The sequence below is a fragment of the Pseudomonas sp. P9_31 genome (genome assembly GCF_034008235.1).
In the GTDB taxonomy this organism is placed as follows: domain Bacteria; phylum Pseudomonadota; class Gammaproteobacteria; order Pseudomonadales; family Pseudomonadaceae; genus Aquipseudomonas.
Map to the genome: position 1 here is coordinate 3,787,670 of NZ_CP125375.1, position 55,833 is coordinate 3,843,502.

Here is a 55,833-nt window from a genome sequence, read left to right on the forward strand (position 1 = left end):
GTAGAAACCTTCGAACTGATAAGTTTTAAGCTCCGGCTTTTCACCTGATTCCGATGTGCCTTGCTCTTTAACATATAAGTGCCCCGAGTACTTCTCAGGCCCCAGCTTTCGTTCAAATACGTAGTATTTACCCTCACCCAAAAGACTGACATCTACATCTTCGACCAGCGGTTGATGGATCGAGCCGTACAAAATGTAGCCCCCCGCAAGCAAAGCAACCACTGCTAAAGCAGCGCCAATACCAAATTTACTCATATAACCTCTCCTTGTTTGTGTACATCATTATCGTTAATTACTGCCGAACGTGGCCAGCAGGGATGGCACTTATCATGTCGTCATCGATACACATGAGGGGCGTCGCAGTTTGGCCCACCCCCACTCAGAACGTGTCGAAGAAAAGATGACAGGTCTATTTTCTAATTAAATAGATCCACCCTCTTTTCGCCTACCTGTTTTTTGATGGGATCGTAAGCTTCGTTGACCAGTATCTTTCCATCGTGACGGAAGACGCAGAGTGCGAGGGGGGGCGAATGCGTTGTGCGGTCATGAAGTAAAATCCATTTACTTTTAAGAATTCCTGTAGCAACTCCGAAGGCTGCTACAGGTTTACGTCTATTTCAGATATCAGAAGTTAGCCGGCGTATTCGCGCTGATAATCTCCGCCTCATCCGCCCCAATATTGCGAAACCGATGCGGCAGCGTCGTCGGAAAGTAATACCCATCCCCGGCATTCAACACACTGATCTGCCCATCCACCGTCAGTTCAACAGTGCCACGGGTTACGAGCCCGCACTCCTCCCCTTCCGCATGCACGATCGGCTCTTCACCAGAGCTGGCCCCAGGCGCGTACTGCTCGCGCAAAAGCCGCATCTGCCGACTCGGCACCGAAGCCCCGATCAACAACAGCCGCAACCCATGACGCCCCAGATCCGGCTGTTCATTAGCGCGGAACACGTATTGATGCTCGCGAGGCGGTTGGTCGAAGGTGAAGAAGTCTGCCAAAGACATGGGTATGCCTTCGAGCAGTTTTTTGAGGGAGCTGACGGAGGGACTGACGCGATTCTGTTCGATCAGGGAGATGGTGGCATTGGTGACGCCGCTACGCCGGGCCAGCTCGCGCTGGGACAGCTTGTAGCTTTCGCGTACTAATTTGAGTCGTGAGCCCGTGTCCATGACAGCCTTATGTGAGAACGACTTAAGGGGTAATGGGGGGTGGGTGGCGGGCGGCTGGTGGCCGCGGATCACGCCGTTTCCCGTCCAGGAACCGTGGAAGGCGGGTATTAAATCACGTTTGTTGGTGTTGCTCAGCAGGTTCGATAAACGGCTGGATAAAACGGCGTTGGCACGGGTAATGGTGTTGAAACTGTGGGAGCGGGCTTGCTCGCGAAGAGGCCATCACATTCAACATCAACAGTGACTGACCCACCGCTGCACGGTCAAGCTGAGTTTCGGGCGCTTTTTTTGTGGGCCTATGAAGAAACCAGCGGCCATTCGGCCAGCGCCCGATACCGGCCTTTATGGGATTCGAACAGCGTGAAACGATCAGCACGCAGAAAAAACTCTGGCGGCGTAGCGGATTCAGGAACCGGCGCCCGGTAGTCGCGCATCAGGGTCAAATGCGGGCGAAATTCCCGGCGGCTGTCTTCAAAACCGAACGGCAACATCGCTTGCTCCAGCGCATACACCAACCGCAGCAACTCCGGTGCTGCCTGCGCGGGCGCCAGCAACAAAACCCCGGACCGACGCCAGACGTCCAGTCGATCAAGCATCACCGTCAACGGCACGCCAGACGTGCGGACATTGGCGGCGGCCTTGCAGATACCCGCTATCTGCGCCATACCCACCGCACCGAGAAACAGAAGGGTCAGATGAAAGTTTTCCGCTGGCACCGGGCGCCCGACATTCAGCCCCAGCGCGCTGCGCCATTGGGCGATGGCCCGGCGTTGTTCGGGGGCGCAGTTCAAGGCGAAGAACAGCCGCTTGAACGGCTCACGGGTTTCATCGCTCATGTCTGGCACCTCAAGGCTCGGGGACCCTTTGATTTTACAAAGGGATACCACGCCAGCAAGCGCATTTCTGGCAGCTGCCGGCATGCGCGTTATAGTTGAAGCAACCGAATCGACGGGAGGGCACCATGCGTCAGGTCATCAGCAAAGAGCCATGGTGGGCCGTACCACCGAAGCCCGGCCAGGATGAGTCCGAGCTGGAATGGGGCTGGCTGGTTCATTACAACGAAGGCGAGCCGCGCTTCGAGTTCATCAAGGAGCGGCCGTCGGACAGCGAGATTCGCAACCGCAAAAGCTGCAGGACCACCCCGACGCCTGAGTGATCCTGCGGCGTCTTCAGACTTTGACGAGCATATCGAAACCGCCAAAAATCGCCCGCTGGCCGTCGAACGGCATCGGATTGACGTCCGGCTGCATCCGCGGATCGCTCATGAATTTCGCCATGCCGGCATCACGGGTGGCCTTGTCCGGCCAGACGATCCAGGAAAACACCACGGTTTCGTCTTCCTTGAGTTTTACCGCCATGGGAAACGAGGTCACTTTGCCATCGGGCACGTCGTCGCCCCAGCATTCGGCGAGGCTGAGTGCGCCGCTTTCCTTGAAAATCGCGGCGGCGGACTCCGCGTGTTGCTTGAATTTTTCGCGGTTGGCTTTGGGTACTGCCGCGACGAAGCCATCAACGTAAGCCATGATCGTTCTCCTCGGGTTATGGGTTGATCTGCTGGGTAGTCGATTCGGCGTGGCTCCAATCGACAGATCCCGCACCCAGGCCGACCGATGGTTCGACGGGCTGTGCGACAGGCTGGGCCAGGCTGCCCTCGATTTTCCCGGCCATGTACAGCGTTCCGGCCATGACGCCAGTGGTGGGGTTTTGCACCAGCTTCAACCACGCCTTGTCGAATGAATCACCCAGACTACTGCGGATCAGCGCCTCGCTATCGGGCCGGTCGTTGGCCTGAATAATCGCGCGCACCCCCGCCACCCCCACGGAAATCAGCGCCCCGGCCAGTTTCCCCGCCGCGGCCGCCACTGCACTGGCCGCGCCGCGCGGGGCCATTTCGGCTTCCATTCGTTGGCTGGCGCGCTTGGCCACTGGCGCCATGCCGGCGTCCGTCGAGGCAATGCCCTTCTCGCCGCCTGCCGTGTGGATCTTGTCGATCAGCGCCGCGTAGGCCGGCAGCGTACTCAGCGGCTCGCTGTGCACCACCTGATACAGCGAAGCGTCACGGGCAGGCGGCGGGCCCAACGCAATCGCCGGAATTTTCTGGACACGCGCGTTGAGCTGCGCCATCGGCACGCCATGACGCAGGGAGATGACCTGAAGTTGCTGGCCGAGCTGCTGCACGTAAAACGCCGTCGCCTGCCCGAGGATCTCGTCGGGATCGATCTCCACCGCCACCGGTTCCAGCACTTTCTGGTGATATTGTTCCAACAGATAGGCCGCCAGGCGTTTGGCCGAGGCATCCTGTTCGCCCCCGGCGCTGATGGCGTACCAGCTGACCTTCAACGATAGCCATTCCTGGGTCCAGTAGCTGCTGAACCACGGAATGAAGACTTCTTCGGTCTGTTCGTGAACCCGCGTGCGCCAGTGCTCCATGGACCCACGGGCGTAGACCCTGGCCTGTTCGGTGGCCTGCTGCGAAGCCGCGACAATTTCCTGGTCCACCTGCTGCCAGGTGCTCTGGGAAACTATCACCGGCACCACGGCTACCGGGGCACGCGCAGACGTGACGCATCCCGCCAGTACCACCAACACAGCGACGATCAGCGAACGCAGGTTCAAGATCGCGGAGTCCTACAGTCTGCGTCGGACGGAGTGTTCGGCGCTCAATAACGTACTGATTTGAGTATAGGTCGGGGACGGGCCCCGTCCGTCAGGAAGAGTGATGGCGCCCTCAAAAATTTCATTGCAGGCTCGAAGGCAAACATCGCACCTGTGGCGAGGGAGCTTGCTCCCGCTGGGGCGCGTAGCGCCCCCAAAACCTGCCACCGCGGTGATTCAGATGGATCGCAACAGTCCGTTTTGCGACTGCTTCGCAGCCGAGCGGGAGCAAGCTCCCTCGCCACAATGGATCACCAGAATCCCGATTTCTGTTGCCACCATCATCCACGTCGATATTCACCATCGCCGCGAATGCCTTCCGCAAAAAAACCGTCAGGCGCAGGATCAACCCATCGCCACTCACACCCCGCATCGGAGGGGCACACCATGTTGATCCATCTCCTGACTTGCCTGGCCCTGACGGCCGTGACCCTGACCCTGTTTTCCCGCTTCGTGCTGGATAGCGGTCAAACCGAGGAGTCGACATCATGATTTATTCCGTCAGCCTCGCGTTCAGCTTTCCGGTGTTCGGCAGCAACTACTATTCGCAGCAGGTCGTTTCTCGCAAAGCGCTCGCATTGGTATTCGACAAGCACTTCGAGACTTTGCTGATGCCGGCAGCGACCAACCACTTCAGTAACGAAGTGGTCGGGCTCAACGATCAATTCCGCTTTTTGAATGACGTGCTGGTTGAGCATCTGCTGGAGACTGAAATGACTCAGCGTCCGTCACGGTCGGCACAAGCGTTCACCTTCTGACAGGATGGGCAATGCGGGTTGATGGCGGGTCAGCGCGGGCCGCCACCGGGACCACCACCGAAACCTCCAGGATGGCCAAAACCACCACCACCACCACCACCACCACCACCACCACCACCACCACCACCACCACCACCCGGCGGGAAGAACATCCAGCAGCCGGACAGGGACGACAACAAGGCGACGACCACCGCCATTTTTACAACTTTGTTCAACATCATCACTTCACTCTCTGTTTAGGCGAGAAAAACAACCTTTCTCGCCCTTTCAGACAGTGTTTACCGGGCTTTGAGCACCGAACCAGTGTAAAGAATGGGTAATGGTTGTATCGGAAAGGACTCATATTCCACAGCGTTTTCAGGGGCCGGCCCTACAGGCGATTGCCGACCCTCCTTGCTGCGGCGCGGCCCCAAGCCTTTCTCAAACTGTGGCAGTCACGCTCGCTGCTTCTGCAAGAGTCTTGATACAACACCGTTTTATAGCCGCAGCCTTTCATTCAGGCCGGCGCACCGCCCTCACCTTCCCGCTGTTGCCGCCGCCACAGAAAAACCGATCGTGGCCATCGAACTCAAGCCCCGACACCCCGACGCCCGCCGACATCTGCACACTCTCCAAGACCTCGCCCGTGGCCGGATCGACGCGCAACCGTGCGCGATGGGATTCATCCACGGGCTTCATTCGAAAGGCTCGCACAATCAGCATTTCTCTCGGCACGTCGACAGGCCATGCCTCACCCAACGCTCGGGCAAGCGCGAACAACACCGGACGCCGGGTGAGTGATACCGACGAGCCGCCGTCGCGCACAACATACCTGCACGCGTCCACTACCAGCGAGGGGGATGCCAATAGCGCTTCAATCTCATCGAATAGCAGCGGCCGTTCCTGGCCATCGGCAATCAGCCGCGCCGCCGGCGTGTCGAGGATGCGCGAGGCGCTTTCGACCTCGGCAGTGATTGCCGGGATGCCCGCGTGTTGCGCGGCACGCTCGGCCCGATCAAGTGCAGCTCGCGCCGCTTTCGTTTGCAGACGACGCATGGCGATGCCCGCCAGAACCAGCTCGTAGGCCGCCCCTCGACGCAGGCGGTAATGGCGTCGGATCGAGTCCGGCGAGTCGTTGCTCGGCCTGGTCCAGATGCCCGATCAACAGCAAGCGGCGAATCTCGAGATAGCGCGCATGGGCGGCGTTGACCCAATCGCCGTGGGCCTGAAGTATCTCCCGCGCGGCGTCGAGCGATTTCGCCGGCCAGCCAAGGTCACGCGAGGCCAGCGCGATCTCGGCCTCGGCGACGACACACCGTGCCCGGGCCATGGCCTCCTTCGGACCAAAGGCCCGCGCTGCGCTGCGCACCAGCGCCTTCGCTCGCACAAGGTCGCCCAGCTGCGCCATCGCGATGCCTCGAAGCGCGAGTGCAGGTGCGTCGTTGCGCAGGGCTATGCGGTTCAGCGCGCCGAGGGGATCACCCAAACAGGCGGTTATCTACCTCAACTGCCGCAAAGGTACACAAATCGGTATGGCTTACTTCACCCTGTCAAGCGGGTCAGTAGCCCGCGTTATCCAGTTCGGTTCATCAAGCTCCGCTCACCGAAACTTGCGCACAGCAACAGTAGGCTAAGCTTTCAGCAGCTCATTGCTCACGATGCTCGCGTCTGCAGGTTTTGGTTTTTTCTGGAGAGCGTCTGCAACAGCTATCTCAGACAGGTCCAGATCATTCATGCAGGACTGACGCGATGACCGAGCCCCTCCTCAGTTTCGAAGCACTCCACCATAACGGGTGGAGTGGTGCCTTGCGTTAGCTGACTTACACGGCAGAGGTATTACCGAGCTGTTGCACTAACTCCATTGCAAACTTGCCCGAGCCCACCGACCAGTCTGAATAGTCGTTTTCATGCATGAAGATGAAAAGGTCTTGCGGGCGAACCTGTGCTTGAGCGCCAAGATTGTCCGCAATTTTTTTGTATAGCTCCCGCTTCATCGCATCGCTGCGACCTCTACGCATCGTTATTTCAATCACTATCAACTGGTCGGAACGCGCGACGCCATTAAAGGTACGGCTGTAAAAAAATTGCTCCGGATCGTAGTCCACCACCAGATTGAACAGTTCATCCTGGGGCATACCGATGCTATCCACCAGCGCTTGGTGTATGCCGTCGACGATGCGCTGGCGTTGCTGCGGGCCAGTGCCTTTGATGACGGCTGTTCGAACGAATGGCATGTGAGACTCTCTCAATTTATTTTGGATAGGCGCTTACCACCCCGACAACCCTGGACAGGTAACCAGGCATGCGGACAGTGAGGGGATTTTCCAAAACCGGGATGGGGTTGGAAATCGATTTATGCGCCCGAAGTAATTGAGTTAAAGTCACTTGATGAAACGTCGTCTCCCCCCATTGAATGCACTCCGCTCTTTCGAGGCCGCTGCCCGGCTGGGCAAAATGACGTCTGCCGCCGATGAGCTTTCTGTCACGCCCGGAGCAGTGAGTCGCCAGGTACGCCAGCTAGAGCTGAGTCTCGGGGTGGAACTGTTCGAGGGGCCGAAAAACAAACCGCAGCTCACCGCTGCCGGGAAAGAACTCCTGCCGGATTTGACGGCTGCGCTGGATCGGATCGAGGCCGCCGTAGGCCGAATCAGAGATACCGCGACGGGTATTCTGGACGTGTCTTGCTTCAGCACGTTTACGGTCAAGTGGTTGATACCCCGTCTTTTCGATTTCAATGCGAAGTACCCTGATATCAAGATTCGCTTGAATTCCTTTGTCCACACCACCGATCCGGACCGAGACCGATATGACGTGATGATCACTGCCGAGCAGGGGGCCGTTGAGGGTCAAAAGAATACCCTCCTGCTGTTTCCTGAAAGGTTGGGCATCGTGTTATCACCCGCGTTATCCGCGCGAATCCAACTCACCGAATTAGATTCCATTTTCTTGCATCCGCTGCTCCATACCAAGACTCGTCCGAATGCCTGGACCAGCTGGAGTGATGCGATTGGATATCAGGCTACCGCGCCGGCCGGTGCGGAGTTTGAGCACTACTATTTCACATTGGAGGCGGCAATTGCCGGCCTGGGAATTTGTGTCGCCCCTTGGCATCTGGTGGCCGACGACATTCGACTTGGCCGTTTACTGGCACCGTTCGGTTTCCACCAAAGTCACTACGCCTATATTGCCAGGCGAAGTCCGGAACCCAACAAGAAGCTGGACCTGTTCTGCACCTGGCTGGCGTGCCAGGCCGAACAGGACAGTTTCCCAGGCTCTCTCTACGGTCAACCGCCTCATCAGTTTCAGAGCGCAGAAGTGTTCGGCGAATGACAGAGGGCCATGGGTTCTCCGATACTGTCGCGTAATGCAGTGCAACGAGAACCGATATGAAACCCCATTTTGAGAGAAATGATGTCTCTGAGCCCAAAATCCAGCGTAATGGAAACATTCACCGCGCCCCCCATCAGCAGCCGGCGGTAACAGCATGATCGAAGTCACCGAGGTTTCCATTGCCCAACTGCGTGCTGCGCTCGAATCGGGCCAGACAACGGCGGTGGAGCTGGTCCAGGCCTATCTCGCCCGGATCGATGCCTACGACGGACCCGACACGCCCACCGCCCTCAACTCGGTGGTGGTTCGCAACCCCGATGCGATCAAGGAAGCGCAGGCGGCCGATGCCCGTCGGGCCAGGGGCGAAACGCTGGGGCCGCTCGATGGCATTCCCTATACGGCCAAGGACAGTTATCTGGTGAAGGGGCTGACCGCTGCCTCTGGAAGTCCCGCCTTCGCCAACCTGATTGCTTATCGCGATGCGTTCACCATCGAACGGCTTCGCGCCGCCGGCGCGATCTGCCTGGGCAAGACCAATATGCCGCCGATGGCCAACGGCGGCATGCAGCGCGGGGTATACGGCCGTGCCGAAAGCCCCTACAACGCCGGCTACCTCACGGCCCCTTTCGCATCGGGCTCATCGAACGGCGCCGGTACGGCAACCGCCGCCAGTTTCGCGGCATTCGGCCTGGCGGAAGAAACCTGGTCGAGCGGTCGCGGGCCTGCCTCGAACAATGGCCTGTGCGCCTATACGCCTTCGCGCGGGGTGATCTCGGTGCGCGGCAACTGGCCGTTGACGCCGACGATGGACGTTGTCGTGCCGTATGCCAGGACAATGGCGGACCTGCTCGAGGTGCTCGATGTGGTGGTGGCGGATGATCCCGACACACGGGGTGATCTGTGGCGGATGCAACCCTGGGTGCCCATTCCGAGTGTCGCTTCGGTGCGTCCCGCTTCCTACGGGTCGCTGGCCGCCAATACCGATGCGCTCGCAGGAAAGCGCTTCGGCGTTCCCCGCATGTACATCAATGCGGATCTCGATGCGGGCACCAGCGATGCGCCTGGCATCGGTGGGCCGACGGGCCAGCGAATCAACACCCGCCCCTCAGTGATCGGGCTATGGGAGGAGGCTCGCAAGGCACTCGAAGCGGCCGGTGCAGAAGTGGTCGAGGTCGACTTCCCGCTGGTCTCCAATTGCGAGGGGGATCGTCCTGGTGCACCGACGGTGTTTAACCGGGGCCTGGTGTCCAAAGAGTTCCTTCACCATGAATTGTGGGATCTGACGGCTTGGGCGTTCGACGATTTCCTGCGGGCCAACGGCGATCCAAAACTGAATCGCCTGGTCGACGTGAACGGGCCGCTGATTTTCCCGCACGATCCGGGGACTCTACCCAATCGCGAGGGCGAACTGGCCGCGGGTATGGACGAATATGTGCGGATGGCCGAACGCGGCATCACCCCTTGGGACCAGATCACCACGGTGCCTGACGGACTACGCGGCCTTGAACGGACGCGCCGAATCGATCTGGAGGAATGGATGGATCGGTTGGGGCTCGACGCGGTGATCTTCCCGACGGTAGCCGACGTTGGGCCGGCGAATGCCGATGTCGATCCGAAGTCTGCGGATATCGCGTGGAGTAACGGCATCTGGGTCGCCAACGGCAATCTCGCCATCCGCCACCTGGGGGTACCCACGGTCACTGTGCCGATGGGCGTCATGCCAGACATCGGCATGCCCGTCGGGCTGACCTTTGCCGGGCGTGCCTATGACGATTCGACGCTGCTTCGCCTGGCTTCGGCGTTTGAGTCGACGGGGGCGAAGCGTTTGATCCCTCCTCGAACCCCATCATTGTCGGGCGGCAAAAAATAGAAATGGCGGGATTGGGGCAGCACACGTTCCAATCCCGCTCGGTAACGGCAAGTCAGAGCCGGGCGGCGGCAACAGGTGTTTGCCAGCCGTCCCCCTTCACGCACTCATCCAGAAACCTCACCACCGTCCCTATGCAGCCGACCCGCTCCTCGACATGAGGCATATGGCTGGAGTGCTCGAACAACGCCCAACGCACGTTCGGGACCTTCTCCAGATAGGGTTTGACCACCGTCGGTGTTGCTTCATCGTAGCGACCGGAAATCACCAACGTCGGTACGTTGATGTGCTGCAAGCGGTCGACAATGGTCCAGTCTTTCAGGCTGCCTATCACATGAAACTCCGTCGGCCCGCTCATGGCGTGGTAAACGGTGGGATCGGCATCGACCTGGGCAAAAGTACGCGCCACCTCATCGGGCCAGGGAATGACGCGACATACATGGTTGTCGTAAAAAACCCTTGAAGCTTCCTGATAGGCAGCCGCTTGAAAAGTCCCGGCCTGTTCGTGCTCCAGCAATGTTTCATGTACGCCGGCGGGCAGTAGCTTACGTAAACGGTTGGCCTCCTGAACCCAGACACGCATGTCCGAAGGGGAATTGGCGGCGATCAAGGCCCGTAGCCCCGCAGGTTGCCGTACGGCGTGTTCGCTGGCGAGCATGCCGCCCCAGGATTGCCCCAGGAGCGCGTAATTGTCGCTGATTTCCAGATGATCCAGCAGGTTGTCCAGCTCCTCGAGAAACAGCGCTACGTTCCAGAATGAGGCGTCTTTTTCCGGTAGGTGGGTCGAGCGGCCGTTACCCAGTTGATCGTAATGAACCACTGGATACCCACTCGCGGCGATGTCCTTGAACGCGTCGACGTAATCATGCGTGCAGCCCGGACCGCCATGCAGAATCACCAGTGGCGTGCTCTTACCGTCGAAGTGACCCGTGACGCGATACCAGGTCTGATAAAGACCAAAAGGTGCGAAGCCTTCGCGTATTCCGATAGATTCCATTTCTGCGTGCCTTCCCTGAAAAACCGTACGGCACACGATAGCGGGATCAGACCTTCGACATAACTAGAGAAATAGATAGGTTTTTGCCCTATTTCAGCTATCGAGCAACCGATAGTGGGTGGCCCGAACCACGGCCTGGACCCGGTTCTTGGCACCGAGTTTATGCATGGCCGAGGTCAGATGGAGGGTGATAGTGGCCAATGAGCGATTCAGTTGGTCGGCAATCTCTGCGCCGGTCAGGCCCTCAGCCGCCCATTTAAGGCACTCGCGTTCACGCTTGGTCAGGTGAATGGGAGGCGAATGAGCCTCCTTGCCCAGCAACGGATAGGCCGCTTCCTGCAAGGCGTGGGAAATCAGGCTGAAATCTGCCAGGGTCTGCCGGGCATCGCGCAGGACGCTGGCGCTGCTACCGATACGCAGCCCCGTCAAGGAAGCAAAACCGCCTCTGGGCAGATGAATCGGGACCGATACCCCACAGGTCATCTGCAAGTCTTCCAGATAGCTCACCACAGGTGCATGGGACTGACCGATGACCGGCTCCAGCAGGGTGTCAGTCCCGGGCTTGTAGGACCAGACAAAGGGTGAAACGCAATTGAGTGCCACCTGCTGAACAGGGTCGATCTGGTAGTAACCCTCGGTACACCAACGCGTATGCCAATCGGCTGGAGTGTTGCGCAGCTTGAGCACCGAGGGCGTGATCAACTTGCCTTCGTGGTCCAGCGGCACCGGGCTGTAGTCGTACACCAAGGCATCAAAGCCCAGCTCGTTGGCCAAGAGCAAGGCGCTGTCCATCTGCTCATCCAGGCTCTTGCCCGATAACAGACGGGGATTGAGGTCTGATAGCTTGGTCTGCATCCATTGTGCTCCCTAAACAATTTCAATCCTGAAATTCAGCACGTAGAATGCCACGCCTCGGCGAGGGACTGCCAGATGAAACCTATAACAAATACTAGCTTTTGGGCTCATGACTTACTCAGTAAGGTTGAGCCATTTGGCCAGCATCCGAACCGGTCAGCATCATAAAGGGAGTATTGCGATGTGGCGTGAAGTCGAACCGGATCAGCAATATAACGTCGAGGTCGACGGCCACAATCTGGTGGTCTACAGCTTTGGCGAGGGCGATGAAGTCCTGCTGTGCCTCAATGGCGGCCCGGGGCTTCCCTGCGATTATCTGCGTGACGCCCATGGCTGGCTCAAGGACAAGGGGCTGCGAGTTGTCGCCTTCGACCAGCTCGGTACTGGAGCGTCTGACAGACCCGAAGACCCGTCCCTCTGGGACATCACCCGTTATGTCGCTGAGGTGGAAACCGTCCGTCAGGCCCTCGACCTGGGCCGAGTGCATTTGATGGGGCACTCCTGGGGCGGCTGGCTGGCGATCGAATATGCCATTTACCACCCTCACGCAATCAAAACCCTGATTCTGGAAAACACCGTAGGCGATATCCCGCACCTGTCTCAGGAACTGGAGCGTCTGCGTGGCGCCCTGGGCAGCGAAACCGTGGCCATGATGCAACGCCATGAAGCCATGGGCACCCTCGATCACCCGCAATACCAAGCGGCTATTACCCTCCTCAACTACCGTCACGTCTGCCGCCTGGACGAATGGCCGGCACCCGTCACGCGCTCTCTGGGCGACTGGAACATGGGGCCCTACACGACCATGCAGGGGCCAAACGAGTTTCTCTACATCGGCAACCTGAAAAACTGGAACCGGCTCCAGGAAATGGCCGATTTCACGATGCCGGTGTTGATTACCACCGGCCAGCACGACGAACTGACGCCCGCCTGTGCAATGCGCATGAAAATGGCGCTCAAGGATGTCGAGTTGCATGTGTTCCCCAACAGCAGCCATATGCCGTTCTACGAAGAACCTCATGCCTACTTTCCGGTGTTGCTGGATTTCCTCCAGCGGCACCGAGGTTAGTCGATGAATCTGTCGCGTTACCGTTTCATCCTGTCACGGCCTCTGCAACTGCTGCCGGTGCTGTTCGGCATCAGCCTGATCACGTTTGTGCTGGTGCGTTCGATTCCAGGCGATCCGGCACGTGCCCTGCTCGGCTCTCGCAGTACGCCGGAGGGGCTGATCAGGATTCGCGCTCAGTTCGGCCTCGATCAGCCGCTGTGGATGCAGTATTTCTACTTTCTTGAAAATCTGTTCAAGGGCGATCTCGGCCAGTCGTTGCTGTACAAGATCGACGCCTTGAAGCTGATCAGCACACGAATCGAGCCCACGCTGTTTCTGGTGCTCGGCAGCGTGCTGCTGGCGCTGTTGATCGCCGTACCGCTGGCCACCGTTGCGGCCCGTAACAAGGGCGGCTGGGGCGACAATCTGATCCGCCTGTTCACCACCGCCGGCCTCGGCATGCCGGCGTTCTGGCTGGGGATCATGTTGATCCTGCTGTTCAGCGTGCAGCTGGGCTGGTTCCCGGTTTCCGGCTACGGCCGCAGCTGGCCGGACAAACTGCACCACATGCTCCTGCCCTGCCTGACCATTGCGCTGGCATTGTCGGCAGTGTTGGTGCGCAATCTGCGGGCGAGCATGCTGATGGAGTTGCAAGCCGACCACGTCACGGCGGCCCGAGCTCGCGGCCTGTCTGAAGACGCGGTGTTTCGTCGACACGTGCTGCCCAACTCGCTGGTTCCCGCGGTCAACTTGCTGGCGGTGAACATCGGCTGGCTGATCAGCGGCACGGTGGTCATCGAGAGCCTGTTCGCCATTCCCGGAATCGGCCAGTTACTGGTCCGTGGCATCTTCACCCGTGACTATATGGTGGTCCAGGGCGTGGCGATGGTGCTGGCCTGCGCCACCGTCGCAGTGAATTTTCTCGCCGATGTGGTCACGGTAGCGATCGATCCCCGGGTGAACATCCGATGAGCAGTCAGGCTACGATTGCCCCCCGCCTGAACCTCGGCTTCGGTTTACGCAACCGTCGTTTGGCAATGGGCCTGGGGTTGGCAATCCTGCTCGGCTGGCTGCTGCTGGCGATCTTCGCACCCTGGATCGCGCCCTTCGATCCAATCGCCCAGAACACTGATATCCGCCTGCTGGGGCCCAGCCTGGCCCACCCGTTCGGGACCGACAATTTTGGCCGCGACGTATTGTCTCGAGTGATCTGGGCGGCCCGCGTCGACTTGCAGCTGGCGGTCATCGGGGTGATCTTCCCGTTTTTGATCGGCACCTGTGTCGGGGCTTTGTCCGGCTACATCGGCGGGCGTTTCGACACCGTCTGCATGCGCCTGATCGATATCATCCTGGCCTTCCCGTTCCTGGTGTTGATGCTGGCGATCATGGCGATCCTCGGCCCCGGCCTGATGAGTTTCTATATCGCCATGGCACTGGTGGGCTGGGTGTCCTACGCACGGTTGATCCGCTCGCAGATCCTGATCCTCAAGGAAAGCGATTTTGCCCTGGCCGCCAAAAGCCTGGGTTTCGGCCATGGGCGCATTCTGTTTCGTCACTTGCTGCCGAACGCGATGTTCGGCTCGATCGTGTTTTCCATGTCCGATGCGGTGCTGGTGCTGCTCAACGGCGCGGCGGTCAGCTACCTCGGCCTCGGGGTTCAACCACCGACGGCCGAATGGGGCACGATGGTCGCCGAAGGCCAGAGTTTCATCACCTCCGCCTGGTGGATCTGCACCTTCCCGGGGTTGGCGATCGTCACCCTGGCCATGGGCTTCAGCCTGCTGGCCGACGCTGTCGCCGAGCACCTGGGTGAACACTCATGAGTACGCCGGTGCTGAAGGTCGAGGAACTGAGCGTCATTGCCCGTAACGGCGAACACGAGGTGACGCTGGTGGATCGCTTGTCATTCGACCTGGCCGAGGGTGAAATCCTCGGGTTGGTGGGTGAAAGCGGCTCCGGCAAAACCCTGGCCTGTCGCGGTTTGATGAGGCTGTTGCCGTCGCCGAATCTACGAGTGGAAGGCACAGCCGTGCAGCTGGCCGGGGAAAATCTGTTGCGTCTGGACGAAGCCGGCATGCGCCGCATGCGTGGGCGTCAATTGGGGATGATTTTCCAGAACCCCAATAGCCATCTCGATCCGTTGATGCGCATCGGCGAGCAGATTGGCGAAGGTATTCGTCTGCATCAGGGCGCCAGCAAGCCTGAAGCCCGCGCCCTGGCCATCGACGTGCTTCGGCAAGTGGGCATTCCCGATCCGCAGCGGCGGGTCGACAGTTACCCTCACGAATTTTCCGGTGGCATGCGTCAGCGGGCGATGATCGCCGTGGCCTTGGGTTGCAATCCGAACGTGCTGATCGCCGACGAACCGACCACCGCTCTCGACGTCACGGTGCAAGCGCAGATCCTGCGCCTGCTGCTCGATCTGCGCGACCAGCGTGGCCTGTCGATCATCATGATCACCCATGACCTGGGCGTCGTTGCCCAAACCTGCGACTCGATTGCAGTGATGTACGCCGGACGCTTGTGCGAGCACGGCAACAAACACGAGGTACTGGCCCATCCGCGCCATCCTTACACCGCTGGATTGATCGACTGTCAGCCAGCCACCAGTCACGGTCACGCATTGCTCAAAACCATTTCCGGACAACCGCCCCTGCTCGATGCCCTGCCCCATGGGTGTCGCTTCAATCCGCGCTGCCAGCAAACCGGCAGTCGATGCATGTCACTGATGCCGGACCTGCAAGCCGTTACTTGCGAACATCGCATCGCTTGCCATTACCCCTTGGCCGTCGGAGGCCGCTCATGACGCTGCTCAAGGTCAAGGATCTGCATGTGCGCTTCGCCGCGCCTGGCACTGGCCTGCTGGGCATGAACCGGCAATGGCTGACAGCGGTCAATGGCGTTTCGCTGACCCTCGCGGCCGGTGAAACCCTCGGGCTGGTCGGCGAGTCGGGCAGCGGTAAAAGCAGCCTGGGTCGGGCGATCCTGCACCTCAATGAGATTTTCGCCGGACAGGTGTTGTTCGATGGCGTCGACATGGCCCACGCCGGAAAAATCGACATCGAGAAGCTGCGTCATGAGACAGCGATGGTTTTTCAGGACCCTTACGCGGCCCTCAACCCACGCCTGAGCATCGGCCAGACCCTGGCGGAGGTGCTCCGGGTACAACGCAAGGTGCCAGAACCGCTGATTGCCGCACGAGTCGATGAGTTGCTGACCCTGGTCGGTCTGCGCCCCGAGTTGGCCAACCGCAAACCGCGTGCCTTGAGTGGTGGCCAGTGCCAGCGTGTCGGGATCGCCCGGGCGCTGGCCGTGGAACCGCGTCTGATCGTCGCCGATGAATGCGTGGCCGCGCTGGACGTGTCCATCCAGGGGCAGATCATCAACCTGCTGCTGGAGCTGCGCCAGCGCATGAATCTGGCGATTGTGTTCATCGCCCACGATCTGGCGATCGTTCGCCGGCTCTGTGATCGGGTGGCGGTGATGTACCTGGGCAAGATCGTCGAAGAAGGCCCGGTGGAAGAAGTATTCCGCTCCCCACGGCATCCTTATACCGCCGCACTGATCCAGTCGATTCCGGAAATCGACCCAACCCGGACGCTACCCAGCGACCCTCTGCCCGGTGAACCGCCCAGCCCTTTGCAACTGCCATCCGGATGCGCCTTTCACCCGCGCTGTCGCTACGTTCGTCCCACTTGTAGCCAGGTGGCGCCTCCTACACGTCAACTCGAAGCTCGCCGTTACGACTGCGTGCTCGAGGAGCCGCTGCTTTAAAAAACAACCCACTCATCAAGAAGGAGTTTGACCATGAGATCCAGGCATTTGAAATTGCTCGCCGCGGCCACGTTGACCGCTTGCACTCTAGCCAGCGGTATTGCTCAGGCGGCGGGTGTACTCACCATCGGTTGCCGTGAAGAAAGCACCACGTTCGACCCGATCAAGAGCGCGCAAAACCGCGATACCTGGGTGTTTTCCAATGTCTACGACACACTGGTCCGGGTAAACAAGGCCGGCAGCAAGATGGAGCCCGGTCTGGCTGAAAGCTGGAAAGTCTCCGACGACGGCCTGACCTACACATTCAAACTGCGCTCGGCGAAATTCTCCGACGGCTCGCCGATTACAGCCGATGATGCAGCGTTCAGCCTGCTGCGTATTCGCGATAACAAGGCCTCGCTATGGAGCGATGCCTACAAGCTGATCGACACGGCGAAAGCCGCCGATCCGCAGACTCTGGTGGTCACCCTGACCACCCCGTCGGTGCCGTTCCTCTCGCAACTGGCCTCGCCGACCGTGTCGATTCTCTCGCAAAAGGCCATGACCCGCATGGGCGAGGATGCCTATGCTCAGGAGCCTGTGGTGTCAGGGGCATTTTTTGTCAAAGAGTGGCTGCGTGGCGATCGCGTGAAGCTGGAGAAGAACCCGCACTTCTGGCAGGCCGACAAGGTCAACCTGGATGGCGTGGAGTGGATCTCCATTCCAGACGACAATACCCGGATGCTCAAGGTGCAGGCAGGCGAGCTGGACTCAGCGATTTTCGTACCGTTTTCGCGGGTCGATGCGCTGCGCAAGGATCCCAACCTGACCATCCACTCCGACCCTTCCACTCGGGAAGATCACCTGTTGATCAACCATGAACACGGATTGCTGGCCAAGCCTGAAGTACGTCAGGCACTGGACATGGCTATCAACAAGAAGTCGGTGGTCGATACCGTCACCTTCGGTCATGGTCAGGAGGCTTACTCCTACATCCCCAAGGGCTCGCTTTACCATTATGCAGACAACCTGAAGCGTCCGTTTGACCCGGCCAAAGCCAAGCAGATGCTGACCGATGCCGGCGCAGCGGGCATGAAGCTGAACTACGTGGTCAACGCCGGTAACGAAGCTGATGAGCAGATTGCCGTGCTGGTTCAACAGCAACTGGCAGCCGTCGGTGTGACCGCGACCCTGCAAAAGGTCGACCCGACCCAGAGCTGGCAGATGCTGGTCGACGGTGATTACGACCTGTCCGTGATGTACTGGACCAACGACATCCTCGACCCGGATCAGAAGACCACGTTCGTTCTGGGCCACGATACCAACATGAACTACATGACCCGCTACAAGAACGACAAGGTCAAGAATCTGGTGTCGGCTGCCCGGGTAGAAGCAGACCCGATCAAGCGTGAACAGGCCTATGTCGACTTGCAGAAGATAGCCAAACAGGACGTCAACTGGATCGACCTTTACTACAGCCCGTACATCAACATTTCGCGCAAGAACATCGAACACTTCCAGCAAAATCCACTGGGGCGTTTCTCTCTCGAGGAGACTGTAAAGAACTAAGGAGCGTTGCGCTGGAGCAAGCAGCTCCAGCGCAATCAGTGATTACCCATTCGAGCTCACGATTTTTTCAGCAGGTCGTACAAAACACTGCTCGATAACCGTTGCCCCCCACTGCTGCCCCTCTTGCTCCTGCTCCAATCTAAAACCAAAGTCTTCATACAGTTTACGAGCCACATCAAGGCCTTTGAACGTCCAAAGCCGCGTCGCGCAAAAGCCGTGTTCGTCACAAAACTTTATGGCTTCAGCCAACAAGCGTTTGCCTGCGCCCTTGCCTCGCGCCGAGTCATCAAGAATGAAACAGCGCAGAATCGCTTCACCGCCCTCTCCTTCGCCGTCTATAGCAATGGAGCCGACCATTCGCTGGCCGTCCAAAGCCACCCAAACCTCGTTGCGTGGATTGTGCAAACGCCCCATCAACTCCGCCATGTCCGATGCAACCAGACTCTTGAACGGCTGGCCGAAGTTCGAATGCCTTGCGTAGTAGTCGGCATGCATTTGCACAATGCGGCCGATGATTCCGGGTCGGTAGCCCCGCGCGATGTCCAGCTGCATCGGCGGTGGCGGCGCTGTACCGAGTCTGTGGGATTGCAGGGCGACGGCATAGTTGGCGATGCCCTCATTCACGGCCTGCTGTTGCTCGCTCGTCAGGTACGTCATGGCCGCGCCCACCTGCTCCCTGGCGAACGAATCAATCGCTCGCAGGGTCTTCTTGCCCTGCACCGTGAGTCGCAGTTTCTTTGAGCGCGCATCCTCCTCGTGTGGAATTTCTTCGATCTCGCCGGCCTCAATGAGCTTGCGCACCATCCGGCTCACGGAGGACTTTTCCAGGCCGAGAAGTTCCACAAGTTCCCCTGCCGTCAGCGAATTCCGTTCCCCAATCTCCACGATGGTGTGAACGGACGAAGGCGGATAGTCCGTCGCAGCCAGCGTGGCCTTCATGAACCCCAACTCTCGCACCAATAGACGCGACGCCGAACGGACTTGGTTAGTCAAGTCTGATTGAGAATGGATCATGGAAATCACCCCGAACGAAACGATCATTTAGTTGTATAGAACAACTAAATATTCGTCAATTGAGGCCGGTCCCTTTCTCGGTTTCGAGTCGCCAAAACTTGCACACAGCAGCAGTAGGCTAAGCTTTCAGCAGCTCATTGCTCACGATGCTCGCGTCTGCAGGTTTTGGTTTTTTCTGGAGAGCGTCTGCAACAGCTATCTCAGACAGGCCCAAACCTTTCATGCAGGACTGACGTGATGACCGAGCCTCTCCTCAGTTTCGAAGCACTCAAGCGCGCAGCTGCCGCCGGCGAAATCGATACCGTGCTGGTCTGCATGGTCGATATGCAGGGGCGGCTGGTCGGCAAGCGATTCCAGGTCGAGTTTTTCATCGACAGCGGTCATGAAGAAACCCACTGCTGCAATTACCTGCTGGCCGACGACATCGACATGGAACCGGTGCCGGGTTACGCCGCTGCCAGTTGGAGCAAAGGCTATGGCGATTTTGTGCTCAAACCCGACATGGCCACGTTGCGTCGCGTGCCGTGGCTGGAATGCACGGCGCTGGTGCTCTGCGACGTGCTCGATCATCACCACAGAAAAGACCTGCCCCACAGCCCGCGGGCGATCCTGAAAAAACAAGTCGAGCGACTGCGCGAGCGCGGCTATACCGGCATGTTCGCCTCTGAGCTGGAGTTCTATCTGTTCGACGAAAGTTACCAGGCGATCCACGAACGCAACTACCACCAGCCGAAGACCGCCGGCCACTACATCGAGGATTACAACATCCTGCAGACCACCCGCGAGGAGCCGGTGCTGCGGGCGATTCGCAAACATTTGCAGGCATCCGGCATTCCGGTGGAAAACTCCAAGGGCGAATGGGGGCCGGGCCAGGAAGAAATCAACATCCGTTACGCCGATGCCATGACCATGGCCGACCACCACGTCATCATCAAACACGCCTGCAAAGAGATCGCGCAACTGCAGGGCAAGGCGATTACGTTCATGGCCAAGTGGCGCTATGACGCCGCCGGTTCCAGCAGCCATATCCACAATTCGCTGTGGGACAAGAATGCCAAGAAGCCGCTGTTCTTCGACCCAAAAGCTGAGTTCGGCATGTCGAAACTGATGCGTTCCTGGGTGGCCGGGCAGCTCAAATACGCCAACGACATCACCTGTTTTCTCGCGCCCTATATCAATTCGTACAAGCGCTTTCAGGCCGGCACCTTCGCGCCGACGCGGGCAGTCTGGAGCCGGGACAATCGCACCGCGGGCTTTCGTTTGTGCGCCGAAGGCAGCAAGGCCATCCGCATCGAATGCCGCATCGGCGGTGCCGACCTCAACCCCTACCTGGCCTTCGCCGCCTTGATCGCCGCGGGCCTGGCCGGCATCGACGAGAAGCTCGAGCTCGCGCCACCCTTCGAGGGCGATGCCTACGTCGATGAGCAGTTGCCTGAGGTGTCGAAAACCCTGCGCGAGGCCTGCGCCGCCCTCAAAGCTTCGAGCATGTTGCGCGAGGCGTTCGGCGATGAAGTGATCGACCACTACGTGCACACCGCCGACTGGGAACAGAAAGAGTACGACCGACGGATAACCGACTGGGAACTGCAGCGCGGCTTCGAGCGCTATTGAGTACGCTATGACTGCGACAGTGCAACTCATCTCACCGGTCGATGGCCGGGTCTACGCCGAACGCCAGTGTGCCAATGCGGTACAGATCGAGCAGGCGCTGGTGGCGGCCGCAACCGCCCAGGCGCAATGGAAACGCCGGCCACTGAGCGAACGTGCCGCCTTTTGCAACGCTGCCGTGGACGCGATGCTGGCGATGCAAGCCGAGATCGTGCCGGAACTGGCCTGGCAAATGGGCCGCCCGGTTCACTTTGGCGCTGGCGAATTACGCGGGTTTGAAGAACGTGCCCGGCACATGATCGCCATCGCGCCTGAAGCTTTAGCAACGCTGGAGCCCGCGCCTGTTGCGGGTTTTCAGCGCTATATCAAACGCGAGCCGCTGGGTACGGTGCTGGTCGTCGCACCGTGGAATTACCCCTATCTGACGGCAGTGAATACGATCATCCCGGCGCTGATGGCGGGCAACAGCGTCATTCTCAAACACGCCTCGCAAACCCTGCTGGTCGGCGAACGGTTCGCCGAGGCCTTTCGCCGCGCCCATCTGCCTGAAGGACTGTTCCATAACCTGGTGCTTAGCCATGTCTATACCGCGGCGATCATTACCTCCGGACGCGTGCAGCAGGTGAACTTCACCGGCTCTGTCGATGGCGGCACGGCCATGGAACACGCGGCCGTCGGAGGTTTCCTCGGCATGGGGCTGGAGCTTGGCGGCAAAGACCCGGCCTACGTCCGGGCAGACGCCAACCTTGAGCATGCGGTGGAGAATCTGGTGGACGGCAGCTTCTTCAACTCCGGGCAGAGCTGCTGCGCCGTCGAACGTATTTATGTCGATAAAAAAATCTACCCGGCGTTTGTCGAGCGCTTCGCCGCCTTGACCCGCCAATACGTGCTGGGCAACCCACTGGACGAAGCCACCACGCTCGGCCCGCTGGTCACACCGGGTGCCGCTGAGTTCGTTCGCAGGCAGATCGCCGATGCACTGGCACAAGGGGCCAGGGCACTGATCGATCCCAAGGACTTTCTCGCCGACGCACCGGGCAGCGCCTACCTCGCACCGCAGGTATTGGTGGACGTCACCCATCAAATGGCGGTGATGCGCGAGGAAAGTTTCGGCCCGGTGGTCGGCATCATGCCGGTGGCCAGCGACGACGAAGCCATCGCCTTGATGAACGACAGTGAGTTCGGGCTCAGCGCCTCGATCTGGACCCAGGATCTGACCGCCGCCGAACGGATCGGCAACGAGATCGCCACCGGCACCGTGTTCATGAACCGCTGCGATTATCTGGACCCGGCCCTGGCCTGGACCGGAGTGAAGAACAGCGGGCGCGGCATAACGCTGTCGCGCCTTGGCTATGAACACCTGACCCGCGCGAAATCCTTTCATCTGCGCCACGAGATCTGAGCCATGAGCCTGACCGCGAACTGGAACTACCCCACGAGCATCCGCTTCGGTGTCGGCCGCATCGCCGAGCTGGCCGAGGTCTGCCGCAGTCAAAATATCCAGCGACCGCTGCTGGTCACCGACAGTGGCCTGGCGCGTGCGCCGATCGCCACGGCGGTGCTGGAATCCTTGCGCGCTGCCGGCCTCGGTGTAGCGCTGTTTTCTGACCTCAAGCCCAATCCGGTTGAAGCCAACCTCGCGGGAGGGCTCGACGCCTGGCGCGCCGGCCAACACGATGGCGTGGTCGCCTTTGGCGGTGGCAGCGGCCTGGACATGGGCAAGCTCATTGCCTTCATGAGCGGCCAGATCCGACCGGTCTGGGATTTCGAAGACATCGGCGACTACTGGACACGCGCCGACGAAGGCAACATCGCCCCGATCATTGCGGTGCCAACCACCGCAGGCACCGGTTCCGAGGTGGGCCGTGCAGCGGTGATCATCGACGAGCGTACACACACCAAACGCATCATTTTCCATCCGAAGATGATGCCGCGTGTGGTCATCAGCGACCCGGCCCTCACCATCGGCATGCCGGCAAAGGTCACCGCCGGCACCGGCATGGATGCGTTTTCCCATTGCCTGGAATCGTACTGCGCTCCCGGTTTTCATCCCATGGCTGAAGGTATCGCGGTGGAAGGCATGCGGCTGGTAGCCAATGCCCTGGTACGGGCGGTACACACCCCCTCCGACCTCGACGCGCGCGCGCAAATGCTGGCGGCGGCCGCGATGGGTGCCACCGCTTTCCAGAAAGGCCTGGGGGGAATGCACGCCCTCTCGCATCCGGTGGGCGCCCTGTACGACACCCACCACGGCATGACCAATGCCACCTTCATGCCCTATGTGCTGAAGTTCAATCGCCCGGCCATCGAGGAACGCATCACCCGTCTGGCGGCTTATCTGCGCTTGCCCTCCCCGGGCTTCGACAGCTTCCTGGCCTTCGTCCTCAAGCTGCGCAAGGACATCGGCGTACCCCATACGTTATTTGAGCTAGGGGTGGATGATCAGCAGGCCGATCTGATCGCGGACATGGCGATTGTCGACCCCTGCGCCGGCGGCAATCCGCTGCCGTTGACACGAAATGGCGCGGCAGAAATTTTCGCAGCGGCTTATCACGGTCGTCTTTAGAACGGCCACCGCATGGATGGTTTTTATCCATTAGACGCAGGAGCAGTAAGACAGGGGGTTGAAGACAGTCCCATTCGGCAACGCATAACGCGGATGGCTATGTATCAAAACCTGACAAGGCACACATTATGAGTCCTGTAAGCCAACCCGGCGCCACCGCGCCACAAGACGACGACCTCAAGGTGTTGCACAGCATGGGCTATGCCCAGCAACTCTCGCGACGCATGGGCGTTTTCTCCAACTTCGCCATTTCCTTTTCGATCATCTGCATCCTCTCGGGTGGCATCAACTCGCTGGCACAGGGCACCTCGGGTGCAGGCGGCGCGGCAATCGGCATCGGCTGGCCACTGGGCTGCCTGATTTCCGGGGTTTTCGCCATGGCCATGGCGCAGATTTCCTCGGCCTACCCGACCGCTGGCGGCCTCTATCACTGGGGTTCGATTCTCGGTAACCGCTTCACCGGCTGGCTGACGGCCTGGTTCAACCTGTTGGGATTGATCACGGTGCTCGGCGCGATCAACGTCGGCACTTATTACTTCTTTTTCGGAGCCTTCGGACCGGCCCTGGGCATGCAAGACACGATCACCACACGGGTCATTTTCCTGGCGATCCTGACCGGCATCCAGGCCTTGTGTAACCACTTCGGCATCGGCCTGACCGCCAAGCTCACCGACTTCTCGGGCTATTTGATCTTCGCCACGGCAACCGCGCTGACCATCGTCTGCCTGATCGCCGCGCCCAGCTATGAGTTCGTCCGCCTGGTGACCTTCAGCAACTACTCCGGCGCGGCCGGCGGCAACGTCTGGCCACAAGTGTCGAACGGCTGGATTTTCATGCTCGGCCTGCTCCTGCCGATCTACACCATCACCGGCTATGACGCCTCCGCGCATACTTCTGAAGAGACCCACAAGGCTGCCGTGTCGGTCCCGCTCGGGATGGTCACGTCGGTGGCCTGGTCGTTGCTGTTCGGCTGGGTCATGCTCTGCTCGTTTGTACTGATGTTGCCGAGCATGGATGAGGCCGCCAAGCAGGGCTGGAATGTATTCTTCTGGGCGATGGACAGCCAGGTGAACCCGGCTATCAAAATGGCGCTTTATGTGGCGATTTTCATCTCGCAGTTTCTCTGCGGGCTGGCGACCGTGACCTCGGTCTCACGCATGATCTTCGCCTTCTCCCGTGACGGCGGCCTGCCCTTCTCCAAAGCACTGGCCACGGTCTCACCGAGCCATCGCAGCCCGGTGGCGGCAATCTGGACCGGTGCCACGCTCGCGGTGCTGTTCGTCTGGGGATCGTCGCTGGTATCGATCGGCGAAACGCCGGTGTACACGATCGTGGTCTCTTGTACGGTGATCTTCCTGTTCTTCTCTTTCATCATTCCCATCGTGCTGGGGCTGTTTACCTACGGGACTGCGAAGTGGCCGACCATGGGACCATGGAACATGGGGCGCGCGTTGTACTCGTTGTTCGCCATCCTCTCGATCCTCTCGATGGTGCTGATCTTTGCCATCGGCATCCAGCCACCGAACGATTGGGCGCTGTACATCACGCTCGGTTTTCTGATTCTGACGGCAATCATCTGGTTCGCCTTTGAAGCCCGACGCTTCCAGGGCCCGCCCGTGGGCGAGATGATCATCAAGCGTCAGGCAGAAATTGCCGCGGTTGAAGAGGCGTTGAATAAACAAGCGGGAAGCTGATCGCGACAGCCATGCAAAGCAGGGCCGCTGAGCAGGGCCGCCGGATAGGTCCACGGACTCAGCCCTTGGCCGCCATCGCGGTGACTTCCACGCGCATGCCTTCGACTGCCAGGGCAGCCACGCCAACGGCGGCGCGAACCGGCCAGGGCTTGGCGAAAAAGCGCTGGTAGACCTCGTTGAAGGCAGCGCGGTCGGCCATGTCGGTGAGGTAGATGGTCAGATGCAGAACCCGGTCCATGGAACTGCCGGCACGCTCCAGCGCTACCTTGAGCGCCTGCAGGGTGCACTCGCTCTGCAGGGCGATGTCGCCCAGCTCCAGGCTGCCGTCGGCGCGGGTGGGGATCTGGGTGGAGACCAGCAGGCCGCCGAAACCGGCGACGTCGGAGGAGATGGATTCCGCATCCGGATCGGGGAGGAAAGTGAGGTCGTGGTTAGCCATGGGGGTCTCTCGCTTGAGGTGGTAAAGGGACGGTCGCGGGCCCGGTCAGCCAAGCCCGCTGAAGCCTTCAATGAGGCAACGCTTTTTTGCGCGGCCAGTTTACAACTCCATCGTCGGGCCGTTCGTGAATTAGCTCGAAAACCTGGAAGGCAAGCAGACGAGCAGTACGATAGCCATTACAGAAACTGACGATAGAAACGGGTCAGTTTCTCGCCGGCGGGCCCCACGTATCGTGACTTGTCGTACACATGCCTTGCACAACCTGGATGATGAAGGAGATTTCCCTGTAGGAGCAGCCTTCGGCAGCTCCTACAGGGGGATTTCGGGTGTATGGGAGAGCGTGTTTAATCAGTGTCAGTGTTACTTCCTGCAAGCTACAGCGTCTTGCGCCGTTGCCTACAACTACGCCAGAATCCGCCGGCTTGTGCGCCTTGGCCCTGGCCTCTATCGTTTCCCTGCCACTGCCCATCAGTGGTCGGGTTTAGTAGCCCAGAGGTGTTAGTAAGGTGTACGAGCTCCATTCAGTCAGGTCTTTCTATTCCTGCACTTGATGGTGGTTGTACGCAGGGCGCCCTTGGGCGCGCCGGTTTTGCTAACTCCTCCGGTCTACTAACCTGCGTACAGCCGCCTCCCTTCTTTTAGTAGAGAAGTGCTAGCGGCTCCATTTTAGGAGTTGCAAACTATGTTCAAAGTAACACCCAATCCACCGGACACCGATCCGGCATCCCCATACGAATCCACCCATTCAAAAAAGCTCAACGAAGCCGCTGAACGCGCGCTCGATCATTACCTCAAGCCCCCCAAAGAACCCGCTGCGGCCCGTAAACCGAGCACGATGTTTATCGTCGCGCCCGGTGTCGATTCGGAAAGCCTGCTGGCCCACGCCTGTGAGTCGTTGGCATCGGCGAGTGTCATGGCCAGTGATATCGCGGGTCTGCTGGAAGGGCCGCAACGCAATACGATGCTGGCGCTGCAACAGGTCATCATGCTGGGCGAACTGGCAGTGAACCGGGTGCTGGACAATATCGATCCGCAGGCTTAATAGCTTCGACTGTTGAAAAAAACGGCCTTAACCAAGGCCGTTTTTTTATGGAACGCCCATTAGCCGGCATCGCAAGCTTGTTGACGTTTGCCGGGGCGCCTTCGCACCGTTCGTGCGCCGTTTACAGGTAAAACGTCACCGACAAGCTCCGCTCCACCTGCGCTTGTCCTATCCTTCCATCCAACCCCCACTCCGGACATCGAAATGCCTGCCTCCGACTCCAACCTCCTCCAAAGCTGGCACAACAACGCCCAATCCTGGATCGAAGCCATTCGCACCGGCACTATCGAAAGCCGCCTCAACGTCACCGACCAGGCAATCCTGCTGGCGGTGCTAAGCCGCCAACCCGAGCGCGTGCTCGACCTGGGATGCGGCGAGGGCTGGCTGTTGCGTGCGCTGGCTGAACGGGCCATCCAGGTGGTGGGTGTGGATGGCGATGCGACGCTGGTTGAGGCGGCGCGGGCGGCGGGCTCTTCGCGGGTGCATTTGGCGAGCTATGAAGCGTTGGTGGCGGCGAAGGTGGACATCGGCAGCGACTACGACCTGATCTGCGCCAACTTCGCCCTGCTGCACCAGGACATCATCCCTCTGCTCGCCGCCATGAACGCCCTGCTCGCCCCTGGCGGCGCGCTGGTGATCCAGACGCTGCATCCGTGGACCGCGGCAGCGGGCGACTATCAGGATGGTTGGCGCAAAGAGACCTTCGCTGGGTTCAAGGGGCAGTGGCAACCCATGCCGTGGTACTTCCGCACCCTGTCCAGTTGGCTCAATGCGCTGGACTTGGCCGGTTTTCGACTGGCCGGCTTGCAGGAGCCGCAGCACCCGCAAAGCCCTGTGCCGCAGTCGTTGCTGTTGGTGGCCGAGCGACGGGGGTGAGCCCCACACCTGGTTTAGTGGCGTGGCTGTTGAAGGGCCAAAGTTACAGTTCGCCACAAGCGGACACTTGAACACGCCTGCAAGGGTGGGCGACTCAAAGCGCCCCCTCCACGCTCAGGTGTCGAATCCGTGGACCCTAGCAGGTCGCCAAATAGTAGCTAATCTTCACCTGCCCTCCCCTGCAAAGGACTGCAATCATGAGCCGGCTTGAGCTACTGAGCAGAAATATCGGTCTCGCCATTCTGCTCGCCACGGCATCACTGGTAGCGCATGCACAATGCACTTTTCCTCCTTCGGCAAGTTCCGCTTACGATCCAGATGCAAACGCAGGTGCAGGCGCCATTCATTTGCCTTGGCGTACGGACTTGCCAAGCGCTCCTGGAACTTCCGTATTTGCCTGGCAAGGGGTGAGGTTCGAATCTGACTGGCGCGACTATATGGCTGCGTTTCTTAAAGAGATTCGCGCCAGCGGTATCCACATCGACCAGCGCCGACTGACGATGAATCCAAATGCAGAGTGGTGGATCGTGCCGTGGATGGACTACAGCCTCAATGGTCGTGAACGTCTCAACGGCCTGACCGCAGAGCGCGGCCCGGACCCAGGGGATCTTTCGAAAACCTCAGGCAATGGCATCCAGACGTGGGCGGTGGGTTGGTACAACCGCCCGGGCGCGTACGCAATCGGTCAAATTTTCAAGGATCCTTGCAACCCCCAAGCCCCAGCGACTTTTGCTTTTCCCGCTCAGTCTGCTTCATTCAAATTCCTCTTCACCACTGCGGATGTCGGGCAAGTGCCGTACCTCGAAGGCTCACCTGAGATCGACGCCTACATAAACCCCGAGGGTGACCCGCGTGGTGAAAAGGCTGGAGTCAATGGCCGAGAACCGAGGCCAATGCGATTGCTGCAAGTCGACATCGCAGTAAAAGACCCGAACGCGAAGGACACCGGGTGGGTAATGGGGACTTTTGTTTGGCGCAAACCCTTGAGCCCCGACGGTTTCAAAGGAGATTGGCTGCTCGACAACCTGGTTCCCGTCGGTCTCATGTGGGGGAATGATCCAGGAGCCCTGGATCCGGTCTGGAACAAAACGACCACCCTCAGCCAGAGCAAAATCAACCAGGAGCTGCGCGGTGTGGTTTGGTCAGCATCCGAAGCCGATTGGCCGCAGCGACCCTATCCGGGTTTTCAGGGGCGTCTGAATGGCCCGGCGGATAATCCTCGCTCGTCATGCCTTGCGTGCCACGCGGCCGCCCAGTGGCGTCGCGACCAGCCTTTGGTGGACTCGTTCAAGCTGGATTCAAGTTTTACACCGGAAAAAGTCCGAGCCCACGTCAGCAAGTTTTTCATGAATACCCAAGGCGGAACACGCCATCCGGGTTCAATGGTGGGTAACCCCCTCGACTACTCACTGCAACTCGAAGCGGCATTCGATCGCATTTGCCGGGCCTGCAGCGATCAGAAACTCCAGGCTAGGACCCCGGACATTTGCAAAGTACCGCAGGTGCGTAACCGCGGCACAATCGTGACACGAGACACTTGTGAGGCATCACCGGTAGTCAATTTTTTCAAGACATTCGTAAAACCCGAGGCGCTTAGCGAGACGCCTTACCCGCGACAGTAAGATCAGCACCGCACTGGAATCTGAAATCAATCGGTCGGAATATTGGCCGCAACGTACTGGATCACCTCTTCAAGCGTGTCTATGTCTGGAGCATTGCTCACTAACGCTTCCGGACAGCACCATGGGTAATCCAGATGCGATACCCACTCCATGATGCAGTCCAGATCAGTCGCTGGCAGGGTTTTCATGTGCTCAATGGTGATAGTGAGCCTCTGGACAAGTCCCGACTCGGGGCTGAACTGCCATTCATACAGACCGCAACCGACCCGGGCTTCACCGGAGTGCTTGTCGGACATGCCGACCAGCCATTTGCACTGGAATGTTTTGGCCTGCGGTTCAGGTTGGCCTCCCAGGCAAAAGGTATAGACGTTTTCGAAGGTCTGCCCGAATCGGCTGACCAGCACATCACCGATAGGTCCAAGGCCTTCAACGTGGGGTGGAAACGAGATGGATCCGGTGTGCACGACCATGTCCAATATCGCGTCTGACGCAAAGGCCTTGCGCAATAAATGTGGACGGTTGCCGTCCTTGGCTTTTATGTACTGTCGAATCGATAGTTGAGCAGTGTTCATTGTTTGTCCGTCGCATCCATACTTGGTTGAGAGCCGCCTCATACGAGGATCACATGACTATTCCATGTGACCCTGTACGCCTTTACAAAGCACTATTCCATAAATCCGTCACCTGCATGGTGGGTGTCTCAGATTTTGTGTAAACGGAATTTCTGTTAAACCGCACCACCGCTCCCACAGGATTTTCGTCGCGCCTTTAAGTCCACTGTATTACGCAGGCGAGCTGGAGCAAGCTCCCTCGCCACATGTATAGTGTTCGGCTCGTCATTTGCTGCCCTTCGCAATAAACAGCAATAGCCCAAAAGCAGTCAACTTCGCTCCATTTCGGCTACCCTCAAAAAGCGCCACGCAGCAATCACGGTGTGTTTGGCGCCTCGACATTCTTCCGTAAATGCACCGGAGATCTTCCATGCTCAAGCGTACCCTGACAGTGGCCGTCGGCTTGATCCTGTCTTTTGGCACCCTGCTGGCGCAAGCCGCCGACACCCTGAAAGTCAGCGCGATTCCCGATGAAGCCCCGACCGAACTGCTGCGCAAGTTCAAGCCACTTGGCGCCTATCTGGAACAACAATTGGGCATGAAGGTCGAGTTCGTGCCCGTGAGCGACTATCCGGCCGTGGTCGAGGCGCTGGCCACCGACCGCATCGACCTGGCCTGGCTGGGCGGCTTCACGTTCGTGCAGGCACGCCTGAAAACCGGCAATGCCATTCCGCTGGTACAGCGCGAACAGGACGCCCAATTCACCAGCAAATTCATCACCGCCGACCCGGCCGTCAAGTCCCTCGCCGATCTCAAGGGCAAGACCTTTGCATTCGGCTCGGTGTCCTCCACGTCCGGCAGTCTGATGCCGCGCTATTTCATGCTCAAGGAGGGCATCAAGCCGGAAAGCTACTTCAGTCGCGTAGGCTATTCCGGTGCCCATGACGCCACTGTCGCCTGGGTCCAGGCCGGCAAGGTGGACGCCGGGGTGCTCAACGCCAGCGTGTGGGAAAAACTGGTCGCCGCCGGCAAGGTCGATACCACCAAGGTCAAGGTGTTTTCGACCACTCCGGCGTACTTCGACTACAACTGGACGGTGCGCGGAACCCTCGACCCGGCGCTGGCGGCCAAGATAAAGGCTGCGTTCCTGGCGCTCGATCCGGCGAACCCGAAAGACAAGGAAATTCTGGATCTGCAGGCCGCCAGCCGATTCATCGAAACCAAGCCTGAGAACTACAAGGGCATCGAGGAAGCCGCACGCGCCGCCGAACTGCTCAAATGACATTGCATCTGACCCAGGTCAGCCTTACCCACGCCAACGGCGTCCAGGCGCTGCGTGGCGTGGACCTGCACATCGGGGCACGCGAACAGGTCGCCATCATTGGTCCGTCCGGTGCGGGTAAATCGAGCTTGCTCCATCTGCTGGCCACCGCCCTGCGTCCGGGCAAAGGCGAGCTGCAGGTGCTCGGCGAGCGCGTCTGGCAGCTTTCTGCCCGTCAGCGTCAGCGGCTGCGTGCTCGCATCGGCCTGATCCATCAGGCGCCTCCCCTGCCCCCGCGCCAGCGCGTGGTCACCGCGGTGCTGGCCGGCAAGCTGGGTCAGTGGGGGCTGGGCAAGAGCCTGCTGAACCTGCTGCATCCGCTGGATATTCCGGGCGCACGCGCGGCATTGACCAGGCTGGACCTGAGTGACAAGTTATTCGCGCATTGCCAACAACTGTCCGGTGGACAGCTACAGCGCGTGGGCATTGCCCGCGTGTTGTATCAAGCACCCGAGGTGTTGCTCGCCGATGAGCCGGTATCGGCCATGGACCCGGTGTTGGCCCAGCACACGCTTTCGGTGCTCTGTCGCCATGCCCGGCAGCACAACGTCACCCTGGTCGCCAGCCTGCATGCGGTGGAGCTGGCCCTGGCGCACTTTTCGCGCATCATCGGCTTGCGTGATGGACAGATCCTGTTCGACCTTCCGGCCAGCGAAGTCGACCACGAGTTGCTCGACAAGCTCTACGCCAACGAACAACTGCAATCCCCACCGATTGCCCCGCCGCCCTTGAGTGTGCAGATTCCCCGATGCTGACGTCTGGCACTCGCGATCCGGCCGCCCTGCCCCGTCTGCTGCTCAGCCTGCTGGCCCTTGCCCTGTTGTGGCCCGGCATCCGCTTCAGCGAGTTGGACCTCAGTGTGCTGGTGGCGAGTGACAGTCAGAGTGAGATGGGCCGGTTTGTATCCGCCTTCTGGCCACCGGCCCATGGCGAGGCGTTCATCCAGCTATTGTTGCAAGCCACCCTGCAGACCCTGGCCATCGCCACGGCCGGCATGGCCCTGGCGTTGCTGGTGGCAGTCCCCGCCGGCCTGCTCGCCAGTCGTGCTCTGTCGCTGTCTGCTGCCTCCCGGGCCGGCCACCCGAGCTATTGGGGCCAACTGCTGCGTTGGCCCATACGCGGTTTACTGATCTTTCTGCGCAGCGTGCCGGAAATCGTCTGGGCCCTGCTGTTCGTGCGCGCCGTCGGCCTCGGCCCGACGGCCGGGGTTCTGGCCATTGCCATCACCTACAGCGGCATGCTGGGCAAGGTCTACGCGGAAATTTTCGAGTCGGTCGACCAGCGTCCGGTCCACGCGCTACTGCAGTCCGGCAGCGGTCGGCTCGCAGCCTTTTGTTACGGAATCCTGCCCAATGTCGCTGCCGAGTTGCTGTCGTACACGGTGTATCGCTGGGAATGCGCAATCCGCGCCTCGGTGGTGATGGGCTTCGTCGGTGCCGGCGGCCTGGGCCAGCAAATGGATCTGTCGTTGCGCATGTTCGCCGGTGGTGAAGTGGCCAGTCTGTTGCTGACGTTCCTCGTCCTGGTGCTGCTCGCCGATCAACTCAGCCGCCTGCTGCGCTGGAGGCTGACATGAATCGTTTGTTCAACCTGGCACTGCTCCTGTGTATTGGCACAGCGGTCGTCACCTCGTTCATCTATCTGGGCATCGACCTCGGCGAACTCGGTGGCACCGGCAACCTGAAGCAAATGGGCGCTTATGCCCAGCGTTTTCTCAGCCCGGACCTGAGCTTGGGGCATCTGCAAGCCATCGGCCACGGTGCCCTGGAAACCCTTGCCATGTCTGCCCTTGGCACCCTGCTCGCGGCGGTATTCGGCCTGCTGTTGGCATTGCCCGCGGCCGGACGCTACGGCTGGCCTTTGCAGAGCGCGTCACGTCTGGTGCTCAACGCCTTGCGCGCAGTGCCGGAACTGGTGTGGGCCGCGTTGATGGTCCTGGCCGCCGGGCTCGGCCCCAACGCCGGTACCCTGGCATTAGCCCTGCACACCACCGGCGTGCTCGGCCGGTTGTTCGCCGAAGCACTGGAAAACACCCCACCCGAACCCGCCGACGCCATCCGTTTGCAAGGTGCCAATGCCGTATGGGCTTTCTGTTACGGCACGCTACCCAACCTGTTGCCACAGCTTCTGGCCTACATTCTGTATCGCTGGGAAAACAATATCCGCATGGCCAGTGTGCTCGGCTTCGTCGGCGCCGGTGGTTTGGGGCAAATGCTCTATGTCAGCCTCAGCCTGTTCCAGGAAGCTCAAGCGAGCACGGTTATTCTGGCCATGCTGTTGCTGGTATTGGCTGTCGATACATTGAGCAGCTGGAGCCGTCAGCGTTGGGTCAAGGCTTGAGTGCAGCGCCGTAGCAACACAAAATTCGTTCCCGCGGTGCGGCGGTCGCCCATCAGCCTTTAACTGGACATCCAAAAGCTGCACAAACGCCGGCTTTTTTCGCGAAAGGAAGTCCCCTGCAACGGATTGTGATTCTGGGCAATGCCGGTAGCGGCAAATCTACCCTCGCCCGCGCCCTCGGCAAGCGCCTGAGCCTACCCGTGGTCATCTGGACACGCTGTTCTGGGAGCCTGGTTGGGTCGAGCCCGACGCTGAACAGTTCCGCGCTTTCGCCATCCCGGCAGTCGATCCGCGCGTTTAGCGTTAGCACATGCAAGTTTCAGATAGATCCCCGAACATGAAAAAACTAACCCGACTCCCGACTTTAGCCCTCAGTGCGCTCGTGTTCTGCGCGGGACAATGGGCCGTTTCACAGTGGTGGGAAAAGGCTCTGGCGAAGCCCGTCGGCGCCGCCAGGATCAGCCCCAACGGCTGCTACTGAGTTCAGGAGTTCAAACCTTTCCGGGTACTGCCCGACTTCCTTCACCCCCAGTCGCCCCCGGACGAGCCGGACCAGCTAGAGTGGTTTTTCAGCTGGGAACTTCCGGCCTTTTTTCGCTTATACGATAATCGCAACGGCCAGCTGATTGGCGAAAGCGCGATCTACGACCTGGTGAACTATGGGGGACCTCTGTCTTGGGGCTTCAGCAGCGTCCCCAGAGTTTCCGCCGGCATGATCGAGATTGGCCCCAACTTGCCTGACTGCATAGGTGATCAGCAGGGCTAGCGGGGTCAGGGTGAATTGCCTCCGCGTTTGTATAAACACATGAGAAATGTCTACTTCTGGCTGATAACTGCCGGTGTCGACCGCCAACTTTGGGTCGCGAGCCACCCTTACTGACAGGCAGCAATCGACCGACTCTGTTGAAAAAGTCAGTCCGCCCAAACTGCCTGATCATTGACTGGTGTAAACGCCTTTCTGCACGCTGCTACGTGAAATCCGAGTCCGGAAGCCTCTGCCCAAAGGTCTTTCTCCCCCTTTTTTGACGCTGAACCAGAAGCCTGATTTTGCGAGGATTGCTTTCACCGCAGGGTTGCTCACGCTTGCTTGATCTCGATGTCCAAAGCGGGTGGTGGGGGACCGTTGGGGCGGTGAACACTTATTTTAGCTAGTACGCAGATTGCGTTTGCGAGTCTCTGGTGAATCTTATATTCAGAAAATGTTTACAAAACGTTTTTAGCACATTAGGCTTTCCTTCAATGAGAAGAGGATCTTCTCATTGAAGGAGCTGTATCAGTGAAAGGAATGACATCTTATATGCTAATTGCCGCTATTCAGACACCCTAGAATTCGGGCAATAAAATCTCCTGCCTAATTTTTTATATCCCGCCCCCCACAATGGGCACTTTACAGTGCACGGCGCCTGGGGCATGGAAATTAGTCGGATTTAATAGCACACGAAAATGTCCTGCACCACATCAGCCAATAAAACATGGAGTTATAATGATCAACGAAAAGTTTCAAGTAACCGAAGATCAGGTGATGAAGTTTCGCAAGCAGGGTTTTCTTTTTCTCAAAGGTTTTTACAATAGAGATATAACCGGTTATTTGACATCAACCATTGGTGACCGTATCTCCACGCCTACTGACAAGTATCAGAGCGGCTTTAGCCGCTTGGCATTTGATATGTATGATGGCGATCCGATGATTGCCAGCGTTATTCAAGATGACCACTTCAAACATGTCATGAAAACGTTAACGGGTAAAACCATGTTTTTTGCCCAAGCTCTTTCCTTCGAGCTTGAAAAGATGAAAAACAAGGGCTTCCCCTGGCATATCGGTACGCAAAGTTTCGGCTATCACCAAGCGGAAGATTATGGCTGCACAATCTGGGCTCCTTTGGTCAAAATCGACCCCAAAGGGCAACGAGGCGGTATGGCGTATGTCCCAAAAGACGCCGTATCGGGTGCGTTCATGTATGAACACGTCGATCCTTCGATTTTCCAACTCCTATCGGAACGTATTGAGCGAGGCGAGGAGACCACCATCGATGAGTTCGTGCACCTTCGTGATGGTCCTTTGAATGACCCAGCGATTAAAAAGCTACTGGATCACTTTGCCGTCGAGGACGAATTCGAGGTGGGTGATGCGCTCATTTTCGACAAGAATGTCATTCACCGAAGCATCATGCTGGAGGAAGGCCCCGTAAGCTCGCGTGCAGCGTTTGTCATGCGCTTCTTCTGCGACACCAGTACCTATGACTATCGTCGCGCTCATGACCTTGAAATTCCCCGCGAACATTTCAAATACTCGGGGCCGACGCGCTTTCACTTAGAAGTCGCAAAGGAACATGGCGAACTTCTTGTTGACAGCCCGTTCTTTGAAGGTCAAGAGTACCGTTCGTTAAAAATCTCAAAAACAAGTTGAATAATCAGAAGGGCTTATGCCCTTCTTTTGTTTTGCGTGGAGATAAACAGTGGAAGAATATCTTTTTTACGTGACGATATCATGCTTGACGATCGCCAGCCCGGGGCCTGGGGTGTTACTGACATTAACAAACTCACTCACCTATGGACTGAAGAATGCTTTGCCTGGAATCCTTGGCGTGACCCTCGGCATGGGGGGGATCTCTATCATTGCGGCAAGCAGTGTGGGAGCGATTATTTCCAGCTCTGCCTGGATGATGAACGTCGTTAAACTAATGGGTGCGGCTTACCTCATTTACCTTGGATTAAAGCTCCTGCGATCCAAACCGAAATTTCAAAACAACCTCAATGAAATAACACACTCTGAATACACCCCCAGTGTGATAGCCAGATTCAGGCAGGGTTTTTTCATTTCGATGCTTAACCCCAAGCCAATCGTTTTCTTCATGGCTCTTTTTCCGCAATTCATAAAGGCAGATCAACCGTTCGTTCCTCAATTCACATTGTTGGCGTCCACGTTTTGCGCACTGGTGTTCTTGATTCACTTCACCTATGGCTATATCGCCACCTCAGCACGACAAAAAGTTTCTCTTGGCAGGGGCTTTTTGATCGTCAATAGAATTGGGGGTGTTGTGTTTATCTGCTTCTCGGCAGCCCTTATTTTCTCCATCAACTTTAGCTTAATGGTCGACAGCGTGTGAAATCCTCGGATTTTGTCTGCTCCGACATATAAACTTCTGATCTCATTTAGGTGACTTTTTTATCTCGCAACAGAGAGAAACGGATCAGAACAACACACGCTTTATATCACCTGGTTACGGCATTCACTGCGTACCAGGTTTTTCTATATTTCTCAGGCGGATAGGCACACCAAAAAAGCCGCCAAACGCCTATTACGGGATAGGTGCGCCTGCACGAAGCAGAAAACTCAAACTAACCCATTAACAGGAATCCACAGTCGAAAGCTGCCGCACTGGACTCGCTCATCCCGCAGCCCTGCCATACTGTTCAACATGACCCGTGCAACCTTCCGCTTCTACGAGGAGCTCAACGATTTCCTGCCGGCCGAACGGCGGCGGCAGTCCTTCACTTGCGAGTGCGCGCGAGGGGCGACGGTCAAGCACATGATCGAGGCGCTCGGGATACCGCACACCGAGGTCGAGCTGGTGCTGCTCAACGGCGAGTCGGTGGGTTTCGAGCGGGTGATCTTCGACGGTGACCGGCTGGCGGTGTATCCCAAGTTCGAAGCACTGGACATCAGCCCACTGCTCAAGGTTCGTGCGCAACCTTTACGGGTGCTACGCTTCGTCGCTGATGCGCACCTTGGCGGGCTGGCCAGCCTGCTGCGCATGAGCGGCTTCGACACCCTGTACGACAATGGCTTCGAGGATGCCGAGATCGCCGAGATCGCTGCGCAGCAAGGACGCATCGTGCTAACCCGCGACCGCGAACTGCTCAAGCGGCGAATCATCAGCCACGGCTGTTACGTGCACGCCCTGAAACCGTCGCTGCAGCTGCGCGAATTGTACGAGCGCCTCGACCTGGCGCGTAGCGCGCGCCCATTCAGCCTGTGCCTTCATTGCAACCTGCCGCTGCACGAGATCAGCCCGGAACTGGCCCGGCCGCAGGTACCGCCACGCGTTGGCGTCCTCTATTCACACTTCCTGCGCTGCGACGCCTGCCAACGGATTTACTGGGAGGGTTCGCACTGGCGCGGCATGTGTGCACTGCTGGCACCTCTACTGAACCGATAGCCGAGTGCATCGGGCGTTTTGCGCCTATCCACAGCCCAGTGGTAATGCCAAAAAGCACCAGGCTGATGACAAACACTCGCTTGCGCCCATACCGATCCGCCAGTGTGCCGGTGGTCATCAGTACCCGTGGTGCAGGCGATGGTGCAGATGCAGCCCTTCGAGGCGAACCGCATTGGGCTCTTCATCCACCACTGATATGGAGGAGCTCTCCTTGGAAAACCGTTCAGGGTGACTCTCCGTATGCTTCAGATTTATTAGCCTGCTGTTCTTCCTGTTTTCACAGTCGCGTGAAAAACTGCGCGCTCTTTGCCGCTCACTTTTTTGTCTGTTTTGATGGAACTGCCGATGGACATCATGGATACCAAGCAAGAAAACACCCTCGAAAAATCACTCAGGCTGGCGGCGGATGAACCGGCCCATCGACCTGACTTTTTCAAGACTCTGTTGAATTCCACTATCTACGTCCTTGGCACTGCCGGCACTGGCGAAGGTCAAGTCAACCTCGAGGCTGGTAGCAACATCAGCATCGCGCATTGGCAAAAGCCTGACGGCTCCGCTGTCATCCCGTTTTTTTCTTCGCTGCAAACACTACAAAGATCCATAGATAGCGAAGAGTCCTACGTAGAGATCCCGGCCAGATCGCTGTTTGAAATCACACTGGGCACCCCTCTTTTCCTCAATCCAAAGTCTCCTTACGGGAAAGAGTTTTTCCCGGAGGAAGTACGCCATCTGCTCTCCGACGAGATCGGCCAAAAGCCGGTGCAGCGCACGGTCGAAAAAGACACCAAAGTGCTGCTCGGACAGCCGTCGCAATATCCGTCGAAGATGGTCAACTCGCTCACACAATTACTCGCCAAACATCGCAACGTAAAGCGTGCGTTTCTGGCGTTGATGCATGACGCATCGTCTGATCAAAAGCCTCATCTGATCATTGGTATTGAAGCGGACGGAGATATTGAACTGGTCATGCGCGAAGCCGGTAACGTTGCCGGTGATACCGCTCCGGATGGCGAACCCGTTGACCTCTATCGCATTCACGAAGGGGAATCAGGCCTTAGCGATTACTTCCTCAAGCAAACCGCACCCTTCTATGAACGGAAGTCGGCTGGCTGGCTGCGTTCATTGTTTGGTTTTGGCAAAGCGTGACAGAGATCAACGCCGTGCTAACCGCCGAGCATGCCTGCGAAATCGTGCTTGGCCTGTTTGACGGCGTCATGAGAGATGGCAAACCTGAGCGTTTTGTCATTCAGTCATGTGAGCTTTCCGCCAACGGTGATTACTGGGTTATTCGCAGTGACAGTGAGGATTACGTCGTCCACGGCATGACGGAGTTCTGCTACGTCGGTGTTAACGCGCACTTGATCAACGTCATGACGGGCGAGCGTGAGACGGTCGTCAGTTGCATGAGTGTCGATGAGTATCTGCAAGACAAATACGATCTGGAGGCAGTGTCGGGCAACCAGTATGTACTGACCCCGGCAATTGACCGAGGCGACAAACCGGCGCTGGTCAATTTGCGTCGAAAACCGCATTGCACCTACCCGCAAACCCTTGCGTTGCTGACGGGCAAACAACGACTTTGGCTCACAGGTAAACGCAGGCTTCTTGAAGACACGCAGCGACTGCTTCTCGAACAAGGCATAACCACCCAAATCGAGTTAGTGCTTGATGCCTGCGAAGCAGTCGCCATCGGCGTCGAAACCTGGCACATCGAAGCGGTGTTGAGGGCTGTGCGCGAGAGGTTGTGCTGAGCCGACGCTAAGGTCATATAAAATGCCCTGCCCCACCATCAATAGATACGGCCGACGCCATGCCCCAGCCCACAAGTAACCTATTTGCTTATGTAAGGAAAATCAGCGATTTCCGGCCTGACGTTACCGCTATCGTGCTTTTCGGCCTAAAGGCCGAAGACGATGACCTGGTGTATCTGGAGATACGCTTTAAGGACTACGGAGAACTCCAAATTGAAGGCGACCACTTGATGCCTGGATTGGATGAGGCACTGGAAAGCGCCGAGTTCGAGTACGGTATTTTGCCAAATGATTGGCGAGTAATGAGCGAGGCGGAAATTCAGCGAATCCCATTCTTTGTCGGTGGAACATGCGTTTAGTGATTTGACCGCTTTAGGCAGCAAGCGGCCAAAAGCAATGGACGTTCCACTGACCAGGTTGAGGTAGTTAGGCTGGAGTCTTTCGTGAGAGCAGCAGACTATCGCGTCGTTACCGAAAAACACCAGCCTCATAGATGAAGCAACCACAGCGCCCCGATCAGGGCGGGAGGCATTACCAGCACCCCCAGGCGCAGGAAGTCCAAGGCACCGACGTGTTCGCCTTCACGGCGAATGGCAACCAACCAGAGCAAAGTGGCCAGGGAGCCGGTAATTGACAGGTTCGGCCCGAGGTCGACGCCAATCAGCAGCGCCGCAGTAGTTCGCGCTGGCAAATCGACAATATGACCAACGGAGCCGGCGATCAGGCCGGTCGGCAGATTGTTCATCAGGTTGCCGGCGATGGCAGCGACCATGCCGGCGCTCCAGCTCGCCTGGACCTCGGAGCTGCGCGCCAGCGCGGCCAAACCATGGGCCAGGTGGTCGATCACACCCGTCTGTGCCGCCGCTTCCACCAGCACGAACAGGCCCGCGACCAGCGGCAACACGCCCCATGCCACGCCTTTGAGCACCGGCATCGGGTTACGCCGCTGACGCAAATGGATCAGCCCGGCCGTGGCGATGCCGGCGCAGAAGGTGGGTAAGCCGAGCTGCCGGTCCAAGGCGGAGGTCGCCAGCAACAGCACGCCTGTCAGCACGATACCCAGCGCGCACAGGCGTGCACCGCTGGGCAGCGGTTGCACGTCGATGGCCGTCGCCAGGGGCTGGCGGATCTGCTTGCGCTGGGCCAGACGCAGCACCAGGTAGGTCAGGACAATGGCGGCCAGCGACGGCAAGGTGAATTGCCGCAGCCACTCCAGCAACGGCGGCATCTGGCTGCCGAACACCACCAGGTTGGCCGGGTTGGAGATGGGCAGCACAAAACTGGCGGCATTGGAGATGAAGGCGCAGATGAACAGATAAGGCAGCGGCTCGGCCTTGGCCGCCTTGCACGCGGCGTACACCGCTGGGGTCAGCACTACGGCCGTGGCATCGTTGGAGAGGAGCACCGTGACCAGTGTCCCCACCAGGAACACTAGGTCAAACAGGCGCTGGCCCGAGCCCCTGGCGTGCTGCACCGCGTACATGGCCAGCCAGTCGAACAGCCCTTCCTGGCGCGCCAGTTCGGCCAGCACCATCATGCCGATCAGAAACAGGTACACATCGCCACCCTCGGCGACGGCGGCGAGTGCAGTTTGCAGCGGCACCAGGCCAAACACGGTCAGCAGTACAGCGGCGCTGACCGCCCAGACATACTCCGGCACGCGCCAGGGGCGCAGGATTACCCCTCCGGTCGCAACGGCGGCCACGGTCCAGATGAGCGAGGATGGATCAAATACAGGCATGTAGTTTACTCAGGTGAATGCAAGACTCGGCGCGGCATGATCAGTTGACGGCCGTGGGGGTGATGGCGAGCTCCGAGGTGTCAATCTTGTCGCCCGAGCTATTACGGGTTTCCGGCATGGCCAGCCACAGCAGGAAGAAAGCCGCACCAGCAATCGCGGCCAGGGTCACGAACGCGGCATCGTAGCCCGCTGCCTGTACCACCAGCCCCGCTACGCCGGGGCTGAGGGCCGCGCCCAGGCCAAATACCGCAGACAGCGCGCCTAAGCTGACATTGAAGCGCCCAGTACCCTGCGTCAGGTCTTTGACTACTACGGGAAACAAGGCGCCGAAGATTCCGGCGCCAATACCGTCGAGCAACTGCACGGCCACCAGCCAGTACGGGTCGTCGGACACCACGTAAAGCAGGCCACGCAGCGGCAGGATCAGGAAACCGGCCAGCAGCAATGGCTTGCGCCCCCACAGGTCAGCCTTGACGCCGACCAGCAGGGCCATCGGTACCATCACTAACTGCGCGGCGACGATGCAGGCGGAGGTCAACGGCGTGGCCATCTGCAGATTGACCTGGGACAATTTCTGGCTAACCAGTGGCAGCATGGCCGCGTTCGCAAGATGGAACAGCGAGCAGCACACGGCGAACAGCAGAAGCAGCCGGTTGGCCAGCAACACCCTCACTCCGGACGGATGCGCATGGCCGCCCGCCGGGGTGGAGGCAAAACCGCGCGCGACCTCATGATCGATGGCCTTGGCCGAAACCAGGCTGACAGCGATCACGCTGCCCAGTGCCATCACCGCCATCAGGTAGAACACCACCACCGGGCCGAACAGATAGGCGAATCCGCCGGCCAGCAATGCGGCGCAGGCATTGCCTGCATGGTTGAAGGTTTCGTTGCGTCCGGTGCGGCGGGTGAAGGCTCGGGGGCCGGTGATGCCCAGCGAGATCGCGGCGATGGCCGGGGCGAACACGGAGCCGGCGATGGCACTGACGGTTTGCGTCAGCGCCACCAGACCGAACGAGGTCACCCACGGCAGCAGCAGGCAGCTACCGGTTACCAGCAGCGCGGCGACTACCACTACCGCCCGTTTCGCCGAAGTCCGGTCGATCAACGCACCGGCTGGGGTCTGCATGAGCAGCGCGGCGACTCCGGCCAGTGTCATCACTAGACCGATGCTCGCCGGCTCCCAGTTATGCACGGCCAGCAGATAGATCGCCAGATAAGGCCCCAGTCCATCGCGCACATCGGCGAGGAAGAAGTTAAGCCAGTCCAGGGACAATTCGTTGCTGCGCTCTCTACGGCGGGTATCCAATTACGCGGTCTCGATAGGCCTAACTGTCGCATCAGGGGCTGTTGACGGCTGACGAGCATACTTAACCGCCGGATCTGCGCGGGTCCACTGCCCTCGGTTTCCAGGCGCTCGACGAGCCCGAGCAAGAGTAGCAAGCTCTGCCGGACGATGCCTTCGGAACAGGTAGAGCGCGCCCCTAAAAGCAGCCTTTATGATCCTCGCTACACATTGCGCCGATCTCAAAGGTGCCAATCATCTGAGGTGTGGGGCAGCGTCTGGTCGAATCACTGTTCACTTACCACTTTGCAGGAAAGCAGTTTTTTCAAAACGTTCTGTGGATTGACAACGCCAGTCTGACGTCTAGATACTGTATAGGTAAATTACCTAGAAACAAGGTGACAGATGAGCACCGTACACATTATTTTCGGCCCTCTCGGGGCCGGTAAGTCGACACTAGCTCGGCAGATAACGGCCCAGCTAAACGCTGTCAGCTTCTCGATTGATGAATGGATGCAGCGTCTATACGGCCCAGATCTGCCTCAGCCCCTTAGCCTGGAATGGGTGCTTCCCCGTGTTAGACGTTGCGAGTCGCAAATATGGGAAACGTGCGTGCAGGTTCTAGCGTCGGGCAAGGACGTGGTGCTGGATCAAGGCTTTATGACGAAAGCAGACCGCACTCAAATCCGACTGCAGGCCCACAACGCGGGCTATGAGGTGCTTAGCCACTTCGTAAATGCCGATAAGTCGCTACGCCGTGAGCGCGTACTGCAACGAAACCTAGAAAAAGGTGCGACCTATTCGTTCGAAATAACGGCCCAAATGTTCGAGGCCATGGACGCACGCTTTGAACACCCATCCCCATCCGAACTGAAGGAGTGTTGCAATGTCTGACTACACACCGGGTGCGGAAGGCACTTCGCCCTCAACACTTGAACGCTATATCCGCATATCCCGGGCATACACTGCCGCCACTCGGCGTATCGACGCCAAACTCTCCGCCGTGCATGGGTTGAGCTTTAGCGACTTCATGATTCTGCATCATCTTAAGCAAGCCCACGGCGGCAGGCTTCGTCGTGCAGATTTGGCAGAGTGCATGGGCTTAACCGCGTCAGCCGTAACCAAGTCCCTCCTGCCCTTGGAAAAAATAGGTTGGGTATCTCGCCAAAGCGATCCCCGCGATGCGCGCGTTGGTTATGCATGCTTAACCCCCGTGGGCGCGCAGCTCGTTGACGACGCGCTACTGACTGCAGAGAGTTCGTGCCAGGAGGCCTACCAAGCCATCTTCGGCGAGATGACCGTCACCCTTGAGCCAACCGCCGCGAGTGAGTGATAGGTCGCTAAGACAAGTTACGCATATGCACTCGGGTAACCGAGAAGCATCCGACGGCATATAGGCGGTTTGAGCACCATTTTTCCCGCTTCAAGGTCCGCTTTTGGCCGATTCTGTTGAAAAAGTCGGATTTTCAGATCGCCTGAACTCAGGCACGACCACCACCGGAGAACCTACTCACCACATTGAGTGGTTCATCGTATGCAAGCTCTGGCTCGACGGAAGCCATTTGCAATTTTCCTTCGGGCGAGGTCTGCCAGCCATCGGTGAATCCGATACCCAATCTGCCTTTGCGCGAGTGAAGTTGCCAGCGTCGCGCCCAGTATCCAGAGTGGATTGTTCAGCAACGGTCATTTCTGCTTCACGGCGCCTTTGAGTCTCCTCTTCCAGCCCCTTCTGGGAAGGCCGGATCAGTTCGTGAGCCAGATAAAACGCCTCCAGCCGCGAGGGGCGACGATCAAAACAACATCACCAACTGCGGCTGCCGCGCGCTGTCCAAGTCCAAAGGATCCAGCACGGCAGCTGGTAACGTCAATACGGTGATGGCCGATATCAGGATTATGCGTTTGAGCTTCGCGTTGGCATGAGTTGATAGTTGAACAGATAGTAATGCTGCCCATCACGAACATCTATTTCCATCGTGCCGCTGAGTCCCTCCAACTCGCCAGTACCCGAGTCAGGTACGACCTGAATGATCAGTGTTCGCTGGCCTCTGTCCATAGTTCCAAAATGCATCAACACAAAGCTGCCTGGCCTTCCCGCCAGATTACCCTCAACCCGCTCCATCGCCACATAGCCGGCAGATCCCGGGATTGTCGAGAGGGAGGCAAGCATCTCTCCCAGACTATTGGCTTCCAAACCTCCCTGAAATGTTTTGTGTATGGCCTTTCTGCTCAGTTGAGCGGCCTCGGTACCGGGCGCAACAGAGTGGACGGGTAGTTGGACGTCGAATGTTCCCTTGGCTTGCATGCTGTCATCTCCATCAAAAATCCAGATAATGTCGTACGGTCTAAACCAGACGCAGTTGTTGTCGACGCCAATCCCTCGACTGTTTAGAGTCCGTCTATGCCGAGATCAGTGGCCTATTTGACCGGTCCACACAGTCGGACCTATCCCTGATTTGCATTGGAGCAGATGGCGACCGACGATGATTGGAAAAACACGACCAGGCTCTACTGTTATCCTGCAGCCCGCACGAGGCGTCCTTAATCAGCGATTGAAGGGCCCGCAGTTCACTCACATTCGCGAGGCGCCCTCAGTCCAGTTGGCGGCATGGGTAGAACATTATTGGCATGTCAGCTGGAATCTCAGTGATCAGCCTGTACAGCAACAGGAAACCCTGCCTCACCCCAATGTGCATCTCGTTGTGGAAAGGGGTCAGGTCCATGTGTGGGGCCCCCGTCGTTCCCGCTTCAGCAAGACGCTGTCTGGCAACAGCTGGGCGTTTGGAATCAAGTTTCGTCCCGCCGCATTCCAGCCATTTCTGGGCGGACCTGTCAGCCGGCTGGCCAACCGATCGATCCCGGCCTCTGAGGTTTTTGGGACGGTGGTCGACAGGTTGGCCAAGCACATCGAATGTCCGGGGATGGCGAACCTGTGCGAGCAATCAGAAGCGTTGCTGTGTCACTGCTTGCCGCAATCCGATGAGCGTGTACAACTGCTCAATGACCTCATCGCCCAAATCGCGTCAGACAACAGACTGACAACAGTCGCACAACTCAGTGAGTTGTCCAGTGTTAGTGAGCGGCAGTTACAACGCCTCTTTGCCCATTACGTTGGCGTAAGTCCGAAGTGGGTGATTGCCCGATACCGGTTACATGAAGCACTGGCCCTGCTGCAGAGCGGCGAAGCCAGGCCGGGGACGGATCTCGCGCTCGAGCTGGGTTATTTTGATCAGGCACACTTCATAAGGGACTTCACTCGGATGGTCGGTCTGGCACCCGCAAAATATGTCCAGACGCAAACGGCTCTGTTGCAGAACTCTGATGCGAGGTGAGTCTCCCCTTCCTCCAGGCGGACTTATCTCACTCGCACCGTCATCGGTACTCCAAGTGCAGTGATTCGATTCAGGATCACTGCCTGCACCTGCAACTCTGCAACCTGATGATCAAAGCCCCGTGCCATTACATCTTGTCCAAGGCGCCGACAGCATCAAGTCGTACCCATCCTCTGAATCAGTACTTCGCCAGTTCTGCGCCGAGTGCGACAAAATCCCCCTACCCCGCACTCAATTCCCACAACACATCCAGCACATGTTGCGTAGGCCGTTCGATGTCCCGACTACGGTGGGCAATACCCAGTTGCCGCCACAACAAGGGCTGCAATGGTCGCATGACGATCCTGGTATCGGGCAATGGCGTGGAGGCCTCATGCGGCAACAACGTCGCACCATAGCCAGCCGCCACGAGGCTTTTGATCGCATCGTTGTAGTTCAGTTGAATACGCGGCGCAGGCTGCCGTCCGCCGCTGGCGAACCACTCCGAAGTCAAGCGTGAAAGGCGAGTGGTGTTGTCATTCAGAATCAATGGCTGAGCGGACAGCCAGTCGGGGGTCACAACCTCCGGGGATTCCCAGCGAGCCGGCAAGAAGGCCATGACCGGGTCCCGTCGCCACGGCTCGATCCGCAAGCCCTTCACCGGAGGCTGCGGCAGCGCGACCAAACCGATCTCTAAAGAGCCCTCGGCAAGCTTCTTCAAAGTTTCCTGCGACGTGAGCACCGCGACCTGCACATCGATAGCGGGATGGCGCTGGCTCAACGTCTCCAAAGCTTGTGGCATCAACTGTGCGATGGCCCCTGTGGAGGCACCTAGCCGCACACGCCCGGCCAATCCCTGTACCTGACGTTCCACTTCCTCAAGCGCCTGCTCCGCATCCGCCAACAGCCGTCGCGCACGCTCCACCAGTGTGTTCCCGATCGCTGAAGGCTGAACGCGCCCACGCGTGCGCGACAACAGCTTGCCACCCACGCGCGACTCCAGGTCGGCGATATGCAAACTGACCGTGGGTGGCGCAAGGTGCAGCACACGGGCCGCCTCGGCAAACGAACCCAGATCGGCAATCGCCACCAACGTACGCAGACGGTCCAGGCTGATTTCGCGCATGAGTCACTCCTTATTCAGAAAAGCTGAATCTCATCGTCTGGAAATTCAACTTTTCCTATCTTAACGCTTCGCTGAAGATTGGACTCCTGATTACCTGTATCCGAGAGCATTCCATGGCAAGTTCCCTTGTATTCATCGACGGCGACCAAGGCACCACCGGGCTGCAAATTCATCAACGCTTACGCGACCGGAGCGATCTGCGGCTTATCACACTCAGCCCCGAATATCGCAAGGACCCGCAACGTCGCGCCGAAGCCATCAATAACTGCGACATCGCGATTCTCTGCTTGCCCGACCAAGCCGCGCGCGACGCTGTAGCTACCATCGAAAACCCCGCCGTTCGGGTGATCGATGCGAGTTCGGCGCACCGCACCCACCCAGACTGGACCTATGGCTTCGCAGAGATGAGTCCGCAGCACGCCCAACGCATCGCCGTCGCGCGACGGGTCAGCAATCCCGGTTGCTATCCAACGGGGGCGATAGGCTTGCTGCGCCCACTACTGGAGGCCGGATTACTGCCCAGGGATTACCCGATGAACATTCATGCCGTGTCGGGTTATTCCGGGAAAGGCCGTGTCGGCGTTGAAGAGCATGAGGGAGAAGGCGCAGCACAGGCGTCGGCGTTTCAGGTCTATGGGCTGGGGCTGGCACACAAACATATTCCAGAGATTCAGCAGCAAAGCGGTCTGACGGAGCGGCCGATATTTGTGCCGGCCTATGGCGCTTTTCGGCAGGGGATCGTACTGACCATCCCCTTGCAAACCCGGTTGTTGGCGCCAGGTGTGAGTGCGGTGCAGTTACATGGGTGTCTGATGCGGCACTACGTCAATGCGAGCCATGTACAGGTGATGTCGATGCAGGAGGCTAAAGCGTTGACGTCTCTTGATCCTCAGGCACTTAACGGGACTGATGGTTTGCGATTGTCAGTGTTTGAGAATGATGAGACGGGGCAGGTTTTGTTGGCTGCGGTGTTTGACAATCTTGGGAAGGGAGCAGCTGGAGCGGCGGTGCAGAATCTGGATTTGATGCTTGCAGGAACATGACTCCGATTACCGCGCAAATCAGCGTGATGTCCTCGCAATGTCCAGACTAAAACGCTGATTTCAACTTACAGGGAAAACATCCTGTTTCGGCATAAAAAATCGAGCAAACAGTTCGGATTGTGACTTGATACTTAACTTGGCGTAAATATTGCGACGGTGAACTTTTATTGTTTCCACCGAGAGGGAAAGCTTTCCGGCTATCTCCTTATTAGAGAAGCCACTAAGCAATAATCTGAGCACATCACTTTCGCGCGCTGTTATTTGCGTACCCAGCTGGGTAATCGTTTCTGGCCATAGCGGTGGCTCGGTGAGATTTTTCTCTACGTCAAGTTCAAAACACATGCGCTGATGCATCAATGCAGTCACCCATGGCTTGATAATATCAAGCATTGTTATTTGTTCTTGACTAAAACGAACTTCACTGCCAACGGAAATGCATAACGTTCTATCGGCGTCGAGCTGGACATTGTACTGAGCCTCATCCACAGAGATGTATTGTGCAAAATATTGATGGTAATACTCAGTTTCAAGAAAGTACTCCGGCGCAATATCCAGCAGATGAAAGAAACCGCTCTGTGGATTTTCCCGATTAGCGATATAAAATGGATCCAGCAGATAAAGCCCCTTCACATAGCGATGAGTGAACGCGTCTACCTCCTCCGCATCTGCTATCTCAGGAAGACTAACAACTTGCACTTGCTGACTGCTAAAGATCAATACAACCCAATTATCGATTTGGACATATTCATTCAATATACGAACAAGTGAACTCCAGAATTCTGGACGGTTCAACTGCATGATCAGCTTCCCAATCGAGCGGTGCCAAGCCAGGCTATGAAGGTCGAACGGCATTTTCTACCCCTTTAGGGTTAGGGATTCGTAGATCAGAGGTAAGTATTCGTAGGTATTTACTATTCGGTAATGCCCGGTATATTCACTTTCAGGGTTTACGATGGCCATGAGGGCACGTCGTCTTGACAAGGATGTTGCATGAGAAAATCACATTTGCGAACCATTTTTTCAGCCTCGCTTCTCTGTGCAGGGATAAGCACATCAGTAGGGGCTGTAGAGCCTGGGATGTATCTGTATAACTGGTTCGGGTTTATCGCTCCGGAGACCCCAAAGGAGTTCGAGCAGGAAACCGGCACCAGAGTGCATATGGATGCGTTCGACAGCGCCGAAATCATGCAGAGCAAGGTAATGGCTGGGCGCACGGGGTATGACGTGATTGTCGCTACCTCCAATGTGTTGCCAAGCCTGATCCAGGCGGGAGTGCTTCAGCCGCTGGATCGTGATCAACTGAGCAATTTGTCACATATCGATCCTGATATCTTGTCCCAGGTCGCGGTCAATGATCCTGGTAATCGCTACGCTGTGCCCTATTTATGGGGCACCACCGGCATTGGCTATGACGTTGATAAAGTCAAAGCGGCATTGGGTGATAATGCTCCGGTGAATAGCTGGGATTTGATCTTCAAAGAAGAAAACATCAGCAAGCTCCAGTCGTGTGGCGTGGCAATGCTCGACTCTCCAAGTGAGATCATTTCGATTGCTCTGCATTACCTTGGGCTCCCCAGCAACAGTAGGAACCCGGATGATTACCAGAAAGCTCAAGCCCTGCTGTTAAAAATCCGTCCCTACGTCCGCTATTTCGATTCATCCAAAATCGACGCTGACCTGGCTGACGGCAATATTTGTGCAGTTGTGGGATGGGCTAATGGTGCCCTTGCTGCGCAGGCCATAAACGAGAAGGCCAACACTGGACGCAAGATTACTTACAGCCTTCCTCGCGAAGGGGCGCTGGTCTGGTCGGAAAATCTGGTTCTGCTAAAAGACGCACCCCACCCGAAGGAAGGCATGGCGTTTATTAATTATATGTTGCAACCAAAAATCATTGCCAAGACCTCAAACCACACTCTGTATCCTAACGCCAATAAAGATGCCACTGAGTTTGTCGAACAGAAGCTGCGAGACAATCCCTGGATTTATCCAGACAAAAAGACCATTGCTACATTTGTTCCGCTTGAGTCACTACCATTGAAGCTGGAGCGAATCCGTACACGGATTTGGACCAAAGTGAAGAGTGGCGTGTGATTTGACTTGATTTGTCGCCTATTGCTAGATGCCAGTCTTTATTTTATACGTGGGCATGGGGCGAGCAGCAGGTTGAGGCTATTCATGTCCGGAAAGTAACACGCAAACGCCGATATCCAGGGGGCACTGAGCGAGTGGGTTAGTGCCTGTTACTCCATTTAGTCCGGTATTACCCAGGACGCTCTCCGGTTCATCGTTTAAACGCCCGGTGAAACGCACTCACCTCGCGCAATCGTTTGTAAAACTGACTGCTGAAGGTTCTTGCCCTGGGCTGGATTTACCCGGCTTCCTGACATTGCTGTCTGCGACAGCGTCAATTCAACACCTTATGTAAGAAGAGAACAGCGGATGTTCAGCCCAGCCAATCAGACGCCTTTCAGTTTGACAATCGACGGTTTTGAGCACGATTTTCAAGTGCTCGCATTCACCGGAGAGGAGGCGATCAGCAGGCCTTACCTCTTCAACGTGGAGCTTGTTAGCGAGCGGTCTGACCTGGATCTCGAAAGCCTCTTCGACATAGAGGCTTTTCTGACATTCGACACGAAGGGCAACGGCATTCATGGACGGGTCTATCACATCGCTCAAAGCGGTAATGATCAGCGTTTGACGCGCTACAGCCTGGCCCTCGTACCGCACCTGTCCTACTTGCGCCACCGCATCAACCACAGGATCTATCAACAGTTCTCGGTGCCGAAAATCGTCGCCTTGATACTGGAAGAGCACGGGATCCTGGGCGACGCTTGTCGGTTTCATCTGGGGTCGACCTACCCCGAGCGTGACTACTGTACTCAGTACGACGAAACGGATTTGCACTTTATTCAGCGCTTGTGCGAAGAAGAAGGTATTCACTTCCACTTCCAACACAGCGCTCAAGGCCACGTGCTGGTCTTTGGCGATGATCAGGCGGTTTTTCCCAAGATCGGGCAACCCACTGCTTATAGACAAGAGAGCGATAGGGTGGCCGACGAGCCACTGATCAAGCGCTTCAACCTTCGCCTGGGGAGGAACGAGCAACAGCTAGACATGGAATACGATGACAAGCTGGAGCGTTTCGCAGGTCATGAGCACGGCAAGCAGATGCGTCTGCGTGCCATGGAGCGCCGCCACGCGGCTTATCGTCAAGCTGAAGGGCAAGGTGACCAGACCCGGTTAGTCAGTGGCCATGTTCTGGAAATCTCAGACCACCCGCGCCAAGAGTGGAACGACCTATGGCTACTGACTCAGGTCATCCACGAAGGCAAGCAACCACAGGTATTGAGTGAGAACGTCGCCAGTGGCAACACTGACAACGAGGATGACTTTCATCAGGGTTACCGCAACCGCTTTGTGGTTCTTCCGTGGGACGTGTTCTATCGTCCGCCTTTGGCTCACAGGAAACCTCAGGTGCCAAGCAACCAGACCGCTGTGGTCATCGCTCTGGAGGACGAGGAGATCCAGTGTGATCAGCCCCTCGGACGGGTCAAGGTCAAGTTCCCCTGGGACCGCGAAGATAGATTTGACGACAAGAGTAGTTGTTGGCTGAGGGGGGCCTCCAATTGGAGTTGTGAAATGACGCCCCCCCGAACGGGAATGGAAGTCATGGTCACATTTCTCGAAAGCGACCCCGATCAACCACTGATAAGCAGTTGCCAGTGTTGTCGCTAACCGCAAACCCTATCAGGGCAGCAACAGCCAGGTTGAAATTTACCCGTGCAATTACTCAGTCAAGGGCTCAAGCCAGCAGCTCGGTGATCCACCGTGCCTGCCGGGCCACGTCCTGCACCTTCTCCTCGGGCACGGCCTGCCGCGCCCGGGCGAAGTTACTCAGGGTCCGCTGCTTCTCGCGCAGCACGCGCTGCCACTTGACCAGGAACGCCGGGCTGCGGGCCTGCATCTGCAGCGGGCCGAAGTACAACTCCTCGGCGGTGTACATCACCGGCCCGGCGCGCTCGGCGACGATGATTTCGTAGTCGAAGCGGTTTTCCCGCAGCACTTCCTCGCAGAAGATGCGGTAACCATTTTCCATCAGCCATTGGCGCAGTGGCTGCTCGCCGCCGTTGGGCTGCAGGATCAGGCGCTCCTGGCCGCTCAAACGCGCCTTGCCGCTGTCGAGGATGTCGCGGATTGTCTCGCCACCCATGCCGCAGATGCTGATCGCCGTGATCCTGTCTCCCGGCTCGATCGCCGCCAGGCCATTGGCCAGGCGCACGGTAATCCGCTGGTCCAGGCCGTTCTCCCGCACAGTGCGTTCGGCCGAGCGAAACGGCGTCAATGCCACCTCGCCGGCCACCGCCGCCGCGATGGCGTCACGGCGCATCAACGCCACAGGCAGGTAGCCGTGATCCGAGCCGATATCGGCCAGGCGCGCACCTGCTGGCACATGCGCCGCCACGCGCTCCAGGCGCATGGACAATGTCTGTTCGTTCAACTGCAGCCCCTTTTCACCACGAACGTCCGGCACCTTTGGCCAGATTCGGGCGCGATTCTGTCGAGCAACGCCGTGCATTTCAAATTTATGCGATCAGGGCCATGGCTCGACTCGTCCCTACCGCTTGCGTATCGGCCCAAAGCGAACCCTGGTTATGGGCCGCTTTTGGTCGACCGTTGCGCAGGCTGAGAGACTGCAATGGGTCGGTAGCGACCGGAAGAAATCCCTGGTTTTTCCCCCGATTGGGTTGCTATAGATGACCTGAAACAGCCCCGTATTTTTGGCTGACTTCGGCGCCCGCCGATTTCTGAAAGCGATCACCTGAGCAAAACACACTGTGTGAAGTAATGCGGGGCGGGCTTTCGCCGGTGCCACGTTTTTATTTCCCGATGGGTTGCTCGTATCGACGCTGAATGCGCTCCAACTCGCCAGAATGGCGCAGCTGCTCCAGGGCGCTGGCCCACGCGGCTACCCGTTCGTCTTCACAGTCGAGGCTGAAGGCAATGTACAGCGATGAACGGTAAAGCTCGATGGGAATCTGTCGCAGCGTGCCGGGGGCGATGTTCAACTGGCGGCTGTAGTAAGCCACCCCCGCATCGGTGTCGCCGACGATGATGTCGGTGCGCCCGGCGAGCAGCATGCGGTAGAGCTGCTGGCTCTCGGTTGCACTTCTGTCCAGGTTGTTGAAACCCAGCGACCGCAGCATCTCGGGCACCAGGCCGGCATGTCGGGTGGTGATCTGCGGGACCCGCAGCAGTTGTTCCAAGGAGTTCACCGGCGACGCTTTGGCCAACTGATAGGGGTGAATGGACTCTTCCACGATCGGTCCGACCCACTTGTACAACGGCTCGCGCTCCGCCGTGCGGAACAGGGAGTACATGATAGTCTTGCGCCGGGTCTTCAATGCCTGGGTGGTTCGCATACTGGGCTGCAGTAGTACCTCAAAGTCATCCCCGGTCAGCGCCATGATGGCCCGAACGATCTCCGTGGTCATGCCGGTGAGCTGATTGTTCTCCAGGTAGTTGTACGGTGCCCACTCTTCGGTAACGACCTGATACTGCTCTGCCCTGACAACAGTGCCGAGCAATAGACAGAGCAGTGCTGCAGTAGGTGTCGAAAGTTTCACGTGTTCCTCTGATTGGCTGCTCGGTGTTTATGGGTGGACCTGATTAGAAGGGCAAGATAAGCATAGACCCGAACACGCGTCTATCGGCTGGTGCTGTCCCGTAGGCCTCCACGCGAAGCTTGGAAAAGATTCTACCAACGTCATCAATCTCTATCATTTTGACAAGCGCCCCCTATGCGCCCGTTTCGGGTCGCCCCAAGAAGTAACCTTCGACATTTTCTATGGAAAGGGCTTCAAGCAGCACCTGTTCCAGGATGGCAAAGAAACATTTGATGTGGGCCTGTTTCAATGCCTGAGGCCGGGTCACCAGATAGACTTCCATATCTGGAAGTTGGAGTTCCGGGAACAACCCGATCAGGTCCTTTGCCAGAATACGGGGCAGTACTGCCACACCCATGCCTCGCCTCACCGACTCGAGCTGAGCCGCGAATGAGTTCACGCTGATCTGCGCGCGTTCCAGCCCCGCGGCCTTTGCCGCACGCATTTGCGGCAACATGTCCAGCGGAGGAAGCAAGGCAATATTGACCGCAGTGGCCGGAGTCACCCCTGGAAACCGCTTCAGATAACCTGCATCGGCGAAGACACCGTAGGCGAGCCTGCCGATGGGTCGATAAATCAGCGACGGCTCGCCCAGATGAGCTGTGCGCACCGCAATGTCTGCCACGCCGCGGACGATCTTGTGGAAGTCGGCTGTTACCAGCAACTCCACCGAGCAACGCGGGTGAAGAGAGGTGAAGCGACTCGCGGCCTCCAGTACGTAAGACGAAAATCCCTCTCCTGCGCTGACCAGGACACTGCCCAATAGCTCTGTATGTAACCCGGAGATGCCAGCAACGGTTTGACGCCTCAAGCCCGCTTCCGCAGCTTGGGCAACTTCCACGAGGGATTGGCCCCGCGAGGTCAACCAGCATCCTTCAACGCCCCGCTCGACGAGTGGCTCGCCCAGGGCGCCCTCAAGTTGGGTCAACCGGCGAGACACCGTAGACGCCGCGATACCCAGCAACTGACCCGCTTGAAGAAAGCTGCCACGCCGCGAGACGGCCAACAGCAGACGAAGATCGTCCCAATTTGCTTGCAACGCCATGCTTCATATCTTCCCTGGTCTGCATATATGCAAAGCCATTATGCAGCAGTCGCTGTTTTTCGAAAGAGGCCTCAAAGGTATATCTACAGGCCTTCGAAACGAATGGAATGGAACGGAGTGTATGACTACTGGCCCCAACGACTTTGCGGAGCGCGCCGCCAGCGCCTTCAATCGCCGTGATGTGGAGGCGATGCTTGCGCTGGTTTGCGAAGACTTCATCTACTTCGATGGGATGGGGATGCAAACCGGTCGCGAATCCATGCGCAAGCGAGAAACCGCATTACTCGAAGCGTTCCCAGATGCCCAGCTAACCTTCAGCCCCTTTGCCGTTGCTGACGATCGTTTAGCACTGACCGCCTTCCTGACCGGCACCTTCACCGCACCATTGGTGATGCCGGACCGGGTGATTCCACCCCATGGCCGCCACATTGCCGTGTACTACGCCGCACATTTCACCTTCAAAGACGGGCTGGCCATCCGTGAAGAGGCCTTCTTCGACAGTGCGGTGTTGATGTCATTTTTTAGCCGATCAGGCTGAGGGTCAAGCAATGCAAAGTGTATTCGTTACTGGCGCAACCGGCTTGTTGGGCAACAACCTGGTGCGTGAATTGATCGCTCATGGCTGCGTGGTCAAAGCCCTGGTCCGTTCAAGAGCCAAAGGTGAACAGCAGCTCAACCATTTGCCGGGTGTGGAACTGGTGGTGGGTGACATGGCCGATGTCGACGCGTTCGCAGAGTCGATGCGAGGCTGCGATACGGTGTTTCACACCGCAGCGTTCTTTCGCGACAATTACAAGGGCGGCAACCACTGGGAGGCGCTCGAAAAAATTAATGTGTCTGGTACGCGGCGCTTGCTTGAGCAGGCCTACCGCGCCGGTGTACGCCGGTTCATCCATACGTCTTCCATTGCCGTGCTCGACGGCGCTCCCGGCACGTCAATTGATGAAACTTGCCTACGGGCCGAGGCTGACGCAGATGACTATTACCGTAGCAAGATCCTCGCCGACCGTGTCGTCTTGTCATTCCTGGAACGCCATCCCGATATGCATGCCTGCATGGTCCTGCCTGGCTGGATGTGGGGGCCTGCCGACATTGGCCCGACCTCCTCGGGACAGTTGGTCAACGACGTCGTACGCGGCAAATTGCCCGGGCTGATCCCCGGTAGCTTCTCCGTTGTCGATGCCCGCGATGTGGCATTGGCGCAGATTGCCGCAGCCAGACATGGGCGGCGAGGTGAACGCTATCTCGCGGCGGGCCGGAATATGACAATGCGTGAGCTGGTGCCTGTTCTTGGGCGTATAGCAGGCGTCAAGACACCCGCTCGACAACTACCGCTGCCCTTGCTATACACCTTGGCGGCTGTGCAGGAGCTCTATGCGCGTATTACCGGCAAGCCCATTCTGCTGAGCCTGGCCACGTTGCGCCTGTTGGTACGAGAGAAGGACCGCACCTGTTTCAACCACAGCAAGAGTGAACGAGAGCTTGACCTGAGTTTCCGGGCGCTAGAGCTGACAATCACCGACACCGTGGCGTGGTACCACGATCACGGTTGGTTTGAAACACATCAGTACAAGGACGTAAACATACTTTGAGCAGGAAAATAATCCTGATGCGTCACGGCCAGCCAAAGCTGGTCGCGACCGAAAAAATGTCA

General features: G+C 58.2%; 56 protein-coding genes and 5 pseudogenes (2 of these 61 only partly in view). 37 read left to right on the forward strand and 24 right to left on the reverse strand.

Annotated features, from left to right (window positions below; genetic code table 11):
* The 3 genes from QMK51_RS16565 to thpR form a co-directional block, all read right to left on the reverse strand.
* Positions 1–255, reverse strand: the 5' portion of a protein-coding gene (locus tag QMK51_RS16565; protein ID WP_320390942.1) for a hypothetical protein. 195 nt of this gene lie to the left of the window's left edge; only the first 255 of its 450 coding nucleotides appear in the window; the start codon lies at positions 253–255; its stop codon lies beyond the left edge, outside the window.
* Positions 256–624: 369 nt separating this feature from the next.
* Positions 625–1,173 (reverse strand): cupin domain-containing protein, encoded by a 549-nt coding sequence (locus QMK51_RS16570; protein WP_008011722.1) that lies wholly within the window; start codon positions 1,171–1,173, stop codon positions 625–627.
* A gap of 296 nt (positions 1,174–1,469) precedes the next feature.
* The gene (gene thpR, locus QMK51_RS16575; RefSeq protein WP_258696225.1) at positions 1,470–2,009 is read right to left on the reverse strand and encodes an RNA 2',3'-cyclic phosphodiesterase; all 540 of its coding nucleotides are present in this window, start codon (positions 2,007–2,009) and stop codon (positions 1,470–1,472) included.
* 125 nt (positions 2,010–2,134) lie between these two features.
* Here thpR and QMK51_RS16580 point away from each other — a divergent pair, with 125 nt between their 5' ends.
* Positions 2,135–2,329 carry a hypothetical protein gene (locus tag QMK51_RS16580; RefSeq protein ID WP_007938782.1) on the forward strand — a complete coding sequence of 65 codons (195 nt, stop codon included), beginning with the start codon at positions 2,135–2,137 and terminating at the stop codon, positions 2,327–2,329.
* 13 nt (positions 2,330–2,342) lie between these two features.
* Here QMK51_RS16580 and QMK51_RS16585 read toward each other — a convergent pair whose 3' ends face one another.
* Both QMK51_RS16585 and QMK51_RS16590 read right to left on the reverse strand, forming a co-directional pair.
* A complete protein-coding gene (locus tag QMK51_RS16585) occupies positions 2,343–2,696 on the reverse strand; it encodes a DUF1428 domain-containing protein (protein WP_320390943.1) in 354 nt (117 codons plus the stop codon).
* Positions 2,697–2,712: 16 nt separating this feature from the next.
* Positions 2,713–3,789 carry a hypothetical protein gene (locus QMK51_RS16590; protein ID WP_320390944.1) on the reverse strand — a complete coding sequence of 359 codons (1,077 nt, stop codon included), beginning with the start codon at positions 3,787–3,789 and terminating at the stop codon, positions 2,713–2,715.
* Between the two features lie 527 nt (positions 3,790–4,316).
* Between QMK51_RS16590 and QMK51_RS16595 the strand changes: the two genes are divergently transcribed.
* A complete protein-coding gene (locus QMK51_RS16595) occupies positions 4,317–4,586 on the forward strand; it encodes a hypothetical protein (protein WP_258696228.1) in 270 nt (89 codons plus the stop codon).
* Between the two features lie 29 nt (positions 4,587–4,615).
* On the opposite strand, the gene QMK51_RS16600 is transcribed toward QMK51_RS16595, so the two are convergent.
* The 4 genes and pseudogenes from QMK51_RS16600 to QMK51_RS16615 form a co-directional block, all read right to left on the reverse strand.
* Positions 4,616–4,807 carry a hypothetical protein gene (locus QMK51_RS16600; protein WP_320390945.1) on the reverse strand — a complete coding sequence of 64 codons (192 nt, stop codon included), beginning with the start codon at positions 4,805–4,807 and terminating at the stop codon, positions 4,616–4,618.
* Positions 4,808–5,078: 271 nt separating this feature from the next.
* Positions 5,079–5,228: pseudogene (locus QMK51_RS16605) on the reverse strand (glutamine cyclotransferase); the annotation flags it as partial.
* Positions 5,220–5,973, reverse strand: a pseudogene (locus QMK51_RS16610) (helix-turn-helix domain-containing protein); the annotation flags it as partial. The pseudogenes QMK51_RS16610 and QMK51_RS16605, both read right to left, overlap by 9 nt.
* A gap of 412 nt (positions 5,974–6,385) precedes the next feature.
* Positions 6,386–6,799, reverse strand: a complete 414-nt coding sequence (locus tag QMK51_RS16615; RefSeq protein WP_320390946.1) for a tautomerase family protein — start codon at positions 6,797–6,799, stop codon at positions 6,386–6,388.
* A 154-nt stretch (positions 6,800–6,953) separates the two neighbouring features.
* On the opposite strand from QMK51_RS16615, the gene QMK51_RS16620 reads away from it, so the two are divergent.
* Positions 6,954–7,895, forward strand: coding sequence for a LysR substrate-binding domain-containing protein (locus QMK51_RS16620; protein ID WP_320390947.1), 942 nt, complete (start codon positions 6,954–6,956; stop codon positions 7,893–7,895).
* 154 nt (positions 7,896–8,049) lie between these two features.
* Complete coding sequence (locus tag QMK51_RS16625) at positions 8,050–9,765, forward strand: amidase (RefSeq protein ID WP_320390948.1); 1,716 nt, start codon at positions 8,050–8,052, stop codon at positions 9,763–9,765.
* A 52-nt stretch (positions 9,766–9,817) separates the two neighbouring features.
* Here the strand turns inward: QMK51_RS16625 and QMK51_RS16630 are convergent, their stop codons facing one another.
* Positions 9,818–10,759 carry a proline iminopeptidase-family hydrolase gene (locus tag QMK51_RS16630; protein ID WP_258696235.1) on the reverse strand — a complete coding sequence of 314 codons (942 nt, stop codon included), beginning with the start codon at positions 10,757–10,759 and terminating at the stop codon, positions 9,818–9,820.
* A gap of 93 nt (positions 10,760–10,852) precedes the next feature.
* On the reverse strand, positions 10,853–11,614 hold the full coding sequence (locus tag QMK51_RS16635) for a LuxR family transcriptional regulator (protein WP_320390949.1): 762 nt from the start codon (positions 11,612–11,614) through the stop codon (positions 10,853–10,855).
* 181 nt (positions 11,615–11,795) lie between these two features.
* On the opposite strand from QMK51_RS16635, the gene QMK51_RS16640 reads away from it, so the two are divergent.
* From QMK51_RS16640 to QMK51_RS16665, 6 genes are read left to right on the forward strand one after another with little or no spacing between them, the layout of a single operon-like run.
* Positions 11,796–12,683 carry a proline iminopeptidase-family hydrolase gene (locus tag QMK51_RS16640; RefSeq protein ID WP_320390950.1) on the forward strand — a complete coding sequence of 296 codons (888 nt, stop codon included), beginning with the start codon at positions 11,796–11,798 and terminating at the stop codon, positions 12,681–12,683.
* A 3-nt stretch (positions 12,684–12,686) separates the two neighbouring features.
* Positions 12,687–13,634 (forward strand): ABC transporter permease, encoded by a 948-nt coding sequence (locus tag QMK51_RS16645; protein ID WP_320390951.1) that lies wholly within the window; start codon positions 12,687–12,689, stop codon positions 13,632–13,634.
* Entirely contained in the window at positions 13,631–14,485 is an 855-nt protein-coding gene (locus QMK51_RS16650) for an ABC transporter permease (protein WP_320390952.1), read from the forward strand. The genes QMK51_RS16645 and QMK51_RS16650 overlap by 4 nt, the downstream gene beginning before the upstream one ends.
* The gene (locus QMK51_RS16655) at positions 14,482–15,468 is read left to right on the forward strand and encodes an ABC transporter ATP-binding protein (RefSeq protein WP_320390953.1); all 987 of its coding nucleotides are present in this window, start codon (positions 14,482–14,484) and stop codon (positions 15,466–15,468) included. The genes QMK51_RS16650 and QMK51_RS16655 overlap by 4 nt, the downstream gene beginning before the upstream one ends.
* Positions 15,465–16,436: an ABC transporter ATP-binding protein gene (locus QMK51_RS16660; RefSeq protein WP_258696241.1), complete on the forward strand. Its 972-nt coding sequence runs from the start codon at positions 15,465–15,467 to the stop codon at positions 16,434–16,436. The genes QMK51_RS16655 and QMK51_RS16660 overlap by 4 nt, the downstream gene beginning before the upstream one ends.
* Positions 16,437–16,469: 33 nt before the next feature.
* Complete coding sequence (locus tag QMK51_RS16665) at positions 16,470–17,984, forward strand: ABC transporter substrate-binding protein (protein ID WP_320390954.1); 1,515 nt, start codon at positions 16,470–16,472, stop codon at positions 17,982–17,984.
* A 42-nt stretch (positions 17,985–18,026) separates the two neighbouring features.
* Here the strand turns inward: QMK51_RS16665 and QMK51_RS16670 are convergent, their stop codons facing one another.
* On the reverse strand, positions 18,027–18,998 hold the full coding sequence (locus QMK51_RS16670) for a helix-turn-helix domain-containing GNAT family N-acetyltransferase (protein ID WP_320390955.1): 972 nt from the start codon (positions 18,996–18,998) through the stop codon (positions 18,027–18,029).
* A 237-nt stretch (positions 18,999–19,235) separates the two neighbouring features.
* Between QMK51_RS16670 and QMK51_RS16675 the strand changes: the two genes are divergently transcribed.
* The 4 genes from QMK51_RS16675 to QMK51_RS16690 all read left to right on the forward strand — a co-directional run bounded on the left by QMK51_RS16675 (position 19,236) and on the right by QMK51_RS16690 (position 24,866).
* Complete coding sequence (locus QMK51_RS16675) at positions 19,236–20,609, forward strand: glutamine synthetase family protein (protein WP_258696244.1); 1,374 nt, start codon at positions 19,236–19,238, stop codon at positions 20,607–20,609.
* A 7-nt stretch (positions 20,610–20,616) separates the two neighbouring features.
* Positions 20,617–22,008, forward strand: coding sequence for an aldehyde dehydrogenase family protein (locus QMK51_RS16680; RefSeq protein WP_320390956.1), 1,392 nt, complete (start codon positions 20,617–20,619; stop codon positions 22,006–22,008).
* A gap of 3 nt (positions 22,009–22,011) precedes the next feature.
* On the forward strand, positions 22,012–23,172 hold the full coding sequence (locus QMK51_RS16685; protein WP_320390957.1) for an iron-containing alcohol dehydrogenase: 1,161 nt from the start codon (positions 22,012–22,014) through the stop codon (positions 23,170–23,172).
* Positions 23,173–23,300: 128 nt separating this feature from the next.
* Complete coding sequence (locus QMK51_RS16690; RefSeq protein WP_320390958.1) at positions 23,301–24,866, forward strand: amino acid permease; 1,566 nt, start codon at positions 23,301–23,303, stop codon at positions 24,864–24,866.
* 58 nt (positions 24,867–24,924) lie between these two features.
* Here QMK51_RS16690 and QMK51_RS16695 read toward each other — a convergent pair whose 3' ends face one another.
* Positions 24,925–25,305 (reverse strand): RidA family protein, encoded by a 381-nt coding sequence (locus QMK51_RS16695; RefSeq protein ID WP_258696248.1) that lies wholly within the window; start codon positions 25,303–25,305, stop codon positions 24,925–24,927.
* Positions 25,306–25,987: 682 nt separating this feature from the next.
* Here QMK51_RS16695 and QMK51_RS16700 point away from each other — a divergent pair.
* The 3 genes from QMK51_RS16700 to QMK51_RS16710 all read left to right on the forward strand — a co-directional run bounded on the left by QMK51_RS16700 (position 25,988) and on the right by QMK51_RS16710 (position 28,845).
* Complete coding sequence (locus tag QMK51_RS16700) at positions 25,988–26,347, forward strand: DUF6124 family protein (RefSeq protein ID WP_258696249.1); 360 nt, start codon at positions 25,988–25,990, stop codon at positions 26,345–26,347.
* A 204-nt stretch (positions 26,348–26,551) separates the two neighbouring features.
* Positions 26,552–27,223 (forward strand): class I SAM-dependent methyltransferase, encoded by a 672-nt coding sequence (locus QMK51_RS16705; protein ID WP_320390959.1) that lies wholly within the window; start codon positions 26,552–26,554, stop codon positions 27,221–27,223.
* Positions 27,224–27,420: 197 nt separating this feature from the next.
* The gene (locus QMK51_RS16710) at positions 27,421–28,845 is read left to right on the forward strand and encodes a hypothetical protein (protein ID WP_320390960.1); all 1,425 of its coding nucleotides are present in this window, start codon (positions 27,421–27,423) and stop codon (positions 28,843–28,845) included.
* Positions 28,846–28,871: 26 nt separating this feature from the next.
* On the opposite strand, the gene QMK51_RS16715 is transcribed toward QMK51_RS16710, so the two are convergent.
* Complete coding sequence (locus tag QMK51_RS16715; RefSeq protein WP_320390961.1) at positions 28,872–29,417, reverse strand: hypothetical protein; 546 nt, start codon at positions 29,415–29,417, stop codon at positions 28,872–28,874.
* 409 nt (positions 29,418–29,826) lie between these two features.
* On the opposite strand from QMK51_RS16715, the gene QMK51_RS16720 reads away from it, so the two are divergent.
* The 11 genes and pseudogenes from QMK51_RS16720 (at position 29,827) to QMK51_RS16770 (ending at position 39,327) form a co-directional block, all read left to right on the forward strand.
* Positions 29,827–30,678 (forward strand): putative selenate ABC transporter substrate-binding protein, encoded by an 852-nt coding sequence (locus tag QMK51_RS16720; RefSeq protein ID WP_320390962.1) that lies wholly within the window; start codon positions 29,827–29,829, stop codon positions 30,676–30,678.
* The gene (locus QMK51_RS16725; RefSeq protein ID WP_320390963.1) at positions 30,675–31,472 is read left to right on the forward strand and encodes a phosphonate ABC transporter ATP-binding protein; all 798 of its coding nucleotides are present in this window, start codon (positions 30,675–30,677) and stop codon (positions 31,470–31,472) included. Before QMK51_RS16720 ends, QMK51_RS16725 begins: the two co-directional genes overlap by 4 nt.
* Positions 31,466–32,293, forward strand: coding sequence for a PhnE/PtxC family ABC transporter permease (locus QMK51_RS16730; protein ID WP_320390964.1), 828 nt, complete (start codon positions 31,466–31,468; stop codon positions 32,291–32,293). The genes QMK51_RS16725 and QMK51_RS16730 overlap by 7 nt, the downstream gene beginning before the upstream one ends.
* Positions 32,290–33,057, forward strand: coding sequence for a phosphonate ABC transporter, permease protein PhnE (gene phnE, locus QMK51_RS16735; RefSeq protein ID WP_320390965.1), 768 nt, complete (start codon positions 32,290–32,292; stop codon positions 33,055–33,057). The genes QMK51_RS16730 and phnE overlap by 4 nt, the downstream gene beginning before the upstream one ends.
* Positions 33,058–33,173: 116 nt before the next feature.
* Positions 33,174–33,349: pseudogene (locus tag QMK51_RS16740) on the forward strand (AAA family ATPase); the annotation flags it as partial.
* A gap of 1,191 nt (positions 33,350–34,540) precedes the next feature.
* Positions 34,541–35,464, forward strand: a complete 924-nt coding sequence (locus QMK51_RS16745) for a hypothetical protein (protein WP_320390966.1) — start codon at positions 34,541–34,543, stop codon at positions 35,462–35,464.
* A gap of 49 nt (positions 35,465–35,513) precedes the next feature.
* Complete coding sequence (locus QMK51_RS16750) at positions 35,514–36,164, forward strand: LysE family translocator (protein WP_320390967.1); 651 nt, start codon at positions 35,514–35,516, stop codon at positions 36,162–36,164.
* A 312-nt stretch (positions 36,165–36,476) separates the two neighbouring features.
* Positions 36,477–37,217, forward strand: coding sequence for a Mut7-C ubiquitin/RNAse domain-containing protein (locus QMK51_RS16755; protein WP_258696259.1), 741 nt, complete (start codon positions 36,477–36,479; stop codon positions 37,215–37,217).
* 345 nt (positions 37,218–37,562) lie between these two features.
* Positions 37,563–38,363: an enhanced serine sensitivity protein SseB gene (gene sseB / locus QMK51_RS16760; RefSeq protein WP_320390968.1), complete on the forward strand. Its 801-nt coding sequence runs from the start codon at positions 37,563–37,565 to the stop codon at positions 38,361–38,363.
* On the forward strand, positions 38,360–38,968 hold the full coding sequence (locus QMK51_RS16765; RefSeq protein WP_320390969.1) for a hypothetical protein: 609 nt from the start codon (positions 38,360–38,362) through the stop codon (positions 38,966–38,968). The genes sseB and QMK51_RS16765 overlap by 4 nt, the downstream gene beginning before the upstream one ends.
* A gap of 59 nt (positions 38,969–39,027) precedes the next feature.
* The gene (locus QMK51_RS16770; protein ID WP_320390970.1) at positions 39,028–39,327 is read left to right on the forward strand and encodes a hypothetical protein; all 300 of its coding nucleotides are present in this window, start codon (positions 39,028–39,030) and stop codon (positions 39,325–39,327) included.
* A 128-nt stretch (positions 39,328–39,455) separates the two neighbouring features.
* Here the strand turns inward: QMK51_RS16770 and QMK51_RS16775 are convergent, their stop codons facing one another.
* Positions 39,456–40,709 (reverse strand): arsenic transporter, encoded by a 1,254-nt coding sequence (locus tag QMK51_RS16775; protein ID WP_320390971.1) that lies wholly within the window; start codon positions 40,707–40,709, stop codon positions 39,456–39,458.
* 40 nt (positions 40,710–40,749) lie between these two features.
* Positions 40,750–42,015 (reverse strand): MFS transporter, encoded by a 1,266-nt coding sequence (locus QMK51_RS16780; RefSeq protein ID WP_320390972.1) that lies wholly within the window; start codon positions 42,013–42,015, stop codon positions 40,750–40,752.
* Between the two features lie 381 nt (positions 42,016–42,396).
* Here QMK51_RS16780 and QMK51_RS16790 point away from each other — a divergent pair, with 381 nt between their 5' ends.
* Positions 42,397–42,885: an ATP-binding protein gene (locus QMK51_RS16790; RefSeq protein WP_320390973.1), complete on the forward strand. Its 489-nt coding sequence runs from the start codon at positions 42,397–42,399 to the stop codon at positions 42,883–42,885.
* Complete coding sequence (locus QMK51_RS16795) at positions 42,878–43,324, forward strand: MarR family winged helix-turn-helix transcriptional regulator (protein WP_320390974.1); 447 nt, start codon at positions 42,878–42,880, stop codon at positions 43,322–43,324. The genes QMK51_RS16790 and QMK51_RS16795 overlap by 8 nt, the downstream gene beginning before the upstream one ends.
* Positions 43,325–43,517: 193 nt before the next feature.
* On the opposite strand, the pseudogene QMK51_RS16800 reads toward QMK51_RS16795, so the two are convergent.
* Both QMK51_RS16800 and QMK51_RS16805 read right to left on the reverse strand, forming a co-directional pair.
* Positions 43,518–43,723 (reverse strand): annotated as a pseudogene (locus QMK51_RS16800) (hypothetical protein); the annotation flags it as partial.
* A 159-nt stretch (positions 43,724–43,882) separates the two neighbouring features.
* Positions 43,883–44,293, reverse strand: a complete 411-nt coding sequence (locus tag QMK51_RS16805; RefSeq protein ID WP_320390975.1) for a DUF3224 domain-containing protein — start codon at positions 44,291–44,293, stop codon at positions 43,883–43,885.
* A gap of 178 nt (positions 44,294–44,471) precedes the next feature.
* Here QMK51_RS16805 and QMK51_RS16810 point away from each other — a divergent pair, with 178 nt between their 5' ends.
* Positions 44,472–45,320, forward strand: coding sequence for a helix-turn-helix domain-containing protein (locus tag QMK51_RS16810; protein ID WP_320390976.1), 849 nt, complete (start codon positions 44,472–44,474; stop codon positions 45,318–45,320).
* A 23-nt stretch (positions 45,321–45,343) separates the two neighbouring features.
* Here the strand turns inward: QMK51_RS16810 and QMK51_RS16815 are convergent.
* Both QMK51_RS16815 and QMK51_RS16820 read right to left on the reverse strand, forming a co-directional pair.
* Positions 45,344–45,475, reverse strand: a pseudogene (locus QMK51_RS16815) (IS5/IS1182 family transposase); the annotation flags it as partial.
* Between the two features lie 65 nt (positions 45,476–45,540).
* The gene (locus QMK51_RS16820) at positions 45,541–46,425 is read right to left on the reverse strand and encodes a LysR family transcriptional regulator (RefSeq protein ID WP_320390977.1); all 885 of its coding nucleotides are present in this window, start codon (positions 46,423–46,425) and stop codon (positions 45,541–45,543) included.
* Positions 46,426–46,538: 113 nt separating this feature from the next.
* Between QMK51_RS16820 and argC the strand changes: the two genes are divergently transcribed.
* A complete protein-coding gene (gene argC, locus QMK51_RS16825; RefSeq protein ID WP_413817490.1) occupies positions 46,539–47,468 on the forward strand; it encodes an N-acetyl-gamma-glutamyl-phosphate reductase in 930 nt (309 codons plus the stop codon).
* Between the two features lie 60 nt (positions 47,469–47,528).
* Here the strand turns inward: argC and QMK51_RS16830 are convergent, their stop codons facing one another.
* On the reverse strand, positions 47,529–48,320 hold the full coding sequence (locus QMK51_RS16830; protein WP_258696273.1) for a response regulator transcription factor: 792 nt from the start codon (positions 48,318–48,320) through the stop codon (positions 47,529–47,531).
* A 138-nt stretch (positions 48,321–48,458) separates the two neighbouring features.
* On the opposite strand from QMK51_RS16830, the gene QMK51_RS16835 reads away from it, so the two are divergent.
* Positions 48,459–49,562 carry a polyamine ABC transporter substrate-binding protein gene (locus QMK51_RS16835; RefSeq protein ID WP_258696274.1) on the forward strand — a complete coding sequence of 368 codons (1,104 nt, stop codon included), beginning with the start codon at positions 48,459–48,461 and terminating at the stop codon, positions 49,560–49,562.
* 348 nt (positions 49,563–49,910) lie between these two features.
* Positions 49,911–51,206, forward strand: a complete 1,296-nt coding sequence (gene tssI, locus QMK51_RS16840; protein WP_320390978.1) for a type VI secretion system tip protein TssI/VgrG — start codon at positions 49,911–49,913, stop codon at positions 51,204–51,206.
* A 67-nt stretch (positions 51,207–51,273) separates the two neighbouring features.
* On the opposite strand, the gene QMK51_RS16845 is transcribed toward tssI, so the two are convergent.
* The 3 genes from QMK51_RS16845 to QMK51_RS16855 all read right to left on the reverse strand — a co-directional run bounded on the left by QMK51_RS16845 (position 51,274) and on the right by QMK51_RS16855 (position 54,179).
* Positions 51,274–51,969 carry a tRNA (adenine(22)-N(1))-methyltransferase gene (locus tag QMK51_RS16845; RefSeq protein WP_320390979.1) on the reverse strand — a complete coding sequence of 232 codons (696 nt, stop codon included), beginning with the start codon at positions 51,967–51,969 and terminating at the stop codon, positions 51,274–51,276.
* 379 nt (positions 51,970–52,348) lie between these two features.
* Positions 52,349–53,095, reverse strand: coding sequence for a substrate-binding periplasmic protein (locus QMK51_RS16850; protein ID WP_320390980.1), 747 nt, complete (start codon positions 53,093–53,095; stop codon positions 52,349–52,351).
* Between the two features lie 172 nt (positions 53,096–53,267).
* The gene (locus QMK51_RS16855; protein ID WP_258696278.1) at positions 53,268–54,179 is read right to left on the reverse strand and encodes a LysR family transcriptional regulator; all 912 of its coding nucleotides are present in this window, start codon (positions 54,177–54,179) and stop codon (positions 53,268–53,270) included.
* A 121-nt stretch (positions 54,180–54,300) separates the two neighbouring features.
* Here QMK51_RS16855 and QMK51_RS16860 point away from each other — a divergent pair, with 121 nt between their 5' ends.
* The 3 genes in view from QMK51_RS16860 to QMK51_RS16870 are tightly spaced (at most 17 nt apart) and all read left to right on the forward strand, a layout consistent with a single transcriptional unit that may run on beyond the window.
* Entirely contained in the window at positions 54,301–54,717 is a 417-nt protein-coding gene (locus tag QMK51_RS16860; protein ID WP_258696279.1) for an ester cyclase, read from the forward strand.
* 10 nt (positions 54,718–54,727) lie between these two features.
* Positions 54,728–55,771, forward strand: a complete 1,044-nt coding sequence (locus QMK51_RS16865) for an SDR family oxidoreductase (protein ID WP_320390981.1) — start codon at positions 54,728–54,730, stop codon at positions 55,769–55,771.
* A gap of 17 nt (positions 55,772–55,788) precedes the next feature.
* Positions 55,789–55,833, forward strand: partial view of a histidine phosphatase family protein gene (locus QMK51_RS16870; RefSeq protein ID WP_320390982.1) — the 5' end (the start) only. It continues 498 nt past the right edge of the window; the window shows 45 of its 543 coding nt (coding positions 1–45); its start codon is at positions 55,789–55,791; its stop codon lies beyond the right edge, outside the window.

Bases quoted from the DNA above. Each gene is read 5' to 3' on its own strand.
- QMK51_RS16570 (WP_008011722.1), bottom strand. From the start codon at position 1,173: ATGGACACGGGCTCACGACTCAAATTAGTACGCGAAAGCTACAAGCTG.
- thpR (WP_258696225.1), bottom strand. From the start codon at position 2,009: ATGAGCGATGAAACCCGTGAGCCGTTCAAGCGGCTGTTCTTCGCCTTG.
- QMK51_RS16580 (WP_007938782.1), top strand. From the start codon at position 2,135: ATGCGTCAGGTCATCAGCAAAGAGCCATGGTGGGCCGTACCACCGAAG.
- QMK51_RS16585 (WP_320390943.1), bottom strand. From the start codon at position 2,696: ATGGCTTACGTTGATGGCTTCGTCGCGGCAGTACCCAAAGCCAACCGC.
- QMK51_RS16595 (WP_258696228.1), top strand. From the start codon at position 4,317: ATGATTTATTCCGTCAGCCTCGCGTTCAGCTTTCCGGTGTTCGGCAGC.
- QMK51_RS16600 (WP_320390945.1), bottom strand. From the start codon at position 4,807: ATGATGTTGAACAAAGTTGTAAAAATGGCGGTGGTCGTCGCCTTGTTG.
- QMK51_RS16615 (WP_320390946.1), bottom strand. From the start codon at position 6,799: ATGCCATTCGTTCGAACAGCCGTCATCAAAGGCACTGGCCCGCAGCAA.
- QMK51_RS16620 (WP_320390947.1), top strand. From the start codon at position 6,954: ATGAAACGTCGTCTCCCCCCATTGAATGCACTCCGCTCTTTCGAGGCC.
- QMK51_RS16625 (WP_320390948.1), top strand. From the start codon at position 8,050: ATGATCGAAGTCACCGAGGTTTCCATTGCCCAACTGCGTGCTGCGCTC.
- QMK51_RS16630 (WP_258696235.1), bottom strand. From the start codon at position 10,759: ATGGAATCTATCGGAATACGCGAAGGCTTCGCACCTTTTGGTCTTTAT.
- QMK51_RS16635 (WP_320390949.1), bottom strand. From the start codon at position 11,614: ATGCAGACCAAGCTATCAGACCTCAATCCCCGTCTGTTATCGGGCAAG.
- QMK51_RS16640 (WP_320390950.1), top strand. From the start codon at position 11,796: ATGTGGCGTGAAGTCGAACCGGATCAGCAATATAACGTCGAGGTCGAC.
- QMK51_RS16645 (WP_320390951.1), top strand. From the start codon at position 12,687: ATGAATCTGTCGCGTTACCGTTTCATCCTGTCACGGCCTCTGCAACTG.
- QMK51_RS16650 (WP_320390952.1), top strand. From the start codon at position 13,631: ATGAGCAGTCAGGCTACGATTGCCCCCCGCCTGAACCTCGGCTTCGGT.
- QMK51_RS16655 (WP_320390953.1), top strand. From the start codon at position 14,482: ATGAGTACGCCGGTGCTGAAGGTCGAGGAACTGAGCGTCATTGCCCGT.
- QMK51_RS16660 (WP_258696241.1), top strand. From the start codon at position 15,465: ATGACGCTGCTCAAGGTCAAGGATCTGCATGTGCGCTTCGCCGCGCCT.
- QMK51_RS16665 (WP_320390954.1), top strand. From the start codon at position 16,470: ATGAGATCCAGGCATTTGAAATTGCTCGCCGCGGCCACGTTGACCGCT.
- QMK51_RS16670 (WP_320390955.1), bottom strand. From the start codon at position 18,998: ATGATCCATTCTCAATCAGACTTGACTAACCAAGTCCGTTCGGCGTCG.
- QMK51_RS16675 (WP_258696244.1), top strand. From the start codon at position 19,236: ATGACCGAGCCTCTCCTCAGTTTCGAAGCACTCAAGCGCGCAGCTGCC.
- QMK51_RS16680 (WP_320390956.1), top strand. From the start codon at position 20,617: ATGACTGCGACAGTGCAACTCATCTCACCGGTCGATGGCCGGGTCTAC.
- QMK51_RS16685 (WP_320390957.1), top strand. From the start codon at position 22,012: ATGAGCCTGACCGCGAACTGGAACTACCCCACGAGCATCCGCTTCGGT.
- QMK51_RS16690 (WP_320390958.1), top strand. From the start codon at position 23,301: ATGAGTCCTGTAAGCCAACCCGGCGCCACCGCGCCACAAGACGACGAC.
- QMK51_RS16695 (WP_258696248.1), bottom strand. From the start codon at position 25,305: ATGGCTAACCACGACCTCACTTTCCTCCCCGATCCGGATGCGGAATCC.
- QMK51_RS16700 (WP_258696249.1), top strand. From the start codon at position 25,988: ATGTTCAAAGTAACACCCAATCCACCGGACACCGATCCGGCATCCCCA.
- QMK51_RS16705 (WP_320390959.1), top strand. From the start codon at position 26,552: ATGCCTGCCTCCGACTCCAACCTCCTCCAAAGCTGGCACAACAACGCC.
- QMK51_RS16710 (WP_320390960.1), top strand. From the start codon at position 27,421: ATGAGCCGGCTTGAGCTACTGAGCAGAAATATCGGTCTCGCCATTCTG.
- QMK51_RS16715 (WP_320390961.1), bottom strand. From the start codon at position 29,417: ATGAACACTGCTCAACTATCGATTCGACAGTACATAAAAGCCAAGGAC.
- QMK51_RS16720 (WP_320390962.1), top strand. From the start codon at position 29,827: ATGCTCAAGCGTACCCTGACAGTGGCCGTCGGCTTGATCCTGTCTTTT.
- QMK51_RS16725 (WP_320390963.1), top strand. From the start codon at position 30,675: ATGACATTGCATCTGACCCAGGTCAGCCTTACCCACGCCAACGGCGTC.
- QMK51_RS16730 (WP_320390964.1), top strand. From the start codon at position 31,466: ATGCTGACGTCTGGCACTCGCGATCCGGCCGCCCTGCCCCGTCTGCTG.
- phnE (WP_320390965.1), top strand. From the start codon at position 32,290: ATGAATCGTTTGTTCAACCTGGCACTGCTCCTGTGTATTGGCACAGCG.
- QMK51_RS16745 (WP_320390966.1), top strand. From the start codon at position 34,541: ATGATCAACGAAAAGTTTCAAGTAACCGAAGATCAGGTGATGAAGTTT.
- QMK51_RS16755 (WP_258696259.1), top strand. From the start codon at position 36,477: ATGACCCGTGCAACCTTCCGCTTCTACGAGGAGCTCAACGATTTCCTG.
- sseB (WP_320390968.1), top strand. From the start codon at position 37,563: ATGGACATCATGGATACCAAGCAAGAAAACACCCTCGAAAAATCACTC.
- QMK51_RS16770 (WP_320390970.1), top strand. From the start codon at position 39,028: ATGCCCCAGCCCACAAGTAACCTATTTGCTTATGTAAGGAAAATCAGC.
- QMK51_RS16775 (WP_320390971.1), bottom strand. From the start codon at position 40,709: ATGCCTGTATTTGATCCATCCTCGCTCATCTGGACCGTGGCCGCCGTT.
- QMK51_RS16790 (WP_320390973.1), top strand. From the start codon at position 42,397: ATGAGCACCGTACACATTATTTTCGGCCCTCTCGGGGCCGGTAAGTCG.
- QMK51_RS16795 (WP_320390974.1), top strand. From the start codon at position 42,878: ATGTCTGACTACACACCGGGTGCGGAAGGCACTTCGCCCTCAACACTT.
- QMK51_RS16805 (WP_320390975.1), bottom strand. From the start codon at position 44,293: ATGCAAGCCAAGGGAACATTCGACGTCCAACTACCCGTCCACTCTGTT.
- QMK51_RS16810 (WP_320390976.1), top strand. From the start codon at position 44,472: ATGATTGGAAAAACACGACCAGGCTCTACTGTTATCCTGCAGCCCGCA.
- QMK51_RS16820 (WP_320390977.1), bottom strand. From the start codon at position 46,425: ATGCGCGAAATCAGCCTGGACCGTCTGCGTACGTTGGTGGCGATTGCC.
- argC (WP_413817490.1), top strand. From the start codon at position 46,539: ATGGCAAGTTCCCTTGTATTCATCGACGGCGACCAAGGCACCACCGGG.
- QMK51_RS16830 (WP_258696273.1), bottom strand. From the start codon at position 48,320: ATGCCGTTCGACCTTCATAGCCTGGCTTGGCACCGCTCGATTGGGAAG.
- QMK51_RS16835 (WP_258696274.1), top strand. From the start codon at position 48,459: ATGAGAAAATCACATTTGCGAACCATTTTTTCAGCCTCGCTTCTCTGT.
- tssI (WP_320390978.1), top strand. From the start codon at position 49,911: ATGTTCAGCCCAGCCAATCAGACGCCTTTCAGTTTGACAATCGACGGT.
- QMK51_RS16855 (WP_258696278.1), bottom strand. From the start codon at position 54,179: ATGGCGTTGCAAGCAAATTGGGACGATCTTCGTCTGCTGTTGGCCGTC.
- QMK51_RS16860 (WP_258696279.1), top strand. From the start codon at position 54,301: ATGACTACTGGCCCCAACGACTTTGCGGAGCGCGCCGCCAGCGCCTTC.
- QMK51_RS16865 (WP_320390981.1), top strand. From the start codon at position 54,728: ATGCAAAGTGTATTCGTTACTGGCGCAACCGGCTTGTTGGGCAACAAC.